At 47.2% G+C, this 57,671-nt stretch carries 50 protein-coding genes, 3 pseudogenes and 1 riboswitch (1 of these 54 running past the window's edge); of the genes and pseudogenes, 36 read left to right on the plus strand and 17 right to left on the minus strand.

What is annotated here, in order from left to right; genetic code table 11:
* Positions 1-573: 573 nt before the first annotated feature.
* Positions 574-1,149: a histidine phosphatase family protein gene (locus HH682_RS07325; RefSeq protein WP_250318606.1), complete on the plus strand. Its 576-nt coding sequence runs from the start codon at positions 574-576 to the stop codon at positions 1,147-1,149.
* A 136-nt stretch (positions 1,150-1,285) separates the two neighbouring features.
* On the plus strand, positions 1,286-2,050 hold the full coding sequence (locus HH682_RS07330; RefSeq protein ID WP_214236941.1) for a DedA family protein: 765 nt from the start codon (positions 1,286-1,288) through the stop codon (positions 2,048-2,050).
* On the opposite strand, the gene thiQ is transcribed toward HH682_RS07330, so the two are convergent.
* The 5 genes from thiQ to eat all read right to left on the minus strand — a co-directional run bounded on the left by thiQ (position 2,037) and on the right by eat (position 8,317).
* A complete protein-coding gene (gene thiQ, locus HH682_RS07335; RefSeq protein ID WP_214236942.1) occupies positions 2,037-2,747 on the minus strand; it encodes a thiamine ABC transporter ATP-binding protein ThiQ in 711 nt (236 codons plus the stop codon). The genes HH682_RS07330 and thiQ overlap by 14 nt on opposite strands.
* A complete protein-coding gene (thiP, locus tag HH682_RS07340) occupies positions 2,719-4,317 on the minus strand; it encodes a thiamine/thiamine pyrophosphate ABC transporter permease (RefSeq protein ID WP_214237047.1) in 1,599 nt (532 codons plus the stop codon). Before thiP ends, thiQ begins: the two co-directional genes overlap by 29 nt.
* Positions 4,317-5,315, minus strand: coding sequence for a thiamine ABC transporter substrate binding subunit (gene thiB, locus HH682_RS07345; RefSeq protein WP_214236943.1), 999 nt, complete (start codon positions 5,313-5,315; stop codon positions 4,317-4,319). The genes thiP and thiB overlap by 1 nt, the downstream gene beginning before the upstream one ends.
* 43 nt (positions 5,316-5,358) lie before the next feature.
* Positions 5,359-5,453: riboswitch (TPP riboswitch) on the minus strand.
* A gap of 85 nt (positions 5,454-5,538) precedes the next feature.
* Positions 5,539-6,879 (minus strand): aspartate aminotransferase family protein, encoded by a 1,341-nt coding sequence (locus HH682_RS07350; protein ID WP_214237048.1) that lies wholly within the window; start codon positions 6,877-6,879, stop codon positions 5,539-5,541.
* 70 nt (positions 6,880-6,949) lie between these two features.
* Positions 6,950-8,317, minus strand: a complete 1,368-nt coding sequence (eat, locus tag HH682_RS07355; protein ID WP_214236944.1) for an ethanolamine permease — start codon at positions 8,315-8,317, stop codon at positions 6,950-6,952.
* Between the two features lie 252 nt (positions 8,318-8,569).
* Between eat and HH682_RS07360 the strand changes: the two genes are divergently transcribed.
* The 3 genes from HH682_RS07360 (at position 8,570) to HH682_RS07370 (ending at position 12,033) form a co-directional block, all read left to right on the plus strand.
* Positions 8,570-9,586 carry a phosphotransferase enzyme family protein gene (locus tag HH682_RS07360; protein WP_214236945.1) on the plus strand — a complete coding sequence of 339 codons (1,017 nt, stop codon included), beginning with the start codon at positions 8,570-8,572 and terminating at the stop codon, positions 9,584-9,586.
* Between the two features lie 124 nt (positions 9,587-9,710).
* The gene (qhpR, locus tag HH682_RS07365) at positions 9,711-10,778 is read left to right on the plus strand and encodes an AraC-like transcriptional regulator QhpR (RefSeq protein ID WP_214236946.1); all 1,068 of its coding nucleotides are present in this window, start codon (positions 9,711-9,713) and stop codon (positions 10,776-10,778) included.
* A gap of 118 nt (positions 10,779-10,896) precedes the next feature.
* Entirely contained in the window at positions 10,897-12,033 is a 1,137-nt protein-coding gene (locus tag HH682_RS07370; RefSeq protein WP_420826190.1) for an MFS transporter, read from the plus strand.
* A 28-nt stretch (positions 12,034-12,061) separates the two neighbouring features.
* Here the strand turns inward: HH682_RS07370 and HH682_RS07375 are convergent, their stop codons facing one another.
* The 6 genes and pseudogenes from HH682_RS07375 to HH682_RS07400 all read right to left on the minus strand — a co-directional run bounded on the left by HH682_RS07375 (position 12,062) and on the right by HH682_RS07400 (position 17,341).
* Positions 12,062-13,330, minus strand: coding sequence for a mechanosensitive ion channel family protein (locus HH682_RS07375; protein WP_214236948.1), 1,269 nt, complete (start codon positions 13,328-13,330; stop codon positions 12,062-12,064).
* A 605-nt stretch (positions 13,331-13,935) separates the two neighbouring features.
* On the minus strand, positions 13,936-14,142 hold the full coding sequence (locus HH682_RS16110) for a glycoside hydrolase family protein (RefSeq protein WP_420826192.1): 207 nt from the start codon (positions 14,140-14,142) through the stop codon (positions 13,936-13,938).
* A gap of 276 nt (positions 14,143-14,418) precedes the next feature.
* Positions 14,419-14,865 (minus strand): hypothetical protein, encoded by a 447-nt coding sequence (locus tag HH682_RS07380; RefSeq protein ID WP_041474758.1) that lies wholly within the window; start codon positions 14,863-14,865, stop codon positions 14,419-14,421.
* Between the two features lie 151 nt (positions 14,866-15,016).
* A pseudogene (locus tag HH682_RS07385) lies at positions 15,017-15,797 on the minus strand (IS3 family transposase); the annotation flags it as partial.
* Between the two features lie 244 nt (positions 15,798-16,041).
* Positions 16,042-16,644 carry a peroxiredoxin C gene (locus HH682_RS07395; RefSeq protein WP_092672099.1) on the minus strand — a complete coding sequence of 201 codons (603 nt, stop codon included), beginning with the start codon at positions 16,642-16,644 and terminating at the stop codon, positions 16,042-16,044.
* Between the two features lie 115 nt (positions 16,645-16,759).
* A complete protein-coding gene (locus tag HH682_RS07400; protein ID WP_214236950.1) occupies positions 16,760-17,341 on the minus strand; it encodes an acyl carrier protein phosphodiesterase in 582 nt (193 codons plus the stop codon).
* Between the two features lie 99 nt (positions 17,342-17,440).
* Here HH682_RS07400 and queA point away from each other — a divergent pair, with 99 nt between their 5' ends.
* Complete coding sequence (gene queA, locus HH682_RS07405) at positions 17,441-18,511, plus strand: tRNA preQ1(34) S-adenosylmethionine ribosyltransferase-isomerase QueA (protein WP_214236951.1); 1,071 nt, start codon at positions 17,441-17,443, stop codon at positions 18,509-18,511.
* Positions 18,512-18,781: 270 nt separating this feature from the next.
* Here the strand turns inward: queA and HH682_RS07410 are convergent, their stop codons facing one another.
* Together HH682_RS07410 and fhuE are read right to left on the minus strand one after the other, a co-directional pair.
* Complete coding sequence (locus HH682_RS07410; protein WP_214236952.1) at positions 18,782-19,864, minus strand: YncE family protein; 1,083 nt, start codon at positions 19,862-19,864, stop codon at positions 18,782-18,784.
* Positions 19,865-19,938: 74 nt separating this feature from the next.
* Entirely contained in the window at positions 19,939-22,164 is a 2,226-nt protein-coding gene (fhuE, locus tag HH682_RS07415; protein WP_214236953.1) for a ferric-rhodotorulic acid/ferric-coprogen receptor FhuE, read from the minus strand.
* Between the two features lie 678 nt (positions 22,165-22,842).
* On the opposite strand from fhuE, the gene tgt reads away from it, so the two are divergent.
* The 8 genes and pseudogenes from tgt to HH682_RS07455 all read left to right on the plus strand — a co-directional run.
* Entirely contained in the window at positions 22,843-23,967 is a 1,125-nt protein-coding gene (tgt, locus tag HH682_RS07420) for a tRNA guanosine(34) transglycosylase Tgt (protein ID WP_214236954.1), read from the plus strand.
* A gap of 23 nt (positions 23,968-23,990) precedes the next feature.
* On the plus strand, positions 23,991-24,323 hold the full coding sequence (yajC, locus tag HH682_RS07425; protein WP_062811989.1) for a preprotein translocase subunit YajC: 333 nt from the start codon (positions 23,991-23,993) through the stop codon (positions 24,321-24,323).
* A gap of 25 nt (positions 24,324-24,348) precedes the next feature.
* Positions 24,349-26,196, plus strand: a complete 1,848-nt coding sequence (gene secD / locus HH682_RS07430; protein ID WP_214236955.1) for a protein translocase subunit SecD — start codon at positions 24,349-24,351, stop codon at positions 26,194-26,196.
* Between the two features lie 10 nt (positions 26,197-26,206).
* Entirely contained in the window at positions 26,207-27,172 is a 966-nt protein-coding gene (gene secF, locus HH682_RS07435; RefSeq protein WP_214236956.1) for a protein translocase subunit SecF, read from the plus strand.
* Between the two features lie 117 nt (positions 27,173-27,289).
* Positions 27,290-27,540 (plus strand): annotated as a pseudogene (locus HH682_RS07440) (transposase); the annotation flags it as partial.
* Between the two features lie 953 nt (positions 27,541-28,493).
* Positions 28,494-28,745 carry a type II toxin-antitoxin system Phd/YefM family antitoxin gene (locus tag HH682_RS07445; protein WP_214218967.1) on the plus strand — a complete coding sequence of 84 codons (252 nt, stop codon included), beginning with the start codon at positions 28,494-28,496 and terminating at the stop codon, positions 28,743-28,745.
* Entirely contained in the window at positions 28,742-29,029 is a 288-nt protein-coding gene (locus HH682_RS07450) for a type II toxin-antitoxin system RelE family toxin (RefSeq protein ID WP_214236957.1), read from the plus strand. The genes HH682_RS07445 and HH682_RS07450 overlap by 4 nt, the downstream gene beginning before the upstream one ends.
* 72 nt (positions 29,030-29,101) lie before the next feature.
* Positions 29,102-29,361: pseudogene (locus HH682_RS07455) on the plus strand (transposase); the annotation flags it as partial.
* Between the two features lie 253 nt (positions 29,362-29,614).
* Here the strand turns inward: HH682_RS07455 and leuD are convergent.
* Genes leuD through leuA form a run of 4 tightly spaced genes read right to left on the minus strand, consistent with a single transcriptional unit; the run spans position 29,615 to position 34,296 of the window.
* Complete coding sequence (gene leuD, locus HH682_RS07460) at positions 29,615-30,220, minus strand: 3-isopropylmalate dehydratase small subunit (RefSeq protein ID WP_214236958.1); 606 nt, start codon at positions 30,218-30,220, stop codon at positions 29,615-29,617.
* Between the two features lie 11 nt (positions 30,221-30,231).
* Positions 30,232-31,632: a 3-isopropylmalate dehydratase large subunit gene (gene leuC, locus HH682_RS07465; RefSeq protein ID WP_214236959.1), complete on the minus strand. Its 1,401-nt coding sequence runs from the start codon at positions 31,630-31,632 to the stop codon at positions 30,232-30,234.
* Positions 31,633-31,636: 4 nt separating this feature from the next.
* Positions 31,637-32,728: a 3-isopropylmalate dehydrogenase gene (gene leuB, locus HH682_RS07470; RefSeq protein ID WP_214236960.1), complete on the minus strand. Its 1,092-nt coding sequence runs from the start codon at positions 32,726-32,728 to the stop codon at positions 31,637-31,639.
* 2 nt (positions 32,729-32,730) lie between these two features.
* Positions 32,731-34,296, minus strand: coding sequence for a 2-isopropylmalate synthase (gene leuA, locus HH682_RS07475; protein ID WP_214236961.1), 1,566 nt, complete (start codon positions 34,294-34,296; stop codon positions 32,731-32,733).
* A gap of 760 nt (positions 34,297-35,056) precedes the next feature.
* Between leuA and ilvI the strand changes: the two genes are divergently transcribed.
* From ilvI to secA, 22 genes are all read left to right on the plus strand, one after another.
* A complete protein-coding gene (gene ilvI, locus HH682_RS07480; RefSeq protein ID WP_214236962.1) occupies positions 35,057-36,781 on the plus strand; it encodes an acetolactate synthase 3 large subunit in 1,725 nt (574 codons plus the stop codon).
* Entirely contained in the window at positions 36,781-37,272 is a 492-nt protein-coding gene (gene ilvN / locus HH682_RS07485; protein WP_214236963.1) for an acetolactate synthase small subunit, read from the plus strand. The genes ilvI and ilvN overlap by 1 nt, the downstream gene beginning before the upstream one ends.
* 139 nt (positions 37,273-37,411) lie before the next feature.
* Positions 37,412-38,428: a catabolite repressor/activator gene (gene cra / locus HH682_RS07490; protein WP_214236964.1), complete on the plus strand. Its 1,017-nt coding sequence runs from the start codon at positions 37,412-37,414 to the stop codon at positions 38,426-38,428.
* Between the two features lie 310 nt (positions 38,429-38,738).
* A complete protein-coding gene (gene mraZ / locus HH682_RS07495) occupies positions 38,739-39,197 on the plus strand; it encodes a division/cell wall cluster transcriptional repressor MraZ (protein WP_214236965.1) in 459 nt (152 codons plus the stop codon).
* Positions 39,197-40,141 carry a 16S rRNA (cytosine(1402)-N(4))-methyltransferase RsmH gene (rsmH, locus tag HH682_RS07500; protein WP_214236966.1) on the plus strand — a complete coding sequence of 315 codons (945 nt, stop codon included), beginning with the start codon at positions 39,197-39,199 and terminating at the stop codon, positions 40,139-40,141. Before mraZ ends, rsmH begins: the two co-directional genes overlap by 1 nt.
* Positions 40,138-40,458, plus strand: coding sequence for a cell division protein FtsL (gene ftsL, locus HH682_RS07505; RefSeq protein WP_214236967.1), 321 nt, complete (start codon positions 40,138-40,140; stop codon positions 40,456-40,458). Before rsmH ends, ftsL begins: the two co-directional genes overlap by 4 nt.
* A gap of 13 nt (positions 40,459-40,471) precedes the next feature.
* Positions 40,472-42,232: a peptidoglycan glycosyltransferase FtsI gene (ftsI, locus tag HH682_RS07510; protein ID WP_214236968.1), complete on the plus strand. Its 1,761-nt coding sequence runs from the start codon at positions 40,472-40,474 to the stop codon at positions 42,230-42,232.
* Entirely contained in the window at positions 42,219-43,706 is a 1,488-nt protein-coding gene (murE, locus tag HH682_RS07515; RefSeq protein ID WP_214236969.1) for a UDP-N-acetylmuramoyl-L-alanyl-D-glutamate--2,6-diaminopimelate ligase, read from the plus strand. Before ftsI ends, murE begins: the two co-directional genes overlap by 14 nt.
* Positions 43,703-45,064: a UDP-N-acetylmuramoyl-tripeptide--D-alanyl-D-alanine ligase gene (gene murF, locus HH682_RS07520; protein ID WP_214236970.1), complete on the plus strand. Its 1,362-nt coding sequence runs from the start codon at positions 43,703-43,705 to the stop codon at positions 45,062-45,064. The genes murE and murF overlap by 4 nt, the downstream gene beginning before the upstream one ends.
* The gene (gene mraY / locus HH682_RS07525) at positions 45,058-46,140 is read left to right on the plus strand and encodes a phospho-N-acetylmuramoyl-pentapeptide-transferase (RefSeq protein ID WP_214236971.1); all 1,083 of its coding nucleotides are present in this window, start codon (positions 45,058-45,060) and stop codon (positions 46,138-46,140) included. The genes murF and mraY overlap by 7 nt, the downstream gene beginning before the upstream one ends.
* Before the next feature lie 2 nt (positions 46,141-46,142).
* Entirely contained in the window at positions 46,143-47,459 is a 1,317-nt protein-coding gene (murD, locus tag HH682_RS07530) for a UDP-N-acetylmuramoyl-L-alanine--D-glutamate ligase (RefSeq protein ID WP_214236972.1), read from the plus strand.
* A complete protein-coding gene (ftsW, locus tag HH682_RS07535; protein WP_214236973.1) occupies positions 47,459-48,685 on the plus strand; it encodes a cell division protein FtsW in 1,227 nt (408 codons plus the stop codon). The genes murD and ftsW overlap by 1 nt, the downstream gene beginning before the upstream one ends.
* On the plus strand, positions 48,682-49,743 hold the full coding sequence (murG, locus tag HH682_RS07540) for an undecaprenyldiphospho-muramoylpentapeptide beta-N-acetylglucosaminyltransferase (protein ID WP_214236974.1): 1,062 nt from the start codon (positions 48,682-48,684) through the stop codon (positions 49,741-49,743). Before ftsW ends, murG begins: the two co-directional genes overlap by 4 nt.
* A 50-nt stretch (positions 49,744-49,793) precedes the next feature.
* Positions 49,794-51,260, plus strand: a complete 1,467-nt coding sequence (gene murC / locus HH682_RS07545) for a UDP-N-acetylmuramate--L-alanine ligase (protein WP_214236975.1) — start codon at positions 49,794-49,796, stop codon at positions 51,258-51,260.
* A gap of 246 nt (positions 51,261-51,506) precedes the next feature.
* Complete coding sequence (locus tag HH682_RS07550; RefSeq protein ID WP_214236976.1) at positions 51,507-51,710, plus strand: hypothetical protein; 204 nt, start codon at positions 51,507-51,509, stop codon at positions 51,708-51,710.
* A 54-nt stretch (positions 51,711-51,764) separates the two neighbouring features.
* The gene (locus HH682_RS07555; RefSeq protein ID WP_214236977.1) at positions 51,765-51,911 is read left to right on the plus strand and encodes a hypothetical protein; all 147 of its coding nucleotides are present in this window, start codon (positions 51,765-51,767) and stop codon (positions 51,909-51,911) included.
* Positions 51,912-51,921: 10 nt separating this feature from the next.
* Positions 51,922-52,764, plus strand: coding sequence for a cell division protein FtsQ (ftsQ, locus tag HH682_RS07560; protein WP_214236978.1), 843 nt, complete (start codon positions 51,922-51,924; stop codon positions 52,762-52,764).
* Complete coding sequence (gene ftsA / locus HH682_RS07565; RefSeq protein ID WP_048911514.1) at positions 52,761-54,017, plus strand: cell division protein FtsA; 1,257 nt, start codon at positions 52,761-52,763, stop codon at positions 54,015-54,017. Before ftsQ ends, ftsA begins: the two co-directional genes overlap by 4 nt.
* A 72-nt stretch (positions 54,018-54,089) precedes the next feature.
* Positions 54,090-55,244, plus strand: a complete 1,155-nt coding sequence (ftsZ, locus tag HH682_RS07570; protein WP_092672178.1) for a cell division protein FtsZ — start codon at positions 54,090-54,092, stop codon at positions 55,242-55,244.
* A gap of 103 nt (positions 55,245-55,347) precedes the next feature.
* Positions 55,348-56,265 carry a UDP-3-O-acyl-N-acetylglucosamine deacetylase gene (gene lpxC / locus HH682_RS07575; protein WP_214236979.1) on the plus strand — a complete coding sequence of 306 codons (918 nt, stop codon included), beginning with the start codon at positions 55,348-55,350 and terminating at the stop codon, positions 56,263-56,265.
* Between the two features lie 252 nt (positions 56,266-56,517).
* Entirely contained in the window at positions 56,518-57,021 is a 504-nt protein-coding gene (gene secM, locus HH682_RS07580) for a secA translation cis-regulator SecM (protein WP_214236980.1), read from the plus strand.
* A gap of 55 nt (positions 57,022-57,076) precedes the next feature.
* A protein-coding gene (gene secA, locus HH682_RS07585; protein WP_214236981.1) for a preprotein translocase subunit SecA crosses the window boundary here: on the plus strand, positions 57,077-57,671 show its 5' portion. 2,111 nt of this gene lie beyond the right edge of the window; only the first 595 of its 2,706 coding nucleotides appear in the window; the start codon lies at positions 57,077-57,079; its stop codon lies off the right edge, out of view.

A 57,671-nucleotide genomic window follows, 5' to 3' on the forward strand; every position in this document is an offset into this window, starting at 1 on the left:
TCATAGAAATCTCCCCTGAGTTCAGGTTAGTAGAAAATTCTACTTATGAACACACCGATTTTTCGGGGGGATTACCCTACTATTTGAACGAACACGGACATGCTAAGAAAAAGGTTCATTATCTACCTGAGGTTTAGAGTGAAGAAACTAATAGAGAGTTTATCATTCATAAGTTTTCATTCAATCTCTTCCTCTATCTACTTTAGAGGGGGATTTATGCGATCATTGACCTATTATTTTTTCTACATTCTTACCGCACTCGTGATATTTTATTTTCTCTTCACGGGTGATTATACAAACATAAATTTCCACCCACATTTCGCGCCGTAATACCTTTGGCGATAAGAGAAAGGGGCAGGGGTAACGGAATAATACTGCATTGACGTTCATTCAGAGGTATTGCCCTCTCCGAGAGAGTTAATGCCAAAGTGAGGTCTTACCCGATAGTCCCGTTCATATTCTCAACCCTCCCTCAATCAACCGAAAACTTTTCGGTCATCTGTCGCTGTCATTTCACGCTGGTCGGTTATAGTCCACCTCTGTTATTTGCTCATTTTATGGGGGTATCGATCCTTGCGTAGATTATTTTTTCTCTTATTAATGGTCACTGCCTCAAACTGTCAGGCAGAGCGTACCTTTGTCTTCTTTCGCCATGCAGAAAAGCAGATGAACTTCAGTGGACAACTCTCTTGCCAAGGGTTAAATCGGGCGCTGCGGTTACCCGAGGTATTAGTGCCTCGCTATGGAAAACCTGACGCGCTTTACGCCTCGGCACCGATTGAAGAGAAAGAGGGGAGTTCTATTCGCGCCATTGCAACACTGATGCCGATCGCCATTCAGACCTCTGAAAGTATAGGGTTACAATTTCATGCTAACGATACATATGCCTTAGTGAGCCGATTATTAGCGAGCGATAATCACCAAGTGACCTACATTGCTTGGGAGCATGATCACTTAGTCGAAGCGGTAAAAGAGTTAGTGGCGACGACCGGAGGAGACGCTTCGCAGATCCCTTCAATTTCCGCCTTCGATTATGATTCCATTTATTTGGTAAAGGTCGATAAACACCTTCATTTTAGCTGGTTCACGTTAGAAAAAGAGGGGTTGAATCAACTGCCTACTCAGTGTGTGAGGGCGATTGATCCCTAGTACAGAAGAAAAGGGCAACACTCCTCGTCTCGCTGTAATACGATTTTGTTTCGGAGTGTTTTAATATCGGTAACTTTACTTGACGTAGGCGGTACAGACCGCAACAATCCGAGCTCGCGAATTATGAGGAAAGTTAATGGAAGCCTGGATCCAACATTTATTAGAACAATCGGTCGGCTGGGCGATAGGCGTTGTTGCGGTTGTCACCTTCTTAGAGTCCTTAGCACTGGTTGGCTTAATACTGCCCGGAACCGTCATGATGGCTTCGCTAGGCGCATTAATTGGCAGTGGACATGTCAGCCTCTATCCGGCGTGGGCAGCGGGTTTCATTGGATGCTTAGTCGGCGATTGGCTTTCATTTTATATCGGTTGGAAATTCCAAGGGCCCTTACATCGCTGGAAGTATCTGCAAAAGCATCAGGCACTACTTAATAAGACCGAACATGCTTTGCATAATCACAGTGTCGCCACTATTTTGATTGGGCGTTTTGTCGGGCCAACCCGTCCGCTGATCCCGTTGATTGCCGGAATGCTGGAACTTCCGGCGAAGAAGTTTTTACCGCCTAATCTCGCGGGCTGTATTTTGTGGCCGCCGATCTATCTGCTGCCCGGTATTCTCGCGGGGGTCGCCATTGATGTGCCAGCGGGATCGCAAGATAGCTTATTCAAGTGGTACTTAGCCGGTGTGGCAGTACTGATGTGGTTGAGCGTCTGGCTGATGTGGCGCTGGTTACGTCCGGCTAAAGCAGAATCGGTTCAGGGGGGATTAACCCCAGAACGCCTGCGTTATCTTGCACCGATTATGCTGGTGATTACGGCCATCGCTTTTTTCCTGTTACTTCAACACCCAATGATGCCAATGTTTGGCCACTTATTGTGGAAAGTCTTTATTGGTCATTAGTACGCCTAATACCTAGCACCTTGGCGGCATCTATGTCGCCTTTTTCCAGCTGTTGCCATGTCCCGCTCCATGCCAATTTTCCTTGATCGATTAAGATACAGCGATCAGCAAGAAAACGTGCATCCGAAAATTGGTGGGAGACCATCACTAGCGTTAAGCGATTCTCCCGACACAGCTCCTGTGTCAGCACCAACATCTCTTGACGAAGGGCGGGATCTAGGGCAGAAAAGGGTTCATCCAGAAGTAGCAAAGGCTGATCGCGCAGTAGACAACGGGTGAGGGCGACACGTTGTCGCTGCCCTCCTGATAGTTGCGCCGGTAAACGATCCATCAGCGGTAACAGCCCCGTACGTTCAGCTAAGGCCTGTAATTTCTCTTTCTGGGAGGGAGAAAGACGCATGGCAGGAGATAAACCTAGGGCGAGGTTCTGCCTTACACTTAGGTGAGTAAAAAGATTATTTTCCTGAAATAACATCGACAGCGGCCGTTTGGCGGGAGCGAGAGAGGTTACGTTCTGCTCAGCAATCCACACTTCTCCCTGCGTCGCAGGAATAAAGCCCGCGATTAAATTGAGAAGCGTACTTTTGCCTGCGCCACTAGGGCCTAACACCACAATACGCTCACCGGCAGCGACTGATAAGGTAAAACTTAGGGGCTGTTGTGGATAATCACAACTCAGTTGGTTTACGGTCAGCATCGCGCTCCGCCAAGGTTTCAATAAGGATAAAAAATAGGAAGCAAATAAGTAATAGCAGCAGCGCGGTCACTGCAGCTTGCTGCGTCCGATAAGCGCCCATTTGCTGATAGAGATAATAAGGAAGCGTTTGAAAATCTTGGCTACCAAAGAGTGCAATCACCCCAAAGTCCCCCATCGACATTAATGATGCAAAAGCGAAAGCCTGTAATAGCGGTTGTCGTAAAATCGGTAATTCAATATGACGTAAACGCTGCCAACCGCGAATATCTAGGGCGAGGCAGAGACGGCTATATTGATTCGCCAAGTCCCGCATTGGGCTTTCTAATAATTTGCTGGCATAGGGTAGTGCCATCAAGGTGTTGACGATAATTACCAGATAGGCCGGGGAGCTGCCAAGTCCAATGGTTTGATTGAGGATCAGAAAAGCGCCTGTGGCGAGCACGATGCTGGGCACCCCTAATATAATCATTGCACTGCCTTCAAGGCAACTGGCCCATCCATACTGCTGCCGTCGACGGTATTCGCGTGAGGTCCACAACAACATGAGGGTGATACTGACACTGAGCGCCCCGGCGGCAACAGCAATGTTTAGTGAAAGGGCGACTGCCTGCCATAATGCCGGATCTTTTAAGGCATCGAGGGTGTGCGTACCAAGACCGGCAGCGATGACCGCGATAAGCGGTGGGATCAGTAATAGGACAAGCACCATTAATGAAACGCTATCGATGATACGTGCGCAGACACCTTCTACTTTAGGCTGCCAGTTCTGGCGTAAACTCACCTCATGCGCACGAATCGGTGTGAGCCAATGACTGAGTAATAATAATCCGCTGCAGCAACAAAGTTGGATCAAGGCGAGAAGTGCTGCACGTCCCGGGTCATAATCAAAACTTAAGGCTTGGAAAATAGCCAGTTCTAAGGTTGTGGCTTGAGGACCGCCGCCTAGGGTTAATATGATGGCGAAGCTGGTGAAGCAGAGCATAAAGATCAGGACAAAAGCGGGGATAAGTTGCCGTTTTAACCAAGGGCATTCCAGAAATTTAAACAGATTCCAGCCCTGCATTGCGAGTTGATCAGCCAGTTGACGTTGCTCATTGGGGATTTGTTGCAAGGCTTGTAATAACAAGCGTGTGGCGAGAGGCAGATTAAAAAAGACGTGGGCGAGCAGAATCCCACTCAGTCCATAGGGACTAAAGCTATAATTAATTCCTAGCCGATGGCACAGTATGGCCAGCCAGCCTTCACGGCCATAGACGGTCATCAATCCGAATATCGCCACCAACACTGGCAGAATTAAGGTCATGCTGGAGAGTCGCAGCAGCAAGGTTTTGCCGAGAAAATGTCGGCGCTGTAGGGCACGGGCGATGGGGATTGCCAAGCCGATGGCGATGAGGGCGGATAGCGAGGCTTGTTTAAACGAAAAGGCGATCAGGTGATGAAGATAGGCATCTTCTAGCAGCCCCTTTAATGAGGGGACGGGGGCAGCGAAGAGCAGCGCGATCAGCGCTGCGCCAAGACATCCCAGTATGGTTATCGCCGCAATACTGCCGGGAAGTCGCCAAGTATTCATTAATGAGACACAGCCATCTGCCACGCGTCGACCCAGGATGATCGGGATGCTGCGACGTCAGACGCACTGTATTGCAGTGCGTGGCGTGGCACTGGCAGATTCGCTATGGCTGCCGGAAGCGGTTGATGCGTAGCCGGATACATCCAGTTCCCGGTTGCTAAGGTTTTTTGGAAATTATCAGACAGCATAAACTGCATAAATTGATGGGCTAATGCCGGTTGTGGACTTTTGGCTAACTGTCCAGCCACTTCTACTTGTAGATAATGACCTTCTGAGAAATTTGCAGTGGCGTAATCATTATTATGTTCTTCCATAATATGATAAGCCGGAGAGGTGGTATAACTCAGTACCAAGTCCGCTTCGCCTTTTAAAAAAAGCCCGTAAGCTTCACTCCAACCGCGAGGGATAGTGACGGTCTTTTTCGCTAACTGTTGCCATGCCTGTGAGGTTTTATCGCCGAAGACATGGTTCATCCATAACAATAGCCCTAGTCCCGGTGTACTGGTACGGGGATCTTCATAAATTACACGCCATTTTTCGGGGCTTTCCACTAACTCATGCAAACTTTTTGGTGGATTTGGTAAGCGTTTTTTATTGTAGACGAATGCAAAATAGCCATAGTCGTAGGGGATGAAGGTCTTGTTAGTCCAGCCATTAGGTAGGTTAAGCTTTTGTGTATCAATATTGGCCGGAGCAAACAGACCAGTCTTTGTCGCACTCTCTAAGAGATTGTTATCCAGCCCCAGCACCACGTCAGCCTTACTACGATTTCCTTCCATTCGCAGGCGATTAAGCAGCGAAATCCCATCTTCTAAGGTCACATAACGTAACGTACAGCCACAGTGTTGCTCGAAAGCGGTTTTAATCGCCGGGCCTGGTCCCCATTGTGACGCAAAAGAGTCATAGGTGTAGACCGTTAATACTGGCTTAGCAGCCAAGGCGGGCAATGCGGTAAGGGCCAATAATAACCCTGAAACGAATTTTTTGGATGGAAACACTTTGCGCTCCTACAATAACGTTGCTCGTTGGCGCAAAGGATCTGAGAGGATTTCGCTCAAATCCCTCCGCCGGTATTAACCGGATCAGGTTCTACGGGTTTCTCTCAGCAGTCCATGACTGCACCCCGTTGAGTCTGAGCATTCTAGGCAATTATTGAGTAAGAGGAAAGGAAAGATCATGAAAGCCCGCGCAGTCAGCGTTCGACTGCGCGGTAGGGATGGGTCAGTGACAGATTTGTTCCAGCGCGCGATCCAAGCCGCCAACTAACCAATCAATATCTGATGCTTGGAAGGCAAGGGGAGGACGAAGTTTCAGCACGTTACCATAAGGTCCAGCCACTGAGGTGAGGATACCTTGATCACGTAGGCGCTCGATTAAATCCAAGGCTAAAGCCTTGTTCGGTTGCTTACTTTCTGGGTCGGTGACCAATTCAAAGCCGATAAATAATCCCGCCCCTCGCACATCCCCGACACAGCGATATTTTTGCTGCAAGCCGCGCAATTCTTTTATAAGAAGTTCTCCCATTTCTCGGCTATGTTGTTGCAAGTTCTCTTCCTGAATGACTTTTAGCACAGCTTGGGCTGCAGCCATCGAAACAGGGTTACCCCCAAAGGTATTGAAATAAGGAATATGATCACTGAAAGACGCCAGTACATCGCTTTTCGCGAAAAGTGCTGAGACGGGAATTCCGTTACCCATGGGTTTGCCGGTGGTAATGATATCGGGTACCACGCCGTGCCGCGCAAATCCCCAAAAGGTATCGCCAGTCCGTGCAAAACCGGGTTGTACCTCATCAGCAATAAAAATCCCGCCATTCTTATGCACGACATCGATGGCAGCTTTAAGAAAGCCAGGAGGATTAGGTAATACCCCATCAGATGAGAAGATCGAATCAGCGAGAAAGCCCGCAAATTTAATTCCTTTTTGCTTCATATCGTCGATCTGTTTTTGGATTTCATTTGCAAACCATTGGCCCGGATCGCTTGGGGTTAAGCGATAAAAATCGGGGGCAGGTACCACTCGTGTGGTCGAGGCCAGCGCTTGGCCGCTTCCCAGTGCAGGCGATGCACCAGAGGTCAACTCGCTGGTACCATGATATGCCTCTTGGGTAACGATAATCCCAGTTCCCCCACTAAAGGATTTGGCAACACGTATTGCCAGATCGTTCGCTTCAGATCCCGTACACATATACATGGCGCGATCGATCTCTGCTGGGGTGGTTGCAAGGATTGATTCGGTATAGTTTAAGATATTCTCATGCAGATAACGGGTATGGGTATTGAGTTGCTGCATTTGCTGGCTAACGGCCTCGATCACCGCAGGGTGGCAGTGGCCAATACTGGCGACATTGTTATAGACATCTAAATACTTACGGCCTTCTGCATCCCACAGATATTGCCCTTTGCCCTTCACTAAGTGAACGGGATTACGGTAAAAGAGGCGATAGGATTCGCCTAAGATCCGATCTCGTTTGTCGGTTAATTGACGGATTTCAGGGCTTAAGGCGTCTGCATGTTCAGCGCGAAAGCTGTTGGTATCCATAATCGTGGAACGTGTTGGCATCATCTACTCCTTGCACTGCTGTCGTCAGTAAGAGGTAACGGATAGGAACGGTGCCCTATCTCACTAGGCGTTATTCGTTTTCTACGATAGTTAGGGTGATCGGCTGACTTGCTTGGCGTCTCACTTTCGTGGTGAGGAAGTAAAGGTAGCCGATGATCATTAACCCGATAAACAGTCCACCAATCACTGGATTGAACCAGAGCATAGTGACAAAACAGATCGTTGAGAGCACTAACGCAATGCCGGGGATCACTGGGTATCCGGGTGCGCGATAGCTGCGCTCAAGATTAGGGGCGGTTTTACGTAAGCGGTAAAGGCTTAACATACTCATGATGTACATCACGTTGGCACCGAACACTGCCATGGTAATCATCGCGGCGGTCAAACTCATACCCTGTAGAGTCATCCCATCATTACACACCACGATCATCCCGATGATGCCACCAGCAATAATGGCACGGTGCGGGGTTTGAAAACGACTTAATTTACACAGTGAGGCGGGAAGATAGCCGCCGCGGGATAAGGCAAAGAACTGACGGGAATAACCAAGAATAATGCCATGGAAGCTGGCTATTAGACCGAATAATCCAATCCACACGAGCATATGCATCCAACGAGAGTGCTCACCCACAATCATTTTCATCGCTTGCGGTAGCGGATCATTAATCCCTGATAAGGCACGCCAATCGCCAGCACCGCCCGCAAATAGCATGACGCTTAATGCTAAGAACACCAAGGTCAATATTCCGGTTAAGTAAGCGATAGGAATTGTTTTTTTCGGGTTTTTAGCCTCTTCTGCAGCCATCGCGGCTCCTTCAATCGCTAAGAAAAACCAGATAGCGAAGGGAATTGCAGCAAAAATACCGGGCAGGGCGGCCATCGAGAAATGCTCCTGTCCCGACCAGCCATGGGCCACGAAATTACTCATGCTAAACCCTGGGGAGACGACGCCCATAAAGACCAGCAGTTCAAACACCGCTAACAGGGTAACGATCAGTTCAAACATTGCCGCCAATTTTACGCCGAGGATATTTAGCCCCATAAAGACAATATAGGCACCTAAGGCGGCATATTTAGGGTTAAGTGTTGGATATTGCACATTGAGATAGGCCCCAATCGCCATCGCGATAGCGGGGGGAGCGAAGACGAATTCGATCAGGGTGGCGAGCCCAGCGATTAATCCGCCGGTATCCCCAAACGCGGCACGACTATAAGCGAAAGGTCCACCGGCTTGTGGGATAGCCGTTGTCAGTTCAGTAAAACTAAAGATAAAGCAGGTATACATCACGGCGATAATGAGCGTGGTGACGAGGAAGCCGAGCGTTCCTGCTACGCCCCATCCATAGCTCCAGCCAAAATACTCGCCTGAGATAACCAGACCTACGGCAATCCCCCATAAATGCAGTGCACCGAGTGTCGGTTTTAATGATGTCGTCATAGTGAACCCCGTTAGCATTATTGAAGACGTCGTCGCAGGTAAATACTGCGTTTCGAAAGATAATGCAGTGCTTAACGGCGAGAAACTTGACCGGAAAAGACAGTTTGTTGTTACTTCAAGTTAAGTCATGCAGCAAAAAGTCACGCCTGTACTCTCCTGTCAATTTTCGCTGTTTTATCGTCAAGCCCGCAGAGGTCACTCTGATGGATGCTACACCTCACATTAGGTCCCAACGCTGTGTAGGAGAAGATGATGAGTGTGAAACAATACGATGCTCTTGACCAAGCGGTATTAATGCATATTGCGAATCACGTCGTACAAGCCTATCCGCTGCTACAGAACGCGGAAATCAAATTATTATGTCGTTCAGAAAACGCCACATTTTCGGTGACTGCTCAAGGGAAGCGTTATGCGCTGCGTTTACATCGTGGTAATTATCATCAGAAAGCGGCTATCGAGAGTGAATTACTGTGGTTGGACGCACTGCGGGTAGAAGGGATCCAAGTGCCTGAAGCATTACGCGATGCTAAAGGGGAGCGTATCCAAACGTATGTATTATCCGCAAACGAGCAGCGTCACGCGGTGATTTTTCACTGGATCGAGGGCGAAATGCCTACCAGTGAGGTGTCGCCCGACGCCTTTAAGCAGTTAGGGGAGATTACTGCACGGTTACACCAGCACAGTCGTCACTGGCAGCGCCCGGCAGATTTTCAGCGCTTACGCTGGGACCATCACTCGATGGTAGGTGCCTCCAGCCATTGGGGAGATTGGCGTGATATTAGCGATCTGTCTGTCAAGGATCATGACCTTATCTTCACTGTGATCGGTGACGTGGAAGCAACGCTCACCCGTTATAGCCAACAGAGTAACCGCTTTGGCTTGATTCATGCTGATCTGCGTCTCACCAATCTTTTATTAGATCGTGGCGAAACACGGGTGATCGATTTTGACGATTGTGGGTTTGGTTGGTATTTACATGATCTGGCGGCGGCGATCAGTTTTGTGGATCATCATCCGAACGCACCGCTATGGGTGGATCGCTGGATCGAGGGGTATCAAAAGGTACATAGTTTTAGTGACGACGACTTTGCTGTATTACCTGCACTGTTAATCCAACGGCGTATTCAATTGACGGCATGGCTGGCCTCGCATCGCGATACAGAAATGGCAAGAAGCGTCGCGCAAGGGTGGTCCGCACAAACCCTTGAGCTATGTCGCACTTATTTGGAGGGTAAGCAGCTACCCATTGGTCAAGGTGTGCACTATTAAGTAGCAGGAAGGTGTGGTTTTCCGTCATCGTGATACAAAGCGCGTGTTTTATCGCGCTTTTTACTCTTGGTATGAAATTTGCTGAACGATTAATATCGTTGCGATTTTCCATGAGGTCATCACCATGCAATCATTATACTCTCCCTCGCACCAACCGGCTCATCATGGCGTCTTAGCGGCAGCCGCGAGTGGACTTAGCCAATTTATCACGCACCAAGGCGGGGATAGTGATCGGGTGTTTGGCATGAGTGGCATTAATCCTGAGTTACTGGGTAATCCGACCATGAGCTTGAGTTTAGTGAATTATTGTCGCGTGATGGAAGTCGCGGCAAAACATTCAGGGGTGGATAACTTTGGGCTTTACTACGGCAAGCAGTTCAAACCGCAATCACTTGGTTTGATTGGCTATATAGGGATCTGCTCAGCCACCTTAGAAGAAGCGTTGCGCAATGTGGTTCGTGCTTTTCCCTATCATCAACACGATACACTGATTCAATTGGTCGATAAGGGCGACAGCTGGCAATTACACTATCAAGTACGCCATGGCGCCATTTTGCAACGTCGGCAAGATGCAGAATTAACGCTGTGTATGTTCTTAAACTTGATTCGTCATGCGTTAGGTAGCCACTGGTCACCCAGAGAAGTCCATTTTGAACACCCGCGCCCTGCCGCGTGGCATGAACACTGTAAGGTTTTTGATGCGCCTATTTGGTTTGATCAACCGACCAACTGTATGGTGATCCCGAAAAGCGATGGGTTACGTACCATGCCGGACAGTGATCCAATGTTATTGACCGTGACACAAGATGCGATCCGCCAGTTAAATTATCACGTGTCCACACAGCCCTTAATTGATCAGATTCGTATGCAGGTGCAATTAGCGATAGGGCAGGGGGAACCGGATCTTGAACTGATTGCGGATCAAGTATCAATGACCCCTTGGTCACTGCAACGCCGATTACGCCAAGAGGGCGTCAGCTTTACAGGACTGGTGGATAAAGTGCGTGGCGAGATGGCGATGAGCTTTCTGGAACAGCCACACATCTCGGTGACCGATATGGCATTACTGCTTGGATATTCGGAAGTCAGCGCCTTTTCACGGGCCTTTAAACGCTGGTTCGGCACCAGTCCCCGTCAATGGCGTCAGTCACAAATCGAAAGATATTTTGCCGATACCTCGATCATTCTGTAACTGATATGATAAAGGTCTCGTATTGACCCATGCTAACCCTTAACTAGGGCGTTAGTCTTATAGGCCACTTATGCAATCATTTACCCCGCCCGCCCGGAAAGGGGGAAACCCTGTTTTTATGATGTTTATGCTGGTGACATTCTTTGTCAGCATTGCTGGGGCGTTACAAGCTCCGACACTCAGTCTTTATCTTAGTCAGGAGTTACAGGCTAAACCTTTTATGGTTGGACTGTTTTTTACCATCAATGCCGTGACCGGTATCATCATCAGTTTTATATTGGCCAAGCGTTCAGACCGCAAAGGTGATCGACGGCAGTTATTGATGTTTTGCTGTGCGATGGCCATTGCGAATGCGGTGATGTTCGCTTTTGTGCGGCAGTATGTGGTGCTGATTACACTGGGGCTGATCTTGTCGGCCTTAACCAGTGTGGTAATGCCACAACTTTTTGCTTTAGCAAGGGAATATGCTGATCGTACTGGACGTGAAGTCGTAATGTTCAGTTCGGTGATGCGTGCGCAAATGTCTTTAGCCTGGGTGATTGGCCCACCGATCTCTTTCGCACTGGCACTTAATTATGGTTTTATTACCTTATATCTGGTGGCGGCCGCGTTGTTTCTCTTATCACTCATTTTAATTAAAACCACCTTACCCAGTGTGCCAAGGCTATATCCAGCAGAGGATTTGGCCAAAAGCGCGGTCAGTGGCTGGAAACGTACGGATGTACGTCTACTCTTTGCCGCCTCGGTACTGATGTGGGTGTGTAGTCTGATGTATATCATCGATATGCCGCTCTATGTCAGTCAAAGCTTAGGTATGCCTGAAAGTTTTGCTGGAGTACTGATGGGGACGGCCGCGGGTCTAGAAATTCCGGTAATGCTGCTGGCGGGTTATTTGGCTAAACGGATAGGTAAACGGTTATTGGTGATCGTTGCGGTGGTTTGTGGCCTTGCTTTTTATCCCGCGATGTTAGTATTTCATCAACAAACAGGATTATTAGTTATCCAACTTCTAAATGCGGTATTTATCGGTATTGTGGCAGGGTTAGTGATGCTGTGGTTTCAGGATTTGATGCCGGGTAAAGCGGGCGCTGCGACGACGCTATTCACCAATTCGGTTTCCACCGGGATGATCTTTGCGGGACTTTGCCAGGGGATATTAAGTGATGTTCTCGGCCATCAGGCGATTTATTACTTAGCGACAGTTTTGATGGTTATCGCACTGCTACTGTTACTGCGAGTCAAAGAGCAAGCATAGGGATAAGGGGGCCAAATGGCCCCTTGTTTTAGAGACTATTGTGGTGGGAAGGCGGCGTAGGCATTAACGCCCGAATATCTGTGCCGGTTGGAGTTTGATGGACACGCAAGCCAAATGCAGGCAGAGCCGCGTAGATATAATCAAAAATATCGCTTTGGATCGCTTCATAATCTGCCCACACCACAGTATTGGTAAAGGCATAAATCTCAATCGGTTGACCGTTCTCGGTGGGCGCTAACTGACGCACCATTAGCGTCATATCTTGTCGGATGTGTGGATGGGTCTTCAACCAACTCTCCAACCAGATACGAAAGGTACCAATATTGGTTAAGGCACGATGATTAAGTAACGAAGCATTATGAGTATCGCGCTGCGCATTCCACTGAGTGATCTCTTGCTGCTTAGTTACTAAGTAGGGGCTAAGCAGATGGGCTTGGCCAAGTTGGTCAATTTCCGTCTCAGACAAAAAGTGAATGCTAGTCGTATCGATGTTGATGCTACGCTTAATGCGTCGTCCACCTGATTCAGACATTCCCCGCCAATTTTTAAAGGAGTCGGAAATCAAGGCGTAAGCAGGGATAGTGACGATAGTTTTATCCCAATTATGGACTTTCACCGTCGTTAAATTGATATCGATCACCGCGCCATCTGCACCATATTTTGGCATATCGAGCCAATCCCCAATTTTTAGCATATCGTTGGCTGAGAGCTGAATACCGGCCACTAAACCGAGAATAGGGTCGCGAAACACCAACATCAACACGGCGGTCATCGCACCCAGTCCTGTCAGCAGGGTACCGGGTGATTTTCCTAGTAATAGCGAGATCATCAAAATGGCGAGTAAAATCGCCATAATTAATTTAATACTTTGGAAGATGCCGCGCAGCGGGATCTGTTTGGCGAATTCGCTTCTGGCGGTCACCGCTTGGATCACATCGAGCAGTGAGAAGCCGATCAATAAGCTGAAGAGCATCACCCATAATTGACAGAGGGTGGTCAGGCCGACGAACAGCATACTTTGTGGATTGAACAGGATATGCAGCAATGTTTGAAAGAGTGCGCCTTGTAGTAGCCACGTCGCGCGATTAAATAAGCGGTGTTTAAATAAGGATTTTGGCCAAAGATATTGGCTTTTTTCTGACTGTTTTTTCAGTATGGGTAATAGTAGTTTGTGTAAGAGTACATGGATAATCAGTGAGAGAAAAATCATCGCGGTTAACATGAGTAAGGTCGCGATAATATCGGTGTAATGAGTGAGACCTAGGGTCTGAAGCCAATGTTGTAGTGGGAGTTGCATATTGAGTATAACGTCCTTATTTTTATAGTCTTTTATTTAAATTCAACTTTCATTGTATGTCTAATTTTATACCAATATCATATTTTCATAAAAACTATTGAAATGGTAACTAAAAACGAATTAGTAATGAGTAAGCAGAGGTAATAGCGCATAACATGTTCACCTGTTCTTGGGGGATTACCAAAACAGCGGCTGTTTTAGCTTTCTACGCATAACGGTGTCACTGTATCTAAGTTTTACTGCACACAAAAATCCCATTCCTCATCACTTTCACCGTTAAGTGCTACGTCTGCATAATTAATGGAGGATGAAGTTGTTCACTTTCGCAGGATTTTTTTGAATATGGATAACGATATTAATACTGAATTAGAGCGTTTTTGCGGTTTAATGGGTAAACATGGAATGGAAAGCCTTAGACCTTTGATTCAGTACTTATGAGCTTCATAGGGTAGTGGGGGGTGAAAAAACAGAGGGTAGTCACGAAAGCAACCTTTGGGATTCTGGCTATGAAATTAAACCTGAGAAAATTAAAAATGCGGAGTATGAACTCTAATACTTAGACGTCAACGCGAAGAAAAAGAGTAGAAATAATTTATATCTTTTCATCATCTTGTGTAATCAGCCTTATAATATATTTTCAACTCAGTCTCTCGACGTTTCATCAATCCAGAACTAACACTTCCCTGACTTTTGTTCCACGCTTTCCAAGCTGAATCAAGATTATCTCTGCTTTCTCCATTGATGATCTGGACAACGGTTGAGTCACCAAACCCTCTTGAGTCCAACCCGGTACAGATGCGAAAAAACGCCACTGGCAGCAGCCATTGGTAACTGGGGAATTTAGCGGGAGGTTACTAAACGCGTATATCTTTATATAAATATATACGACTACTTGAAGGTATCAGCCTAGATGCGAAACTAACCATACTGATTTGGTGACTGTTCCCGCTAAAGTCCAGTTACCGTCCGGTTTCGAAGAGTTACTAGCTCGACTAGCCCGAACCAACCCGCCTTCCGGCGGTTTTTTTCGTTTACAGGACTGGAGATTACGCCCGAAGAAAAAGGATCACAAGAAGATCCTTTTGAATTCACTGGAATTCATCGTATGGAGTCCCAAACTTTCGATATATCTGAACAAATACTTCCTTTGGCGACTGAAATTTAGCAATCGTAATTACGTCATCGTCATGACGATGCTTCCAACACTCGGCCTCAACATCACAAGATACTTGTGCTTCATATCCTTTCAATTTCAAGTAATTTCTTATTTCGCTGCTATCTGTCACGCCATAAAAATGCACTGTAAATACATGAGCATCCGGCCCGGTAATATTAACAAAATCAAACTTATACTTAGACGATAACCGAGGCATTTCCTTTAGTAGATCGGGCGTATAAAATTCATACTTTATCCAGTCGCGTTCAGTGTAATATGCCGACCCAGCAAAGAAAAATTTACAAAAAATCCAGATAGCGGCCAGAATAATACCGGCAATAAAAACGACACCAATCTTGGCTATTATACGTTTACTCACAACCCCACCCTGCCAAGTACTTCAGTGTAAATCAGACCTCCCTTTTGACTACCTACATATCGCCCATCAATAATTTCTGATCGCTTACTCATCCTGAATGTCCTTTCCGTGTGTTCGTTCTGTCTGCATCAAATTTACTGTCCACTTCCCATTATTTGAGACACACCTGATTAGAGTTTTCTAGCTGTTTCCGGTATGTCTCCGGGGGAAGATGCCCCAGACTTTCATGTGACCGATTCAGATTCTAATCTTGCTGCCAGAACCAAGCCATTTCTTTTACCTGACTGAGGGACTGAAATAAATAAGCATTAAAAAACTCCCGACGAAATGAACCATTAAACCGCTCAATAAATCCATTCTGCTGAGGTTTTCCCGGCTGAATATGGCAGAGTTTGATATTATTATATTCACAGTAATTCAGTAAGTTAATTGATATCAGTTCCGGGCCATTATCAACTCTGATTTGCTGAGGCAGTCCGCGCTCTTCTTTCAGACGATCAAGTACGCGGATCACTCTTCCAGCGGGTAGCGAGGTATCGATTTCAATTGCCAGACACTCACGTGTTCCCTCATCAATAATATTCAGTGTTCTGAATCGTTTTCCGCAATACAGGGCATCATGCATAAAATCCATCGCCCACTGAACATTCGGTTTATTCACAACAGATAACGGCTTTCTATCACGCGCAGGCAGTGTCTTTTTGATCCGCCGTTTAAGGTTTAAACCTAACCGGCAGTACACGCGATAAACACGTTTATGGTTGAAAATAACCCCCTTAAACCTGAGGCGGAAATAACATTTCCAGAAGCCTGCTTGAGGTGATTCGGACAAAATAGCCTGAATAGCGTCTATCACAGCCTTATGCCAGTCAGTGCCGCGACGATAAAAAAGATGCCCGAGATAAAGAAGTCAGTTTACAAGCCGTAATAAGATGCTCTCTAATGCTTGGCTAAAACTTTTCATATTCGACGGATTACGAAATTTATTCGCTTCGATAAAGGTTAAGTAAGCGTGGTAGAGGTAACGTCTGTATAGGTCTAATATACTGGGTAGAGGGAGTTGCATAATCATTTTAGAAATGGCAACGCTATCAAAAGGGCTGCAAAAAGGTTGTCTACGGCGCTGTGATTCCTTAAGCGAGTAAGTGCCCCCTAACGTCTTAGGGGGCGAGGCGATTATAACTTCGCCGCGTTTTGAGACAGGTACTTGGCAACACCTTCTGGTGATGCGCCCATACCTTCTTTCCCTTTTTCCCACTGTGCAGGACAGACTTCGCCGTGCTCTTCGTGGAATTGCAGTGCGTCGACCATACGTAACATTTCGTCGACGTTACGGCCTAATGGCAGGTCGTTAACCACTTGGTGGCGAACAACGCCATCTTTATCGATTAAGAATGAACCACGCAGTGCAACACCTGCTTCTGGGTGTTCGATACCGTAAGCTTGTTGGATCTCACGCTTGATATCAGCAACCATAGCGTATTGCACTTTACCGATACCGCCGTTATCGATAGGCGTGTTACGCCATGCGTTGTGAACGAATTCTGAGTCAAAAGAAACCCCAACCACTTCCACACCACGTTGTTTGAATTCAGCGTAACGCTTATCAAAAGCAATCAGCTCTGAAGGGCAAACAAAGGTGAAGTCCATTGGCCAGAAAAAGAGTACGGCAGGTTTGCCGGCAATGTGCTTATGGAAGTTAAAATTCTCAACAATTTCACCGTTACCTAAAACTGCCGCAGCAGTGAAATCAGGGGCTGAACGAGTCACAAGTACCATACATACTCCAAGTGTTAATGAATAAAATCGTTTTAGGACACACGCTCAGGTTGAGCGGATCCTGCGTCTGTTGCGCCAAGGCAGTGTATCAGAACCGAATAACCGGCGGGGGACTTTACAGCTGTTTTTCTGTGGCCCGCGCCATTAATCGGGGATAAAAACGGTAAAATAAGATTTCCAATTCGCTATAGTTGGCGACGAAATCTTGATAGCAATCGGCAAGGCTTACCAGACGTGGCCGACGCTGCGCCATTTGCTGCAGTACATTTTCTAAGTTGTTCGGCTGGGCATAGCGCTCTAACCAACGTTGCTGCCAGATTAGGCGATTCAAGTGTTGGAAATTGTCTGGGGTCTCTGGAAGATCGCGAGCAATGTTCTGCTCAGCCATGGCACAGAATTCAGGCAAATTCTGTCTAGGATGGATGCTTGACCAGTCCCGGGCTAAGAAATGGTCCCAAATCACATCGAGCGCAATAGGCGCGACGCGACGCGTAGCCAGAGTAAATAACTGTTTAGCTGCACGTACCTCAGGAAGGTGATCGGAAAGGCTGTCGAGCCGACGGTGCATCTGGATACCGGCAACAATGGCAGGTGACCAGCGTCCGTCGGGATCGCCGCGCACAAAATCCGCCAGTAAGTTACCGGTTAATGAGCTGCTAGCAAGGTGGGCGAGATGGAGATGAGCAAGAAAATTCATAGGGCTATTATCGCTTGAGTTGTGCGAAAAGCCAAAGGTTCTGTAATGCAGCCTTTTCCGTTACACTGTGCGCCTAAATTTTTATCGGAATAAGTCACCATGCGCGTTGCTGATTTTAACTTTGCTTTACCTGAGTCGTTAATTGCCCATTATCCACAATCTGAGCGGAGCGCTTGCCGACTGCTATCGTTAGACGGGCCCTCGGGGGAGTTACAGCATGGCGTATTTACCGATGTATTAGATAAGCTGCAACCCGGTGATTTACTGGTGTTTAATAATACCCGCGTAATCCCAGCACGGGTTTATGGTCAAAAAGCCAGCGGTGGTAAGCTTGAGATGCTGGTGGAGCGGATGCTTGATGACAAACGGGTATTGGCCCATGTTCGTGCCTCCAAAGCACCGAAACCGGGTGCGGAATTATTACTCGGTGACGCCTTAGACGTGCGTGCCACAATGGTTGCTCGCCACGATGCGCTTTTTGAAATTGAATTTCACGATAGCCGTGAGGTGTTAGATATCCTCAACCATATCGGTCATATGCCGTTACCGCCTTATATTGACCGTCCTGATGAAGAGTCCGATCGCGAGCTTTACCAAACAGTGTATAGCGCGAAACCGGGCGCGGTCGCTGCTCCGACCGCGGGGCTGCACTTTGACCAGCCGTTACTGGATGCGTTAGGTCAAAAAGGGATTGAAACCGCTTTTGTGACCTTGCATGTTGGGGCAGGGACATTCCAACCGGTACGGGTCGAGAGCATTGAAGACCATATTATGCATGCTGAATATGCTGAAGTGCCGCAAGAAGTGGTTGATGCGGTATTGGCCTGTAAAGCGCGAGGAAATAAGGTCGTGGCGGTAGGCACCACCTCGGTACGCTCCTTGGAAAGCGCCGCCAACGCGGCAGACAACGCCTTAATCGCGCCTTTCTTTGATGATACACAGATATTTATCTACCCAGGCTATCAGTACCAAGTGATCGATGCGCTGATCACTAACTTCCATTTACCCGAATCAACACTGATCATGCTGGTGTCTGCGTTTGCCGGTTATAAAAATACTATGCATGCCTATCAGCAAGCCGTGGAACAGCAATACCGCTTCTTTAGTTACGGTGATGCCATGTTTATTACACAAAATCCGCAAGCGATTCATGAAGTATTGAGTTCGTAACCCGTTACGCTCGCTTCATTGAGGAGGGGCTGAGACTGCCCTCCTCACTTTCAGTTAAAATGATAATGCAATAAAAGCCTCGATAAGAGGGGGGAAACTGAGCATTATTAGTAGCGAAAAGAGAGTGAATATTGTCACTCATCGCCTTTTCCGCCAATGTCTTTACTGATCGCGAGCCTTATCAATTTCGTATCTCGGTGAGAAGATAACTACTATTGCCTTAACCTTGCCGTGAATCGAGCAACATAGGGGGGCGACTTAATACCACAATCAATTCAGCGAAATTCTCGCGACACTGTCGGGACCTTTGGTCGTGTTGTCCTTGTTAAAATCCTGTTTTATCGTCACGTATAGCGTGTCTCCATCGGGTGAAACGAGCAGGCTATTGGGATGCCCTTCAAACGACCATGATTTCTTTAACGTAAAGTTCGTCGCGTCAAGTTGTAATACCTTTTTCGACTCACGTTGGCTAATGTAAATTTCATGACGTTTAGCATTAAACTTAATGCCTAAGGCATCTCCTTGCAGTCGTTTAATTACTTTTCCAGTTCGCTCATCGAACACTACAGTCGTCTTTCCTTCGGAATTATCGGTAACGAACAAATGCCCGGTCGTTGGATCTTCCGCCATATTAAGGAAAAGATAGTTATGTCCATCGTCAGGCTTCCAGCGTTTTTCTATTTTATTATTCGTAGGGTTGATCACGGCTATTTGCCCACTGCCACTCGCTGCATAGATACGTTGAGTCAGCGGGGAGTAAATAATTCCCGTTACCCATTTACCGACATTATCTATTTTACCTTTCAAGGTCATCGTATGGGCATCGACGATAGAGATATATCCTGGGTCGGTGACACGACCGATATAAAGTTGCTGATTGTGAAAGAGAATTTCTCGCGCCCCAACAGGGTCCCCATCTTTATCTTTCCCCTTAAACAAAAGGCGTTCGACAACCTTTCCCGTCTGCGTATCGACTTTCGAGACACCGCCATCCAGTGAGTTGGTGGTATAAAAGAACTGGCCCTTATCATCAATGGCCATACCAAAGTTTTTAAGGTCGGTATGCGTTTCGCCAGTGACGGCCAGTGTGGTGGGATCCAGTCGATAGATCACACCGCCATTAACCCCTTTAAAACTCTGAGCACTCGCAATATAGAGCATATTTTTGCCAGGAATTAGGGCTAATTCGTATAAGCCATCACCGAGTTGACGTTGCTTGAGTGATGAGTCGGCAGGCGAAGAAGCCTCAAGGGGAGCAGGCTGTGATGGTTGGGCAAAAACAGTTGGAGCCGTTAGTGCGGTCATAAAGAGTGCCGAGTACAACGCCTTCGACGAGGGGAAAAATCCTCTCATATCAAACTCCTTTATTGAGTAAAAACGTGTTGAGGGAGAAACGTCCTGGTTCGACAGGACGTTAGTGTGACCGATTAGAACTGATAAGATAAATTCACTGAGACGTTACGCGGTTCACCGTACACATCATTATTTCTATAAGTGTAATAAGTGCGATCGAACAGGTTATTAATATTAGCTTGCACCGCAACCTGTTTGTTTATCTGATAGCGAGTGAACAGGTTTGCTAGAGGATAGCTGCTTCGATAAACCCGTTGAGTGCTGCCATCAGGGGTTGAAACGTCCCAAAATACTCTGTTTTGCCAAGTAATACCGCCGCCTATCGTTAGCTCGGGCAATGTAGGAAGTTGATAACGGCTAAAAAGTTTAAATACGGTTTGTGGTTGATTACTGCTGTAACGGCCCGTTGAATCGGTCGCGACATAGCGTGTTGCACCAAAAGTCATTTGTAAGTTATCGGTGAACGCACCGTTTACTTCGAACTCAGCGCCTTTACTACGGGCCCCTTTGGTCGCGACATAAGCCTGCTCGCTACTATTATTCACATATACGCCATCTTGTTCCTGACCCACATTGTTTTGTTCAATGCGGAAAATCGCGAAGGTGGCGGTCAGTCGTCCATCGTCCCAAGCTGACTTCAGACCTGTTTCATAGCTTTTACCTGTGATTGGTGACAAATAACGGCCTGTACTATCGCGATAGGTTTGAGGCTGGAAGATAGAGGTATAGCTAGCGTAGGCTGACCAAGTATCGTTGAGGTCATACACTACACCTGCGTAAGGCATAAGATTATTTTTTTCCATATCGCCGCTGGAACCATTGCTGCGATATTGGGTATAACGTGCCCCGACAATGAGTGCCAGTGGATCAGTAAGCGAGAACCGCGCAGCAGTATAAGCAGACTTTTGACGGATAATATCATTGGCGTTTTGATACCAATCACCCCAATTCGGTTGGGCAATATTTCCGTTCCAATGGTTATTAAAGATTCCGATATCACTGCTAGCAATTTCGCTGCCATCCGCACTGGTCGTACCGTTACTGCTATCCGTAGCATTATGCTGGCGACTATAGTTCACGCCGAGCATAAGCTGATGCTGGCGACCGAATAGCGCAAATGGGCCACTTGCATAGCCATCGACAGAGGTCAGTTCGCGTTTACCGCTGTCTTCACTGCCAAAGCCGTTAGTACCCTCCCCAGAGTCTCTATCTGGCATGCTGAGATAACCCACATAGAGTAATTTATCACTAAAGGTATTTTCAGCATGGGTACCGTTTAAATGGGTAGACCAACCATTATCGAAGTGATGCACCAGGTCAGCGTAGAGTTTACGTACGGTGGTGTGGTAATAGGTCCAGTTTGCAGACGAATTTAGGCTTCGACGATAATGGGTGAGCGTACCGTTACGATAAAAGACGGGATTTCCTCCCCAAGTAGGGTTACTCGTATCGGCATCTTGGTAATCATAGGCCAGAGAAAGCGTGGTGCGTTCACTTAGGTCAGCGTCGATTGTCCCATAAAGGAATTTGGTATTTTTGGTGTAGCGATCTAGCCAGCTGTCTTGGTTTTGGTAGCCTGCTATCACCCGGCCACGCAGCGACCCTGATTGATTAAGTGGTGTTGAAAGATCGGCGACATAACGTTGTTTGTTCCAACTACCATAACTGGCATTCAAACTACCGGTGGCGGTCTTACTGTCAGCATGCTTTCGAACCATATTAACGGAGGCTGCCGGACTGCCAGCACCCGTCATCAAGCCAGTGGCTCCCCGAACCACTTCAATCCGATCATAAATCGCCGTATCTGATGCGGTATCGCCATAGTTCCAGGCATCACCCATCGAGGTAGGTATACCGTCATAAGTGAAGTTATTTAGCTTGAATCCCCGTGAATAGTAATAGGCCCTTTCGCTATCATCCCGTTCACTGGTGATCCCCGTTGTAGTATTTAATACATCGTTGATTGTTTGCAGTTGTTGATCCTGCATTCGCTGTTGGGTAATCACGCTCAAAGATTGAGGGACATCGCGAGGCGTCAGGAGTAACTTGGTGCCTGCTCGGGTTGTCTTAACCTGATAGTCCTGTTTGGTTTTATCAACGCTGTTATCCGCAGGTGCACCGTAGACCACTACATCTTGTTGTGTCTCACTGGTCGCGGTGGTGTTTGAGCCAGCAGCGTGTGCTGAGGGAAGATAAATAAATAAATGCACAGTGATCGCCAGCAGCGAGAGGGTAAATATCTTATTAATATGCGGTGTGTGGGCAAAGAAACGGGCTGATTTTCCGCGAGGAGCAGACATAGTTATCCCTATAAATCAAAAAGATTTAGATGCTGATTGCCTTTATTTTTATTTGTCAGCATAGATTTCGACAATCAATGGCAACGGCAGTAAATGAGAAAGCCAATCATAATCATTTGTTTTACTGGATGGAATGATTATTTTATCTAATTTTTAATAGCCTTGGCCGCAAAATATAATCCTTTTAAAATTTCAGTTTTAGCGCTATGTAGCCTCGCTCACACTGACTGCACGGCAGTGCCAACTAAATATTTAATAAGGTTTACTTAATCTTGTGAGTGCACAGCGGTTATTGGGATCTAAACGGATGTTGATAAGTGGCAGGGTAACTTCTTTTATCTCATTCCATTCAGATACTCATCGGAAGAGGTACAACGCTGTATTTTCCTTGAGCCTGACAAACAACGCAGTCGCCTATTACTGTCACTTCTGACTTTAGGGGGGCGCAGTGTGGGAGTCAGGGAGTGGGATAGGGAAATCATCAACTTTATGGTAGCATCCTTTGCTCAGATTTTAGGTGTGTCAATTTTGTGTCAAATGAGAGACACCAATCGGCAAAAAAATGCAAAAATCTGCACAGGCGATTTAGAGGAAGCTGGCTAAGTCGCGGGTTTCACGGGGTTTTTACTTCGTACTTATTATCATCTAATCAGACTGTTTCTCTGATGGAGAAGTTTTGTGAAATTTGAATATATCAAGCGCGATGGTCGCGCGCGCCGTGGTCGTTTAGTCTTTGAGCGCGGTACAGTTGAGACGCCAGCATTTATGCCTGTCGGCACTTATGGCACCGTAAAAGGCATGACACCAGAAGAAGTAAAGGATACCGGCGCACAAATTTTGCTCGGGAACACTTTCCACCTCTGGTTACGTCCAGGCCAAGAAATCATGAAATTGCATGGCGATTTACATGATTTCATGCAATGGCAAGGCCCTATTTTGACAGATTCTGGCGGGTTTCAAGTTTTCAGCTTGGGCGACATTCGTAAAATTACCGAAAAAGGCGTTCATTTCCGTAACCCAATTAATGGTGATCCTATTTTCCTCGACCCCGAAAAATCGATGGAAATTCAGTATGACTTAGGTTCGGACATCGTAATGATTTTTGATGAGTGTACGCCGTACCCAGCGGATTGGGACTATGCGAAACGTTCGATGGAAATGTCGTTACGTTGGGCACAGCGTAGCCGTGACCGGTTTGATGAGTTGGGTAATAAGAATGCGCTATTTGGTATCGTGCAGGGTGGGGTTTACGAAGATTTACGCGATATCTCGGTCAAAGGACTGGTAGATATTGGTTTTGATGGGTACGCTGTCGGCGGCTTAGCAGTCGGGGAACCTAAAGCCGATATGCATCGTATTCTTGAGCATGTCTGCCCACAGTTACCTGAAGAGAAACCCCGTTATTTGATGGGGGTGGGGAAACCTGAAGATTTAGTGGAAGGGGTACGTCGCGGTATCGATATGTTTGACTGCGTGATGCCAACGCGTAATGCTCGTAACGGACACCTATTTGTGACCGACGGCGTAGTAAAAATCCGTAATGCTAAACACAAAAGTGATACCTCACCGCTGGATGCTGAATGCGATTGTTACACCTGTAAAAACTACACTCGCGCTTACCTGTATCATTTAGACCGTTGTAATGAAATCTTAGGCGCGCGGCTCAATACTATCCATAACTTACGCTATTATCAGCGTTTGATGGCAGGATTACGCCAAGCGATTGAAGACGATCGGTTAGAAGAATTCGTTGCTGACTTTTATACGAAGATTGGCAAAGAAGTGCCAGCTTTACCATTTTGATTTTAATTAATGAGGGATAGTTTATGAGCTTTTTCATTTCTGATGCCGCGGCAGCGGCTGGCGCACCAGCACAAAACAGTAGTTTTTCGATGGTCATCATGTTGGTCGTTTTCGGCCTGATCTTTTTCTTTATGATTTTGCGTCCACAGCAAAAGCGTGCAAAAGAGCATAAAAAATTGATGGAATCCATCGCAAAAGGGGATGAAGTGATGACCACCTCAGGATTCGTTGGTCGAGTTACTAAAATCTCTGAAACGGGTTATGTTGCTATTGCGCTGAACGAAACTAATGAAGTCGTTGTTAAGCGTGATTTCGTCGCTGCCGTTCTGCCTAAAGGCACAATGAAAGCATTATAATTGAACTCTTCCTTAGGGAACTGCCGTGCTAAATCGTTATCCTTTATGGAAGTACATCATGCTGATCGTTATATTACTGGTCGGCCTGTTGTATGCACTTCCAAACCTTTATGGTGAGGATCCGGCTGTTCAAATCACTGGTGAGCGGGGCGCCGCTGCCAGTGAGCAGACATTGGATCAGATCCAGACAGTACTCAAACAACAACATATCGACACCCGTTCTATCGCATTAGAGAATGGCGCAATCATGGCGCGTTTTGCTAATACCGATATTCAATTGCGTGCGCGTGAAGCACTGGTTAATGCGTTAGGCAATAACTACGTCGTAGCATTGAACCTTGCTCCTGCGACCCCTCGTTGGTTAGCGGCACTTTCGGCTGAGCCGATGAAGCTTGGTTTAGACCTGCGGGGTGGTGTGCACTTCTTAATGGAAGTGGATATGGATACTGCATTAGGCAAGTTGCAAGAGCAAAATGCAGAAACGCTACGGGGCGACCTTCGTACCGCTAAACTCGGTTATACCACTGTGGGTAAAATCGATAATTACGGTATTCAAATCCAGTTCCCTAATTCGCAAGCGCGTGATGCCGCAGTGAGCTACTTAAGCCCACGTCATCGTGATCTTGTCATCAGAAGCCGTGGTAGCAATCAACTGACCGCAGCAATGACCGATGCCCGCTTAAGCGAAGCCCGTGAATATGCGGTACAGCAAAACATTACCATTCTCCGTAACCGTGTTAACCAATTAGGTGTTTCAGAGCCATTGGTACAGCGTCAAGGTTCGGACCGTATTGTGGTTGAGCTACCGGGGATTCAAGACACCGCGCGCGCTAAAGAGATCCTTGGTGCAACGGCGACACTTGAGTTCCGTTTAGTCAATACCAGTGTTGACCCAGCCGCTGTCGCGGCAGGACGCGTACCGGGTGATTCTGAAGTCAAGACTATGCGTGACGGACAACCCGTTGTCCTCTATAAGCGTATCGTCTTAACGGGTGATCATATTACCGACTCGACGTCAACTATGGACGAGTACAATCAGCCGCAAGTTAATATCTCGCTAGATAGCGCGGGTGGCAACGCGATGTCTGATTTCACGCGGAATAATATTGGCAAACCGATGGCAACATTGTTTGTTGAATATAAAGACAGTGGTAAAAAAGATGCTAACGGACGCGCCATTTTAGCGAAACAAGAAGAAGTCATTAACGTGGCTAATATTCAATCGCGTCTCGCTAATAGCTTCCGTATCACGGGCATCAACAATCCAAATGAAGCGCATCAGCTGTCGTTACTGTTACGTGCTGGGGCATTAATCGCGCCAATTCAGATCGTTGAAGAACGCACCATTGGTCCAACCATGGGTCAACAGAATATCCAACAAGGCTTACATGCATGCTTGTGGGGCGTCGCGGTGTCAATTCTGTTTATGCTGGTGTTCTATAAAAAGTTCGGTGTGATTGCGACCACAGCGTTGATTGCAAACTTAATCTTAATCATCGGTATTATGTCATTGTTGCCTGGTGCAACCTTGACGATGCCAGGTATTGCCGGGATTGTCTTGACCCTTGCGGTAGCGGTTGATGCCAACGTATTGATCAATGAGCGGATTAAGGAAGAGCTACGTAACGGGCGTACGGTACAGCAGGCGATCCACGAAGGTTATCGTGGTGCGTTCTCCAGTATTGTCGATGCCAACGTCACAACGCTTATTACGGCTATCATTCTCTATGCTGTGGGTACAGGCTCTATTAAAGGGTTTGCGATTACGACAGCGATTGGGGTGGCAACCTCCATGTTTACGGCCATTGTAGGGACACGAGCAATTGTGAATCTGCTTTACGGCGGTAAACGTATCAACAAGCTGTCGATTTAAGGAGCCTGTTGTGGCACAAGAATATAGTATTGAACAACTCAACTATGGCCGTAAGGTGCATGATTTCATGCGCTGGGACAAGTTAGCTTTTACCCTGTCAGCGCTGTTGTTAATTGCCTCTGCCATCATTATTGGTGTGCGTGGCTTTAACTGGGGGCTCGATTTTACCGGCGGTACGGTGATCGAGATTACGCTTGAGAAACCCGGTGAATTGGATGTGATGCGCAGTGCATTACAACATGCTGGTTTTAGCGATCCCCAAGTACAAAACTTTGGTAGCAGCCGTGAAGTGATGGTGCGTTTATCTCCCCATGATGGCAACGCTGGGCAAGAGCTTGGGACTAAAGTCATTAGTGAGATTAACCAAGCGACGCAGCAAACTGCCGTGGTAAAACGTATTGAGTTCGTTGGCCCGAGCGTCGGCAGTGATCTGGCACAGGCAGGGGCGTTAGCGCTGCTGGCGGCATTGATCTGTATCTTAATCTATGTGGGCTTTCGTTTTGAATGGCGCCTTGCTCTGGGAGCGGTATTAGCCCTAGCGCATGATGTCATCATTACGATGGGGGTGTTATCACTGTTCCATATCGAGGTTGATTTAACGATTATTGCCTCACTGATGTCGGTCATCGGCTATTCGTTAAATGACAGCATCGTCGTTTCTGACCGGATCCGTGAAAACTTCCGTAAGATTCGCCGTGGTACGCCTTACGATATCGTCAATATCTCTCTCACTCAGACATTGAGCCGGACATTGATGACGTCGGCAACCACGTTAGTCGTTGTGTTAATGCTGTTTCTGTTTGGGGGTGAGCTATTACGCGGCTTCTCACTGACGATGTTAATTGGTGTGACCATCGGTACAGTATCTTCTATTTACGTCGCGTCTGCATTGGCGTTGAAACTCGGTATGAAGCGCGAACATATGTTAGTGCAGAAAGTCGAGAAAGAAGGGGCTGACCAGCCACGTATTCAGTAGAATACCGGCCACTAAAAAAGGGACATGAAAATGTCCCTTCAGATTGATGACAAAGTCCTGGCCTCTTGGCCAGGACTTTAATCTAATAGGGTTAGCCTAATTAATGAGCTAACGCCGATGCTTAAAGAATCTTCCCCCCTCAGCAATATCAAATCGAAATGGTCACCCTTGAAGAGCTGGTGCTTAAAAATCATCTGATGCGAAAAGTCGACGCCACTATCGATTTCAATTTCATCCGTGGCGAAGTGGCCCATTTTTATTACCATGACAACGGACGGCCCGCTATCGACCCTGTTGTGCAGTTTACAATGATGCTGCTTGGCTATCTCTTTGGCATCCCCAGTGAGCGCCGTCTTGTTCAGGAAATTTAGGTCAATGTTGCTTGGATAACCCGTCCGATGAAAATACTGAGCACACTTCACCACCAGCGAAAGCGCCAATGACTCACAATTTTTAAGGAAATGTCTTATAGCCTCACCAGCACTTCTAATCCGTTTTCCCTTGGCCTTATTGGCAAGATCCTCGGCCGCATCTTCATCACTTGTTTTCCACCCTATACGGCCGTTATTCATCATAATGTCAGCATCAATATAGTCAGCTGCATTCCTTTCAGACGCAATCTTTGCATTCATCTCATTTACGAGCATGTTCTGATAATTAACAAAGCTTTGCGCACGGTTTTGAGGGGAACTGTTTAATCTATTTACCATTTCGTTAAAAGCATTAACGGTATTGGATTGAGCTTGACCCAAAGCAGCCTCTAAATTTTTCTGTTTTGCATCGATCTCTTGCATTGCTGCAATTAATTCATCGTGATGGATTTTGGGTACATTTTGCGCGAAATCTAGTGGGTCGATATGCTGTGATACTGAATTAGGCCTAGTAACTAAACCTATTCCATAGCTCTGGTTTACACCATTCGCGTTGAATTGGTTAGCCCCAACGCCAGAAGAATTAGGGGCTAATTAACCTCCACCACCGGTAATATAGATAATGGGTTAACCAGAAGAAGTGTAAGGTACACCGTCACGAAAATAAGCAGGTTCACTCATGATTAATTCCTTATAAAAAGTAGCCTTGTACTGTTTATATATGCAGTACAATATCGGACCTTTAATGCCTATAGTCAAGAATGATTATCATTCAATTTGTATGTTTTACGTAAGCTCTGAAGCCCTTCACATTTGTGGGAATCGATATAATTATTTAGACACCGTTGGATGAATAAAAGAAAACAAGCGGCTACCACTTCAAAAGACTTGTTAAAAGGTCTTTTCAGTATTACTATTCATGACCTGTTAATGAGTCTTTTGAGGTCGATATGCCAAATATTATTCTTAGTGATACCAGTGCCAGTGTTAGTGAATTAAAGAAAAATCCTATGGCCACGGTGAATGCCGGTGATGGGTTCCCGGTCGCTATTCTGAATCGTAATCAGCCAGCCTTTTACTGTGTCCCAGCGGAGCTTTACGAAAGATTATTGGAGTCTTTGGATGATCAAGAGCTTGTTAAGTTAGTTGCAGAACGCAAAAACCAACCTTTAGTTGAGGTAGATCTGGACAGCTACCTGTGACCTACAGAATTAAATTCAGGGAATCGGCTCTCAAAGAGTGGCAAAAGCTAGATAAGGTCATTCAGCAGCAGTTCGCTAAAAAGTTAAAAAAATGCTGTGAAAATCCGCATATTACCTCAGCTAAGTTGAGCGTCTTAAAAGATTGCTACAAAATTAAACTACGCGCTTCCGGCTTTCGTTTAGTTTATGAGGTGATTGATGATCAGCTTGTTATTGCAGTTGTAGCGGTGGGTAAGCGAGAACGTAGTGACGTCTATAACCTAGCAAGCAAGAGAATGCGTTAGGGCGCACAAAAAAGGTTCTTTAAGGACCTTGCAGATTGCTGGCAAAGTTCTGGCCTCTTGGCACTGATTTAGAAAACCACCCGTCACGAGGGCTATCGTCAGTATCGTAGCTCGCCGTATATCTGTGCAGCGTGCCCACAACTTAAGTCTTGTACGCAGAGCCAGAACAGGCAAAAAGTGGTAACGCGTCACGTGTGGGAGGAAAGTAAGGAACGGGCGGACGAAATGAGACTGACGCCCTAGGATCAAAAGTGTATGCACGGCGAAAAGAGACGATTGAGAAGAGCTACGTGGATGCAAAGCAACATCATGGTCACCGTTACGCGCGGTTTTGAAGGCTGATTAACGAGTAGATGCAGTACCTGATGGCGACAGCAGCGCATAATATAAAAAAATAGCGCTACTGACAGAGCTTGTCAGAAGAGTGATAGGGCGTCAAAAGACACGCAAAGAAAGAGTCAAAAAAATATCGCGATCGTGACCTCCGGTCGCTCAAAAAGAAGAGCCCCACCAGAAAGATGGGGGGCGTCAGCAATCTTAAGGGACATGAAAATGTCCCTTTTTTTATGCTAAACGCTGAGAGAATTACTGGAGAAAAGCGGGTTGCTTCGCTTCATAATCATCGATCGACGCTTCATGTTGTAGTGTCAGTCCAATGCTATCTAATCCATTTAACATACAGTGGCGGCGGAAGCTATCCAGTTCGAAAGTGTAAGTCTTATCTCCCGCCTGAATAGTCATCGCTTCCAGATCAACGGTAAAATTGATCCCCGGCTGTTGCTCGACCTGCTGGAAAAGTTCGTCAATTTGCGCTTCGCTTAATTTAACTAATAGCAGTTGGTTATTGAAACTATTACTGTAGAAAATATCCGCGAAAGAAGGCGCTATTACGACGCGAAAACCAAAGTCGGTTAAGGCCCAAGGCGCATGCTCACGCGATGAGCCGCAGCCAAAGTTTTCGCGTGTTAATAGAATACTGGTGCCTTGATACAGTGGTTTATTCAGTACGAAATCCGGATTAGGGATTTTGCCCTCATCATCGATAAAGCGCCAATCGTTAAAAAGATGCTGACCAAAACCTGTACGGGTGACTTTCTGTAAAAACTGTTTTGGAATGATCGCATCAGTATCGACATTGGCCGCATCTAAAGGCGCAACCAGTCCGGTATGTTGAGTAAATTTAATTGCCATGCTGCAGGTCCTCAGTTCAAGGTACGGATATCAGTGAAGCGACCAGTGACGGCTGCTGCTGCTGCCATGGCTGGACTGACTAAGTGAGTCCGGCCACCACGACCTTGACGTCCTTCAAAGTTACGGTTGCTGGTTGACGCACAACGCTCACCGGCATTCAGGCGATCGTTATTCATCGCTAAACACATTGAGCAGCCCGGTAAACGCCATTCAAATCCTGCTTCTAAGAAGATTTTATCTAAACCTTCTTCCTCAGCTTGTGCTTTAACGGGGCCGGAACCCGGAACAACCATTGCAACGATACCAGGTGCAACTTTACGCCCTTTGGCAATTGCTGCTGCCGCACGTAAATCTTCAATCCGCGAATTAGTACAAGAACCGATAAAGACCTTATCGATCGCGACATCTGTTAATCGAATACCACCCTCTAACCCCATATAAGCCAGCGCTTTTTCTGCTGAAGCACGTTCAACAGGATCGCTAAACTCTTCTGGACGCGGAATAGGTTGGTCAACAGCGATTACCTGTCCAGGGTTCGTTCCCCAGGTGACTTGAGGGGCGATATCTGCTGCATCCAGCGTGACAACGCAATCGAATTCAGCGTTATCGTCGGATTTTAAGGTTTTCCAGTAAGCAACGGCGTCATCCCACTGTTCGCCCTTCGGCGCAAATTGACGGCCTTTCAAGTATTCAAAGGTGGTGTCATCGGGTGCGACCAATCCGGCCTTAGCCCCTAACTCAATGGCCATATTACACAGGGTCATGCGGCCTTCCATACTTAACGCTTCGATCGCCGCACCGCAGAATTCCACTACATAACCCGTACCGCCTGCGCTGCCGGTTTTACCGATGATCGCCAAGACAATGTCTTTCGCTGAGATACCGCCAATGGCTGAGCCGGTCACCTCGATTTTCATCGTTTTCGCCCGGCCTTGTTTCAAGGTTTGGGTCGCCATCACGTGTTCAACTTCTGATGTCCCAATACCGAATGCCAAGGCACCAAAGGCACCGTGGGTGGCGGTATGAGAGTCACCACAGACAATGGTCATACCCGGTAAGGTGATGCCTTGTTCTGGACCGATAACGTGAACAATTCCTTGGAATGGGTGATTTAAGTCATACAGACTGACACCAAACTCGGCACAGTTCTTGATCAGCTCTTGCATCTGGATACGCGCCATTTCACCGGACGCGTTAATATCCCGAGTCTCTGTCGAGACATTATGGTCCATCGTAGCGAAGGTTTTCGACGGCTGACGTAATTTACGGCCATGGGCACGAAGACCATCAAAGGCTTGTGGTGAGGTCACTTCATGAACTAAGTGACGGTCAATGTACAGGATAGGCGTCTCTTGTGGCGTCTCGTGAACGACATGTGCATCAAATAACTTCTGGTATAAGGTTTTGCTCATTTTATTATTTTTCCTCAGCAATATACCGGGCAATGATATTACCCATCTCGTCAGTACTGACTGCTTGACCGTCACCGGCTAAATCGTGAGTGCGGTGCCCTGCAGCCAGCGCCTTGCTGATCGCATTTTCAATCGCTTCTGCCGCATCACCTTGTTGTAAGCTATAACGCAGCAACAATGCTAGTGATAAAATTTGTGCAATCGGGTTGGCGATATTCTTACCCGCGATATCGGGGGCCGAGCCGCCAGCAGGTTCGTACAATCCGAATCCGTCTTCATTCAGACTAGCTGAAGGAAGCATTCCCATAGACCCGGTAATCATCGCACACTCATCAGATAGGATATCGCCGAATAAGTTGGAGCATAACAGTACGTCGAATTGAGAAGGATCCTTGATCAGCTGCATCGTGGCATTATCGATATAGATATGCGATAGCTCGACGTCCGGATACTCTTTCGCAATCTCTGTGACCGTTTCACGCCATAAAATCGACGACTGTAATACGTTAGCTTTATCGACTGATGTGACTTTGTGACGACGCTTACGCGCTGATTCGAACGCTAAGCGCGCAATACGCTCGATCTCATAACGGTGATAAATTTCCGTATCGAAAGCGCGTAGTTGATCGCCGCTACCTTCACGGCCTTTCGGTTGACCGAAGTAGATGCCACCGGTTAATTCACGCACACATAAAATATCGAATCCGCGTGCTGCAATATCGCTACGCAGTGGGCAATAAGCCTCTAAGCCTTTATACAGGGCCGCCGGACGTAAGTTGCTGAACAGTTTAAAGTGCTTACGCAGCGGAAGCAGGGCGCCACGCTCGGGTTGGTCGCTCGGCGGTAAGTGTTCCCATTTAGGTCCACCGACTGAGCCAAACAGAATGGCATCCGCCTGCTCACAGCCTGCTACCGTTGCAGCAGGGAGAGGCGAACCGTGGTTATCGATGGCAATGCCGCCGACATCAAAATGCTGAGTGTTGATCTGAAAGCCAAAACGCTGGCTGACCGCAGCCAGTACCTTTTCGGCCTGAGCCATCACTTCTGGACCGATTCCATCACCCGGTAAAACGGCAACATTATAGTGAGTCGACATAATTACACTGTTTCCTTAATTTCAGTCTGAGACTTACGCTTTAATTCTTGCTCGACCTGACGTGCGCGCCAAATCGTGTTTAATGCATTCACCATCGCCTTCGCGGAAGACTCAACGATGTCGGTGGCTAAGCCAACCCCATGGAATTTCCGGTCGTTATATTTTACGACGATATCCACTTGGCCCAGTGCATTTTCCCCTTGGCCTTTGGCGGTTAATTTATAATTGACTAACTCGATATCTAATCCTGAGATGCGATTGATTGCTTGGTATACGGCATCAACAGGGCCGTTACCGGTCGCGGCTTCTTCTTTGATCTCCGCTCCAATTGCTAATTTTACTGAAGCGGTAGCAGTGATACTTGCCCCTGACTGTACCGTAAAATCATGCAGCACGAAGTGATCGCTCTCATCGGTTTGGTTATTAATGAAAGCTAACGCCTCTAAATCGTAATCAAATACTTGGCCTTTCTTATCGGCTAACTTTAAGAATGCCTCATATAAGGTATCTAAATTGTAATCTTGTTCTTGGTAGCCCATTTCCGCCATCCGGTGTTTTACCGCAGCGCGTCCAGAACGTGAGGTCAAGTTCAATTGAACTTGGTGTAAGCCGATCGATTCTGGGGTTAAAATTTCGTAGTTCTCACGGTTTTTCAGGACGCCATCTTGGTGGATGCCCGAGGAGTGGGCAAAGGCGTTGCTGCCGACCACGGCTTTGTTGGCGGGGATTGGCATATTACAAATTTGGCTAACAATTTGGCTAGTACGATAAATCTCTTGGTGATTAATGCCGGTATGCACATTCATCATGGCATGGCGGGTTTTAATCGCCATGATGACTTCTTCTAACGCGCAGTTACCCGCACGCTCGCCTAATCCATTCAATGTGCCTTCTACTTGGCGAGCCCCTGCAGTCACTGCTGCCATCGCGTTACCGACGGCCATACCTAAATCATCGTGGGTGTGTACCGATAAAATGGCTTTATCGATATTCGGCACGCGTTGAATTAGTGAAGAGATGATATTGGCATATTCGTGCGGCAAGGTATAACCGACGGTATCAGGAATATTAATGGTGCGTGCACCGGCGTTGATAGCCGCCTCTACCACACGACACAAATCGTCGATTGGTGTACGTCCACCATCTTCGCAAGAGAACTCAACATCATCGGTGTAATTTCGTGCACGGCGAATCATATACTCCGCACGCTCAATCACTTGTGGTAGCGTCGAGCGTAATTTTGTTTCGATATGCATCGGGGAGGTGGCTAAAAAAGTATGAATACGGAAAGCCTCAGCCACTTTTAAGGATTCGTATGCAGCATCAATATCTTTTTCAACACAGCGGGCTAGGGCGCAAACTCGGCTATTTTTGATGGTGCGCGCGATGGTTTGTACAGATTCGAAATCACCGGGAGAGGAGACAGGGAAGCCGACTTCCATTACATCAATTTTCATCCGTTCCAATGCCAGCGCGATCTGTAATTTATCTTTCACGCTTAAACTTGCCTGTAATGCTTGCTCACCGTCGCGTAACGTTGTATCGAAGATAATGACTTGCTGGCTCATAATTTGCTTCCTTAAATTCTTTTATTTGATGGCCTTAGCGCATAAAAAAAACCCGCGCTGTTCGGCGCGGGTTTTTCAGTTCTTTCAGGCTTTAATCTTTATTCGTTTTCGCCCACAGAACAACCGCGCTGATATTTAGCGAGGAGGAGGAGGTCTGTGTGAGAAGTGAAACGAATCATTATTAAAGCCTATAGAATCTGTGTGTGCTTATATTGGTACGTGAATTAATCTGTCCTGTCAACGAAAAAATAACCGCGCCGTAAGTTAGGTTGGATGAGTCAATCGAGAAGATGGTCGTGTTTTTAGGTGTTATTATAACTTAATGATTTTTATATAATAATTTCATATAAATGAGTTTGTAATAGATGATTATTCTGCTTAATTTAAAATAGTTGGATATTTAGTTCGTTGTAATAACCTTATGCAACATAGCTGGCTTAGTATAATTCGCATTACCCGCCATGATGCATTTTCTTTATTTTGTGGAGAGTGGAGTGTATCAAACTATTTCTGTGTCTCTGCTTAGTTTTTTTATTAGGCCGATGAATGAAATGCCAGAATAATTCTCTATTAATTTCTTCAGTAAATATTTTTCACTTATTTTCCCTGCCGCGAATTTAAGCGGTATGTTAACGTAAGAAACTTCCCACTCAGTAAAAAATAAAATGATCGGCCCCTAGGGTGAGTGGGAGTCATAAGCGTAGATTTTCTTATCACTGAGAAAGTAATCAGTTGTGTGAGTGAGAAGCCGGAGGCAGTAATGCAGATGTTGTCAGGAGCAGAAATGGTCATTCAGTCACTGATTGATCAAGGTGTAAAACAGGTGTTCGGTTATCCCGGTGGAGCGGTGCTGGATATTTATGATGCCATTCAAACTGTAGGTGGCGTCGACCATATCTTAGTCCGTCATGAACAGGCAGCGGTGCACATGGCTGACGCCGTCGCGCGTGCGACGGGCGAAACGGGAGTGGTATTAGTAACATCTGGACCTGGCGCAACCAATGCCATCACAGGAATTGCCACGGCATACATGGATTCTATCCCAATGGTCGTCCTCTCTGGACAAGTTGCTTCATCCTTGATTGGTAGCGATGCTTTCCAAGAATGCGACATGATTGGTATTTCGCGGCCGATCGTTAAACACAGTTTTCTGGTAAAACGCACCGAAGATATTCCAGAAATGATTAAGAAAGCGTTTTGGCTAGCCTCAACGGGACGCCCGGGCCCGGTGGTGATTGACCTACCTAAAGATATTCTTAATCCTGCAGTGAAATTGCCTTACCACTGGCCAGAAAGCGTGAGTTTACGCTCTTACAATCCAACGGTACAAGGTCATAAAGGGCAGATCAAACGTGCATTGAGCACCCTGTTGGCGGCGAAACAGGCAGTCATTTATGCGGGCGGAGGCATTATTACCGCCCACGCAGAATCCGCTCTAAAAACCTTGGCTCTAAAACTTCATTTACCGGTCACGACGACGTTGATGGGGTTAGGCTGTTTCCCTGGAACACATCCACAAAGCGTAGGTATGTTGGGGATGCATGGTACCTACGAAGCCAATATGACCATGCACAACGCCGACGTTATTTTTGCGGTAGGGGTGCGTTTTGATGATCGGACGACCAATAACATTGCGAAGTATTGCCCAGATGCCACGGTCATTCATATCGATATCGACCCGGCCTCTATTTCGAAAACCGTTAATGCGGATGTACCTGTCGTCGGTGATGCACGCCATGTGTTGGAGCAGATGGTGGAATTACTCGACAACGCGCCACCTATCTCTGAGACGCTGAGCGCAGAGTGGTGGGCGAAAATCGACCAATGGCGCGCGCGTGATTGCCTCAGTTTTTCAACTGAGGGCGATAAAATCAAACCCCAAGCCGCTATCCGTACCTTGTGGAAGCTGACCAAGGGACAGGCGTATGTGGCCTCTGATGTGGGCCAACATCAAATGTTTACCGCGTTACATTATCCTTTCGACCAATCACGGCGTTGGATCAACTCCGGTGGCCTCGGCACGATGGGCTTTGGCTTACCTGCGGCATTGGGAGTGAAGTTGTGCTTACCTGAAGAGACAGTGGTCTGTGTGACGGGGGATGGCAGTATTCAAATGAATATTCAGGAGTTATCTACTGCGTTGCAATATGGCTTACCTATCTTGGTCCTGAACCTGAATAACCGTTACTTAGGAATGGTTAAGCAGTGGCAAGATATGATCTATTCCGGGCGTCACTCACATTCATACATGGAATCTTTACCGAACTTCGTCAAAATTGCTGAAGCTTATGGGCATGTGGGGATTGCGATTACGTCACCGGATGAATTGGAAGATAAGCTCCAACAGGCTCTGGATTTGGTTGCAGAAGGGCGCTTGGTATTTGTTGATGTCATGGTTGATGGTAGTGAGCATGTTTACCCAATGTTGGTTCGCGGGGCTGGGATGAATGAGATGTGGTTAAGCAAGACGGAAAGGAGTGAATAATGCGCCGGATATTGTCAGTATTACTTGAAAATGAGTCTGGGGCGTTATCGAGAGTGGTCGGACTATTTTCCCAGCGAGGGTACAACATCGAAAGCCTTGCGGTGGCACCGACTGAAGACCCTACTTTATCTCGTATCACTATCCAAACCATCGGTGATGAAAAGGTGTTGGAGCAGATTGAGAAGCAGCTCCACAAGCTGGTCGATGTGTTACGGGTCAATGAGTTAGGGCAAAGTGCTTTCGTTGAACGTGAAGTGATGCTTGTAAAGATTATCGCTGAAGGCGCTGCCCGCGAAGAGACCAAACGTTGTGCCGATATTTTTCGTGGTCAGATTGTCGATGTCAGCCCTCGCTTTTATACCGTGCAACTGGTCGGTAGCACAGAAAAGCTCGATGCATTTTTAACCGCAGTTCGTGCAGTGACCGAAATTGCCGAAGTGGTACGTTCGGGCGTTATTGGTATCTCTCGTGGCGATAAAACTCTCAGTTAACCTTTTCTAAGGGAAAGGCTTTTCAAGCCTTTCCCTCTCACACCAGTTGCCTGTTACTCGCTTCATAGGGTATATAGTCTTGAGGCGTCAATGCGTGATACCTGAGGGCGTATTGAAGGGGATGAAGAGTGAGGGAAGGGTGAAACTAGACGAAATTGCACGACTGGCAGGGGTTTCCAGAACAACTGCTAGCTATGTTATCAACGGTAAGGCCAAGCAATACCGGGTTAGCGAGAAAACCGTCGAAAAAGTGATGGCGGTTGTACGAGAGCATAACTATCACCCCAACGCCGTGGCTGCCGGTCTTCGAGCGGGTAAAACGCGCTCAATCGGGTTAGTTATTCCTGATCTGGAAAATACCAGTTATACCCGTATTGCGAAATACCTTGAACGCCAGGCTCGTCAACAGGGCTACCAACTACTTATTGCGTGTTCGGAAGATCAACCGGATAACGAAATGCGCTGTATTGACCATTTATTACAACGAAAAATAGATGCCCTGATCGTCTCAACCTCATTACCGGCACAACATCCCTTTTATCTACATTGCGCAGAACGCCAATTACCCGTTATCGCCTTGGATAGACCTTTAGACCAGCGATTGTTCAGCAGTGTGGTCGGGGCGGATCGCGAGGATGCTTTTGCGCTGGCCGATGCTCAGCGTCAGCAGCCAATCGATAATATTCTCTTCTTTGGAGCATTACCTGAGCTCTCAGTCAGTTTTCTACGCGAGCAAGGGTTTCGCGATGCTTGGCAGGGGGATTCGCGACCAACGCAATTTTTATACAGTGATAGCTTTGACCGCCAAAATGCTGCACAGCAATTTACTGCCTACCTGCAGCAGAATCGCTTACCTGCCGCGATATTTACCACCTCGTTCGGCTTACTGCAAGGGGTGATGGATGCCTGCCTCTCGACGCTAGGCGAACTCCCCTCGACACTGTCAATTGCGACCTTCGGAGACCATGAATTGTTAGACTTTCTTGCCTGCCCCGTTCTATCGGCGGGTCAACGTCACCAGGATATTGCTGAATGTGTGTTGGCGTTAGTGTTGAAAACCCTTGAACAGACCAACCTTCCCGAATTGGGAATTACCACTATTCGTCGGCATCTGCATGCTCGGGGCGCTTTAGTTCGCTCAACCCATCCTCTATGAATCGCGGTACAATGGTTAAAATTATTGTATAATCTCTTGCCGAAGTGGGTTAGACGGTAGTGATTGACAAAGTATCTATTCAAATATGGATTATTCTGTACCAGTAGAGTTTCTTCCGCTTTAACTCATTGAGTTACCATAATTTCCTCTCAGTAAAGCGATTTTTCACTAAAAAAAAGCTCGTAATAACAGGAAATATTCCGTGGCAACAGTCAAAGCCGCTTGACAAGCTTTTCCTCCGCTCCGTAAACTCGCTTTGTGGGAAAATGTGGGGCAAAGTGGTATTTCTTTCCAAATATAAGGTTATGTCATGTTCCGTGGGGCCAACCCTGTAAATATAGACAGTAAAGGAAGATTTGCGATTCCAATGCGGTATCGTGAACAACTTTATGAACAGTCTGAAGGGAATATGGTTTGCACGATTGATATTCATCAGCCTTGTTTACTGCTCTATCCTTTGCCGGAATGGGAGCGTATTGAGCATAAGCTTGCTAATTTGTCTTCGATGAATCCATCAGAACGTCGTATACAGCGGTTATTACTCGGACACGCGACGGAGGGGCAACTTGACAATGCGGGACGACTATTATTGACAACCCCTTTACGCACCCATGCCACATTAACTAAACACATTATGCTGGTCGGCCAATACAATAAATTTGAGCTTTGGGACGAACAGACTTGGTATGACCAAGTTAAGCAAGACATTGAGGCTGAGCAACATGCTCAGGGTGTATTATCTGAGCGTTTGCAGGACTTATCGTTATAATGACGTCTAACAATTTTAAACATACTACCGTACTGCTCGACGATGCCGTCGACGGGCTAAATATTCAGCCAGAGGGTATCTATATCGATGGTACTTTTGGCCGGGGAGGGCACTCCCGATTAATCCTCTCCCAGTTAGGTGAAAAGGGGCGTTTGATCGCCATTGATCGCGACCCACAAGCGATTGCCGCAGCCGAACAGATTAATGATCCGCGTTTCTCTATTATTCATGGCCCCTTTTCGCAGCTTGGCGACTATGTAGAATCATTAGATTTAGTCGGTAAAATTGATGGTATATTGCTCGATTTGGGGGTCTCTTCTCCGCAACTCGATGATGCTGAACGCGGATTTTCATTTATGCGCGATGGGCCTCTGGATATGCGGATGGACCCTTCACAAGGCGAATCTGCGGCGCAATGGTTGATGCGCGCAGCAGAAGAAGATATTGCCTTTGTGATCAAAACCTATGGTGAAGAGAAATTTGGTAAACGTATTGCACGTGCCATCGTGGAACGTAACCGCTTAGCGCCGATGACGCGGACTAAAGAGTTAGCAGAAGTGATTGCCGCGGCGATGCCAGTAAAGGATAAGCATAAGCATCCAGCAACCCGCAGTTTCCAAGCCATTCGTATCTGGATTAATAGCGAGTTAGAAGAGATTGAACGTGCATTAGGTGCGTCGATCAAGGCGTTAGCCCCGCAAGGACGGCTGTCGATTATTAGTTTTCACTCCCTTGAAGACCGTTTGGTAAAACGTTTTATGCGTACCCATAGTCGAGGCGTACAAGTCCCTGCGGGTGTTCCCATGACCGAGGCGCAAATACAGGCGCTGGGTGGAAGAGAACTTCGTTCACTGGGTAAATCGGTACCAGGCCCTACAGAAGTAGCAGAAAACCCGCGCGCGCGCAGCTCAGTATTACGCATCGCAGAAAGGAGTGAGGCGTGATCAATAATGAGCGTCATAGTCTACCTGCCGTCATTGGCGGTGATTTACTACGGCATGGAAAACTACCCATAATTCTTCTCATCGGCGTACTAGTTACCTCGATCATGGTTGTGATTACGACTCAAAAGACCCGTCTGCTTACCGCACAACGTGAACAGATGGTGTTAGAGAAAGACTCATTAGATATCGAGTGGCGAAATCTGATTCTCGAAGAGAATGCCTTAGGTGATCACAGCCGTGTTGAGCGTTTAGCAGTGGAAAAACTCCATATGCAGCATGTTGACCCTTCTCAGGAACATATTGTGGTTCAACCATAGGAATAGAAAACTGATGGCCGGCGCAAAAAAAACGCTGAAAACAAATAAGCAAGAAATCAAAGCCAATTTTATCCGTTGGCGTTTTGCATTGTTATGTGGCGGAATTCTGCTGGCGTTAGTCGGCCTGCTCTCTCGTGTGGCATGGCTGCAAGTGGTTAAACCTGAGCGTTTAGTGAAAGAGGGCGATATGCGCTCACTACGCGTTCAGTCAGTACCGAGTTCTCGGGGCATGATTAGCGACCGAAATGGTCGACCGCTCGCCGTCAGCGTACCCGTAAGTGCTATATGGGCGGATCCTAAAGAAGTGAATGCTCACGGTGGAATTGGTTACGATAACCGTTGGAAGGCCTTAGCAGATGCGCTGTCACTGTCCCTCGATCAACTTTCTTCACGGATTAATGCTAACCCGAAAGGCCGCTTTGTCTATCTCGCCCGCCAAGTCAATCCGGCGGTCAGCAGTTATATTCAGAAATTAAAGCTACCGGGGATTAACTTACGTGGGGAATCGCGTCGCTACTACCCTGCAGGGCAAGTTGTCGCTCACTTGATTGGCTTTACCAATATTGATGGTAAAGGTATTGAAGGCGTTGAAAAAAGCTTTGATGAATGGCTAACCGGTAAAGCGGGCGCTCGTATCGTGCGTAAAGATCGCCAAGGGCGGGTGATTGAAGATATCTCCTCTACCGATAGCCGTGTCGCGCATAATCTTACCCTGAGTATTGATGAGCGACTGCAAGCGCAAGTCTATCGCGAGCTGAATAATGCAGTCGCGTTTAATAAAGCGGAGTCGGGAACCGCCGTCTTGGTTGACGTTAATACGGGTGAAGTCCTCGCGATGGCGAACAGCCCGGCTTATAACCCCAATAATCTTAGTAATACGCCAGGTGAAAGTATCCGCAACCGCGCGATTACCGATATTTTTGAACCGGGTTCGACAGTAAAACCTATGGTAGTGATGACGGCCCTACAACGGGGAGTGGTGCATCCAAGTAGCGTATTAAATACTGTACCCTATCGGATTAATGGTCATGAAATCAAAGATGTTGCGCGTTATAATGAATTGACCTTAACCGGTGTCTTACAGAAGTCGAGTAACGTTGGTGTATCCCGTCTGGCGCTCGCCATGCCTTCTTCTGCACTGGTTGAAACCTATTCTCACTTCGGATTGGGTCAACCGACTAATCTCGGATTAGTGGGCGAAAGCAAAGGTATTTATCCGCATAAACAGCGTTGGTCAGATATCGATCGTGCAACGTTTTCCTTCGGCTATGGATTGATGGTCACGCCGCTACAACTGGCACGAGTCTATGCCACCATAGGCAGTTATGGAATTGCTCGCCCCCTATCGATCACTAAGGTTTCACCGCCTGTAGCGGGGACGCGCGCTTTTGATGAAGCCACGGTAAAAACGGTAGTCCATATGATGGAAAGCGTGGCTTTACCTGGCGGCGGCGGTGTTAAAGCGGCGATCAAAGGTTATCGCATTGCGATCAAAACCGGTACGGCAAAAAAAGTTGGGCCTGATGGTCACTATGTTAATAAATATATTGCTTACACCGCAGGGGTTGCGCCGGCTAGTCGCCCTCGATTTGCCTTAGTTGTGGTGATTAACGATCCACAAGGTGGGAAATATTATGGGGGCGCTGTCTCTGCACCCGTCTTCGGTGCCATCATGGGCGGTGTGTTACGCACGATGAATGTTGAGCCAGATGCGCTGGTAACAGAAAACAAAGAACTTACGACAACGAATGAGGGATCAAGTGACCGATCGTAACCTACAAGAGGTGTTAGCACCTTGGGTACCTAATGCTCCTCAACAAGCGCTTAAGGAGATGACACTTGATAGCCGTAATGCTCAAGCGGGCGATCTATTTGTTGCCGTCGTCGGTCACAGTGTCGATGGACGTCAATATATCTCACAGGCCATAGCTCAAGGGGTTACGGCCGTGGTCGCCGATGCACAAGATGTCGCGAAGGATGGTGAAATACGCACGCTCGACGGTGTACCCATTATCTATCTTGCACAATTATCTGAGCGCTTATCAGCCTTGGCTGGGCGCTTTTATGCGCGTCCCCTCGACAACATGCATATTGTTGGGGTCACTGGAACCAATGGCAAAACGACGATCACGCAACTACTGGCGCAGTGGGTCGCTTTACTCGGTGAGTCAAGCGCAGTCATGGGAACTGTCGGCAACGGCCTTTATGGACAGCTGATTGAGAGCGAAAATACTACCGGCTCAGCCATTGACGTGCAGAAAACGCTAGCGGAATTTTCCGCACAGCATGCCAGCTTGACCGCCATGGAAATTTCTTCCCATGGCTTAGTGCAGCATCGTGTGGCGGCGCTACCCTTTTCAGCGGCTATCTTTACTAACTTAAGTCGTGATCACCTTGATTATCACGGTGATATGGAAAGTTATGCAGCAGCAAAGTTATCGTTATTTACTGAACATCAGGTTGGCGTAAGCGTCATCAACGCCGATGATGAGACGGGTCAGCAATGGCTAAAGCAACTGACTGATTCTGTTGCCGTGAGTGTTCGTGGATTAAGCCTTTCGCAACGCCATGGTCTTTGGTTGAGTGCAACCGCGATCACCTACCGTGAACATGGTGTATGCATACAATTCGATTCTGCTTGGGGATCGGGTCAATGCGTCAGCGCGTTAATGGGGGAGTTTAATGTCAGTAATGTATTGTTAGCCTTGGCGACGCTGTTGGCGCTGGGGTACCCCCTAGAGCAATTAATCGCTACGGCCTCTCAACTTTCTCCTGTCTGTGGCCGGATGGAAGTGTTTAAAAAAGCAGGGCATGCTGTCGCAGTGGTGGATTATGCTCACACGCCAGATGCCCTACAGAAGGCTTTAGAGGCAGCGCGTCGCCATTGTCAAGGGCAACTCTGGTGCATATTTGGCTGCGGAGGGGATCGAGACAGAGGTAAACGTCCATTAATGGGGGCGATCGCGGAAGAGTTTGCCGATCATGTAGTCATTACCGACGATAATCCACGCAGCGAAAATCCTGCGTCCATCACCCGTGATATTCTGGCCGGATTGATCGATGCTAGCCGTGCGCAAGTGATCGCTGGCCGAGCACAGGCGATCATCAAGGTATTACAACAGACTACAGAACAAGACATGGTATTGATCGCTGGAAAAGGGCATGAAGATTATCAGATCATTGGCCATCAGCGACTCGACTACTCAGACCGCGAGACGGTCGCAACTCTATTAGGAATGATGGCATGATCCCAGTAACGAGTGAACAACTAGCGCTGATCACTGAGGGTGAACAGGTTGGAGCAGAAGTGACTCTGTGTCATATCACCACTGATACCCGTGAAGTTGTTGAAGGTAGCTTATTCGTGGCATTGCTCGGTGAGCGGTTTGATGCGCACCAGTTCGCGGATCAAGCAATCAGTGCCGGCGCCAGTGCATTACTGGTGAGCCGTCGTTTAGATATTCCCGTTACGCAAATAGTGGTTGAGGATACGCGCATCGCCTTCGGGAAAATTGGCGCGTGGGTACGCCAACAGGTTCCCGCCAAAGTTGTTGGATTGACTGGTTCATCGGGAAAAACTTCGGTGAAAGAGATGACTGCTGCGATGTTGAAACAGTGTGGTGAAACACTCTATACCGCGGGGAATTTGAATAACGATTTCGGTGTGCCAATGACCCTCTTACGTCTTACACCTGAGCACCGTTTTGCGGTGATTGAGATGGGGGCAAACCACCAAGGTGAAATTGCTTACACCACCCATTTAGTGAAGCCAGACGTGGCGCTGGTGAATAATTTAGCCGCTGCTCACTTAGAAGGGTTCGGTTCGATAGAAGGTGTTGCCAAAGCGAAGGGCGAAATTTTCCAAGGCCTACCGCCGCATGGCATTGCTATTCTTAATGCTGAAAGTAATGACCGACATAACTGGCAACCGGCACTGGCAGATAAACAGGTCATGACCTTTTCTGCTGCTGAGCAGGACAGGGATGACTACTACGCAACGCAAATCAAGGTAACGGCAGAAGGGACGATCTTTTGCTTACATACGCCTCACGGCGAGTGTGAGGTTATTCTCCCCTTACCCGGCCAGCACAATATTGCTAATGCGCTTGCCGCCGCGGCACTCTCTCAATCGGTGGGGGCGTCATTACAGGCCATAAAACAAGGCCTCGCGACGTTAACTGCAGTACCTGGAAGACTTTATCCAGTCAAATTGTCTGAGTCGGTATTGCTGCTTGACGATTCCTACAACGCCAACGTTGGGTCTATGACCGCTGCGGCACAGGTGTTAGCGACGATGCCCGGCTATCGGATTATGATTGCTGGCGATATGGGTGAACTAGGAAGTGATACCGAATCTTGCCACCGTAAGGTGGGTAAAGCGCTGCATGAGGCTGGCATCGATAAAGTCTTAACGGTTGGCGAATATAGTCAATGGATCGCGCAAGAGAGCCAGGTTGGGGAAGTTTTTGCCACAAAATCAGCGTTGACTGAACGCGCACGCGAATTAATTAAAGAACATCAAGTTGTGACGCTATTAGTGAAAGGATCACGCAGTGCTGCAATGGAAGAAATAGTTGTGAAATTACAGGAGAAAGACGCATGTTAGTTTGGCTAGCCGAGCATCTGGCTAAATTTTATTCAGGATTTAACGTCTTCTCATATTTGACGTTTCGCGCCATTGTCAGCTTATTAACGGCTTTATTTATCTCATTGTGGATGGGCCCACGGTTAATCGCTTGGCTTCAAAAATTACAAATTGGGCAAGTCGTGCGTAATGATGGGCCCGAGTCACACTTTAGTAAGCGGGGGACCCCGACCATGGGGGGGATTATGATCCTCACCTCCATTACTATTTCGGTACTGTTGTGGGCTTATCCTTCCAACCCCTATGTATGGTGTGTGTTGGTGGTGCTGGTAGGCTACGGGATAGTCGGTTTTGTCGACGACTATCGCAAAGTTGTCCGTAAAGATACTAAAGGCTTAATTGCTCGCTGGAAATATTTCTGGCAATCGGTGATTGCTCTGGGTGTGGCGTTCGCTCTTTATGCTATTGGGAAAGATACCCCAGCCACACAATTAGTCGTGCCTTTCTTCAAAGATATTATGCCGCAATTAGGCTTATTTTATCTCTTCTTGACCTACTTTGTGATTGTAGGCACCAGTAATGCCGTCAACCTTACAGATGGACTGGACGGTTTAGCCATTATGCCAACCGTTTTTGTCGCGGCAGGTTTTGGACTTGTCGCCTGGGCGACGGGAAATGTGAATTTCGCTGACTATCTGCATATTCCTTATCTACGCCATGCGGGTGAGCTGGTCATTGTCTGCACGGCGATTGTTGGGGCAGGGCTCGGTTTTCTCTGGTTTAACACTTACCCAGCACAAGTTTTTATGGGCGATGTCGGTTCTTTAGCGCTGGGTGGGGCATTAGGAACTATTGCCGTATTGCTACGCCAAGAGTTTTTACTGGTCATTATGGGCGGTGTGTTTGTAGTCGAAACGTTATCGGTTATTTTACAAGTGGGGTCATTCAAATTACGTGGTCAGCGTATCTTCCGGATGGCGCCTATCCACCACCACTATGAGCTAAAAGGTTGGCCGGAGCCGCGCGTGATCGTTCGCTTCTGGATCATTTCATTAATGTTAGTGTTAATCGGTCTCGCCACCCTTAAGGTACGTTAATCATGGCAGATTACCAAGGTAGAAAGATTGTTATCGTCGGTTTAGGTATTACTGGACTTTCTTGCGTTGAGTTTTTCTTGGCGCGAGGCGTTGTGCCTAAGGTTATTGACTCCCGTAACAATCCTCCTGGTATCGATAAATTGCCTGAACAGGTTGAGCGCTGGATCGGGGAGATTAATCAGCAATGGTTATTAGCTGCTGACTTAATTGTCCTAAGCCCTGGTGTCGCGCTGTCACACCCTGCGATCAGTGCTGCGGCGGCAGAGGGTATAGAGATCGTTGGCGATATCGAATTATTTTGTCGCGAAGCACAAGCCCCTATCGTTGCGATTACCGGCTCGAACGGTAAAAGTACTGTGACCAGCTTGGTGGGAGAAATGTCCCGTGCCGCGGGCTGGCAAACAGCGGTGGGAGGGAATATTGGGCTGCCTGTATTATCGTTGTTGAACCCCCATATTCAGCTGTATGTGCTCGAATTGTCGAGCTTTCAGCTAGAAACCACCCATAGCCTCCAAGCGACGGCGGCAACTATTTTAAACGTAACAGAAGACCATATGGATCGTTACCCACTTGGTTTTCAGCAATATCGTGCGGCAAAATTACGCATTTACGAGCATGCCAAGCACTGTATCGTTAATGTTGATGATGCGATGACTATGCCAATTCGAGGCGTTGATCGCCGCTGCATTAGTTTTGGGGTGACTTTTGGTGATTATCATCTCAATCAGCAGCAAGGCCAAACCTGGTTACGTGCCAAGGGTGAAAAAGTCCTCAATAGCGACGAAATGCACCTGACCGGACAACATAACCTGACGAATGCGTTAGCCGCTTTAGCGCTTGCAGAGGCTGTTGGCGTGCCGCGTGCCAGTTGTTTAAAAGCATTAACTACCTTTGCCGGACTACCGCATCGTTATCAATTGGTTCATCGTAATGCGGGTGTCGAGTGGATCAACGATTCGAAAGCCACCAATGTTGGCAGTACAGAAGCGGCCTTAAAGGGACTGCAGTGCCAAGGAACATTGTGGTTGCTCCTAGGTGGGGATGGGAAGTCTGCCGATTTTTCACCTCTTGAGCGATTACTACAAGGTGACAAGATAAAGGTTTACTGCTTTGGCCGAGATGCGGAATTGTTATACGCACTACGCCCTGATATATCAGTTAACGTCGACACACTCGAGGACGCAATGCACGCGATCAGCCAACAGGTGAAAAAAGGGGATGTAGTGTTACTCTCGCCCGCCTGTGCCAGTCTTGATCAATTTAAAAATTATGAACAGCGTGGCGAACGGTTTGCGGCGCTAGCGAAGGAGTTGGGCTAATGCATATCCCGGGTCTGAGGCTCTTAGGGCGCGGCATTGCTGCGCTTTCAGAACGGATACAAAATTGGGTAATGGGATCACGGGAGAGTGATGCTTCCACGGTGGTTCTTTACGACCGGACCTTATTATGGCTGACCTTTGGGCTAGCCATCATCGGTTTTGTCATGGTGACGTCGGCGTCGGTGCCCATCGGGCAGCGTATGAACGATGATCCGTTTTATTTTGCCAAACGCGATGCCTTTTATCTGGGACTCGGTTTCGCCATTTCGTTAGTTACCTTGCGTTTACCAATGTCATTTTGGCAAAAGTACAGTAATGTCATGCTGCTGATCTCTGTGGTGATGCTCCTCGTGGTATTGGTAGTGGGTAGCTCGGTAAATGGTGCTTCACGGTGGATTGCCTTAGGACCATTACGTATTCAGCCGGCAGAATTCTCCAAACTTTCGCTTTTTTGTTACCTCGCCAGTTATCTGGTCCGTAAGGTGGAGGAAGTGAGAAGTAATCTCTGGGGATTTTTAAAACCCATGGGAGTGATGGTTATTTTAGCGGTGCTGCTCTTGGCACAGCCGGATTTAGGAACGGTAATTGTACTGTTCGTGACCACTTTGGCGATGTTGTTTTTAGCCGGTGCTAAGCTGTGGCAGTTCCTTGCGATCATTGGTTGTGGATTGTTCTCGGTTGTCCTGCTGATCATGGTCGAGCCATACCGGATGCGTCGCGTAACCTCCTTTAGCAATCCATGGGCCGATCCCTTTGGCAGTGGTTACCAATTAACGCAATCCCTTATGGCGTTCGGTCGTGGCGAGTTTTGGGGACAGGGCCTCGGAAATTCAGTACAGAAACTCGAATATCTTCCTGAGGCGCATACCGACTTTATCTTTGCGATTATAGGCGAAGAACTTGGCTATTTTGGTGTGGTTCTCGCGCTATTGATGGTATTCTTTGTGGCATTTCGTGCGATGTCTATTGGGCGTAGAGCCTTGGAGCTTGACCAACGTTTTGCCGGCTTTTTGGCTTGTGCGATAGGCGTGTGGTTCAGTTTTCAAGCTTTAGTTAACGTTGGCGCAGCGGCCGGTATGTTGCCAACCAAAGGTCTGACATTACCGCTTATTAGTTACGGCGGGTCGAGCTTAATTATTATGTCTACGGCAATAGTCCTACTTTTGCGTATCGATTTTGAAACGCGCTTAGCGAAAGCCCATGCGGTAACTCGAGGTAATCGATGAGTAGCAAAAAACTGATGGTCATGGCCGGTGGTACGGGAGGACACGTTTTTCCAGGCCTAGCGGTGGCCCATCAATTAATGGAAGAAGGCTGGGAAGTGCGTTGGTTGGGGACGGCTGACAGAATGGAAGCCGACTTAGTGCCTAAACATGGTATCGCTATCGATTTCATTAAAATCAATGGATTGCGTGGTAAAGGTGTTAAAGCTCTTTTACAAGCACCTTGGCGGATCTTTTCAGCATGGCGACAAGCCCGAAAAATTATTAAGCAGTGGCAACCCGATATCGTATTGGGAATGGGGGGCTATGTCTCTGGGCCTGGTGGCTTAGCGGCCTGGAGTTGTGGTGTTCCCGTCGTACTGCATGAACAAAATGGGATAGCAGGCCTGACGAACCAATGGCTGTCGAAAATTGCGCGTAAAGTGATGCAAGCTTTCCCCGGTGCTTTTCCCCATGCAGAGATAGTGGGCAACCCAGTGCGCAAAGATGTCTTAGCATTACCGTCGCCGACTGCTCGATTTGTGGGCAGGGAAGGGCCATTAAGAGTATTAGTGATGGGTGGCAGTCAAGGGGCACGCATTCTTAATCAGCAACTGCCCGACGTCGCGCAAGTGTTAGGTGATAAAATTACGCTTTGGCATCAAACCGGTAAAGGTAATCAAGCGGGAGTTGAGCAAGATTATTGGCAACGCGGTGTGTGCCATCATAAGATTACTGAATTTATTGATGATGTGGCAGAGGCGTATGCTTGGGCTGATGTGGTGGTTTGTCGTTCGGGAGCCCTAACGGTTAGCGAAATAGCGGCGGCAGGTGTCGCGGCTATTTTTGTCCCATTCCCGCATAAAGACCGTCAACAATATTGGAATGCATTATCGCTAGAGAAGGCGGGGGCAGCAGTTATCTTGGAACAGCCCCATTTTACTGCACAAGCAGTGATAGATTGTTTGCAAAAGTGGGATCGTGAAACGTTATTGAGCAATGCCGTGAATGCGCAGACTACGGCTGTTCCGGACTCTACACAACGCGTTGCACAAGCAATCAAACATATTGTCGCTCATTAATTTAGGGATGAAGCTTTCATCTCTTGTAAGTTATAGGTAAGAAGTTATTCATGAATACTCAACAATTAGCAAAGTTACGCTCTATCGTGCCAGAAATGAGACGTGTTAAGCACATCCATTTTGTTGGGATTGGTGGCGCAGGTATGGGCGGTATTGCTGAAGTGTTGGCCAATGAAGGGTATCAAATTAGTGGGTCTGATTTGGCACCTAACGCGGTAACTAAACACCTGACTGGCCTTGGCGCGACGATTTATTTCAACCATAGTCCAGAAAATATTCAGGGTGTCAGTGTTGTAGTGGTTTCCAGTGCTATTGCCGAAGATAACCCAGAATTAGTTGCGGCAAGAGAATCTCGTATTCCGGTTATTCGACGTGCTGAGATGCTCGCGGAACTCATGCGTTTTCGTCATGGGATCGCAGTTGCCGGGACACACGGTAAAACGACGACGACAGCAATGGTTTCCAGTATTTATGCCGAAGGTGGACTTGATCCGACTTTTGTTAATGGTGGGTTAGTTAAAGCGGCAGGTACTCATGCGCGTCTAGGAAGTAGTCGTTACTTGATTGCGGAAGCGGATGAAAGTGATGCCTCCTTCCTGCATTTACAACCGATGGTAGCAATAGTGACGAATATCGAAGCTGACCATATGGATACCTACCAAGGTGACTTTGAGAATTTAAAACAGACATTCATTAACTTTTTACACAATCTCCCTTTTTATGGTCGTGCGGTGTTATGTGTTGATGATGAGGTGATTCGTGGATTATTGCCTGAGGTGGGACGTCAAGTAACCACATACGGCTTCAGTGACGATGCTGACGTTAGGATTGCCGATTATCAGCAACAGGGCGCAACGGGTCGCTTCACCGTCTATCGACAAGATAAACCCGAGGTGATGGTCACCTTAAACGCGCCTGGTCGCCATAATGCCCTTAACGCGGCAGCAGCTATTGCTGTGGCAACTGAGGAAGGTATCGACGACGACGATATCCTAGCTGCTTTGGAGAGTTTCCAAGGGACCGGACGTCGCTTTGATGTATTGGGAGAGTTTGCTACGGATTCCGTTAGCGGTATCAGCGGTAGCGCAATGTTGGTGGATGATTATGGTCATCACCCGACCGAGGTGGATGCAACCATTAAAGCGGCACGAGCGGGTTGGCCAGATAAAAAGTTAGTGATGGTATTTCAACCTCATCGCTATACGAGAACTCGCGACTTATTTGACGATTTCGCCAATGTTCTATCGAATGTTGATGTATTGTTGATGTTGGATGTCTATTCTGCAGGCGAAACACCCATTGCTGGGGCAGATAGCCGTGCACTGTGTCGATCTGTCCGTTCTCGCGGTAAAGTTGATCCTATTCTTGTGACTGACCAAGATGGATTGCTGGAGTTCCTCGCACCCACACTAAGCGGCAATGACCTTGTGCTCTTACAAGGTGCTGGTACGGTAGGACGTGTTGCCCGACAGTTAGCCGAAAACTGGGTAGCGCCAGCGGCTCAGGCTAAGGACTAAAAGATAGCGAGAGATCAAGGAGACAATGTGTTAAGTCAAGCAGCTTCCATTGTTTTAGGGGGAGTATACTTATTTTAAGCTAAAGTGTATCTAAGTCGCTGGAATCGATACCTGATGGGGCTAGCCATAACCTTAGCCACTACGAAAACAGGGTGACTCATCCCCCTATCAACCTTTTATTAATTAAAGCCGTTAATGAGGGGGGACATTGAGGTGGGGTATTGATTAGCTCAAGCCATCATTCCGATGGCGGCTGACGATGAAAACCCACTTATTGACGGTTTTTTAAGCGGTAATAAAGAGTTGTTTGCAATAATTAGTGACAAAATATTGCCATCAATACAGATTCAGACTATTAATAATTTTTATGATTATAATGCAAAATATCTTTCTGATGAGAAACGATATTTTTGTTCTTCAGGACGGATTGTTCGCGAAGATCACCATTAGCGTAATTTAGCATGGTCAGCATGACCAACCATTGGCTGCCAAGGAAGGGCAAAAGTGAATAACAGGTGGGGCAGCAAAGGTTATTTTAAGTTCGATAAGGTGAATACTGTTCTTATCATGACCCAGCAAAATTTGATCCCAATGGCAGCCAAGCAAGCAGCAAACGATATCACGCTGCTTGTCCAACAGATTCTGGAGTAAACAGACTGATATGTCTCAGGCTGCACTGAATACGAAAAATAAAGAAACGCAAAAACGTTTACGCTCTGGTCGGAGTAATGGCACTCGTCTTTTTGGCGTCGTTTTTCTTCTGATGGTCGTTGGTACCATCGTGTTTGGTGGAATAGCGGTCGTCAATTGGATGGATGATGTCTCGCGCTTACCCCTTTCAAAGCTCGTGGTAACAGGTGAAAAGCGCTATACCTCTAATGATGATGTTCGCCAAGCGATACTCTCATTAGGTCCACCGGGGACCTTTATGTCGCAAAACGTCGACATTATTCAGCAACAGCTTGAAAGGTTGCCGTGGATTAAACAAGTCAGCGTGCGTAAGCAATGGCCAGATGAATTAAAGATTCATCTGGTTGAATATGTTCCCGTAGCAAGGTGGAATGATCAGCATGTGGTGGATGCGTCAGGTATCTCATTCACACTTCCTTTTCATCAAGGGGCTCCCAAACAAGATATTCCATTACTTAATGGTCCAGAAGGGAGCGAGAAAGAGGTCATGGCAGCTTTCTACCAAATGGCAACTAAACTGCATACGGTACACTTAACATTGAAAGCCATTGCGATGACCGAGCGTCATTCTTGGCAGCTTATCACCAATGATGGTATGAGAATTGAATTAGGAAGAGGGGAGGACGATAAGCGGTTACAACGTTTTATCACCCTTTATCCAGAACTCGTTAAACAGGCACAGGCTGATAATAAGACTATCAGCTATGTCGATCTTCGTTACGATTCGGGCGCCGCAGTTGGATGGGGCCCCGTACCCGTAGACACGCAAGCAGGTAATCAGCAACAAAATCAGGCACAGGCTAAACAACAATGATCAAGGCAACGGACAGAAAACTGGTAGTAGGACTAGAGATTGGCACCGCTAAGGTTGCTGCCCTGGTAGGGGAAATTCTGCCCGATGGTATGGTCAATATTATTGGGGTTGGTAGCTGCCCTTCTCGTGGAATGGATAAAGGTGGTGTTAATGATCTTGAGTCAGTTGTAAAATGCGTACAACGGGCAATTGACCAAGCAGAGTTGATGGCAGATTGCCAAATCTCATCTGTTTACCTCTCGTTATCGGGCAAACATATTAGTTGCCAGAACGAAATCGGGATGGTTCCGATTTCGGAAGAGGAAGTAACCCAGGATGATGTAGAGAATGTGGTTCATACGGCAAAGTCGGTACGGGTTCGAGACGAACATCGTATACTGCACGTTATCCCGCAAGAATATGCCATTGACTATCAAGAAGGGATTAAAAACCCTGTCGGCTTATCTGGGGTAAGGATGCATGCTAAAGTACATCTGATCACTTGCCATAACGATATGGCGAAAAATATTGTTAAAGCAGTCGAACGCTGTGGACTGAAAGTTGACCAACTGATTTTTGCGGGCCTAGCGTCAAGTTATGCGGTGCTTACCGAAGATGAACGTGAGCTTGGCGTCTGTGTCGTCGATATTGGCGGCGGCACCATGGATATGGCAGTCTATACTGGTGGTGCGTTACGTCACACTAAAGTGATACCTTATGCAGGTAACGTTGTGACCAGTGATATTGCCTATGCGTTTGGTACGCCCCCAACGGATGCTGAAGCGATTAAAGTTCGCCACGGTTGTGCTTTAGGGTCTATTGTAGGTAAAGACGAAAATGTTGAAGTACCGAGTGTGGGGGGAAGACCGCCTCGTAGCTTACAGCGCCAAACTTTAGCGGAAGTGATTGAACCGCGTTACACTGAATTACTGAATCTGGTCAATGACGAGATTCTTGAGCTACAAGAGCAATTACGTCAGCAAGGGGTTAAGCACCATTTAGCGGCGGGAATAGTTCTGACCGGAGGCGCTGCACAGATTGAAGGCTTGGCCGCGTGCGCGCAGCGAGTATTCCATACCCAAGTAAGAATTGGCCAACCGTTAAACATCACAGGTTTAACGGATTACGCGCAAGAGGCTTATTACTCTACGGTAGTGGGTCTCTTACATTATGGCAAAGAGTCCCATTTGGGGGACGAGGCAGAGTCATCAAAGCACTCACCTGTCAGTACTTGGTTCAAAAAATTTAACAGTTGGTTAAAAAAAGAGTTTTAATTTTGATTAAAGAGGATCATCCTAAGCTTACTGAGTGATCCTCTGGCAACAGGCACATAACGGAGAGTAATCATGTTTGAACCTATGGAATTAACCAACGATGCGGTGATTAAAGTCATCGGCGTCGGTGGTGGTGGTGGTAATGCTGTCGAACACATGGTACGTGAGCGTATTGAAGGTGTTGAGTTCTTCGCAGTGAACACAGATGCGCAAGCATTACGTAAAACAGCAGTCGGCCAAACAATCCAAATTGGTAATAACATTACTAAAGGATTAGGGGCGGGTGCTAACCCAGAAGTTGGACGTAATTCAGCAGAAGAAGACCGCGAAGCATTACGTGCAGCATTAGATGGCGCGGACATGGTGTTTATCGCAGCAGGTATGGGCGGTGGTACCGGTACGGGTGCAGCACCTGTCGTTGCTGAAGTGGCTAAAGACCTCGGAATTTTAACCGTTGCTGTGGTCACTAAACCGTTTAACTTTGAAGGCAAAAAGCGTATGGCTTTTGCTGAACAAGGTATCGCTGAACTGTCTAAGCATGTTGACTCCTTAATCACTATTCCCAATGACAAGCTGCTTAAAGTATTGGGTCGTGGTATCTCTTTACTGGATGCTTTCGGCGCGGCGAATGACGTACTAAAAGGCGCAGTACAGGGTATTGCTGAGCTGATTACTCGCCCTGGTCTGATGAACGTCGACTTTGCTGACGTGCGTACTGTTATGTCCGAAATGGGCTATGCCATGATGGGTTCCGGTATTGCATGCGGTGAAGATCGTGCTGAAGAAGCCGCTGAAATGGCTATTTCGAGCCCACTGTTAGAAGATATCGATCTTTCTGGCGCACGTGGCGTGCTGGTTAACATCACTGCTGGTTTTGATCTACGCCTTGACGAGTTCGAAACAGTTGGTAATACCATCCGTGCCTTTGCTTCAGATAACGCAACAGTGGTAATTGGTACTTCTCTTGACCCTGAAATGAACGATGAGCTACGTGTGACCGTTGTTGCAACGGGTATTGGTATGGACAAACGTCCAGAAATCACTCTAGTTACTAACAAAAACAACTCACAACCTGTGGTCGATCATCGTTACCAGCAACACGGTTTGACTCCGTTACCGCAAGAGAACAAACCTGCGGCGAAAGTGGTCAACGAGCCAAGTTCACAGCCGAATAAAGAGCCAGATTATCTCGATATTCCTGCGTTCTTACGTAAGCAAGCAGATTAAGATATTACTGAAAATTGGCGATAACCGCTTTTTGTGCTAAAGTCTACGTCCGTTTATGGGGTATATTCCCGTTTGGAAATAGTAATTTTGCGAGATTGATACGATGATCAAACAAAGGACATTAAAACGTATTGTTCAGGCCACTGGGGTCGGTTTACATACCGGCAAGAAAGTGACGCTGAACCTGCGGCCTGCGCCAGCAAATACTGGGGTCATCTATCGCCGCACTGACCTGAATCCACCGGTTGATTTCCCGGCTGATGCCAAATTTGTGCGCGACACGATGCTCAGTACTTGCCTTATCAACGACCAAGGGATCCGTATCTCTACAGTCGAGCACCTTAACTCAGCTCTTGCTGGATTAGGGATTGATAACATCATTATTGAAGTCGATGCGCCTGAAATTCCTATTATGGATGGCAGTGCAGCACCTTTCGTTTACCTGTTATTAGATGCAGGTGTCGAGGAGCTGAATAGCGCGAAGAAATTCTTACGCGTTAAGCAAGCAGTGCGTGTCGAAGATGGCGATAAGTGGGCCGAAGTGAAGCCTTATAATGGCTTCTCACTGGATTTCACTATCGACTTTAAGCATCCAGCGATTGACTCGAGTTCTCAGAACTATCGACTGAATTTTTCTACTGAAGCGTTTATCCGTCAGATCAGCCGCGCACGTACCTTCGGGTTCATGCGCGACATCGAACAACTACAGTCTCGTGGCCTGTGCCTGGGCGGAAGTCTTGACTGTGCGATCGGATTGGATGACTTTCGGGTCTTAAACGAAGAAGGTTTGCGTTTTGACGACGAGTTTGTCCGTCACAAAATGTTAGACGCGATCGGTGACTTGTTTATGTGTGGCCACAATATGGTGGGGGCGTTCTCTGCATACAAATCTGGTCACGGCCTAAACAATAAATTGCTACAAGCGGTTTTAGCCAATCAAGAAGCCTTTGAGTGGACAACTTTTGAAAGTGAAGCTGAGATTCCGCAGGCGTTTAAACTGAAAAATTTCGTCCTCGCTTAATATAATTATTACGGTCAACACCGTAATACCAGACGGGCCATGCTGATTACTCTCCGTTCAGCAGGCCCGTTTTTTTTGTATGAAATCTACTCGGTTGGCGGCTTTTTCGGTTACTCGACGTAATCATTAGTGTGGCATGGGTGGATTGATGCTACTATCAACGTTATTGTGTAGGCAGGACAATCAGGAAAAGACTTCACCTATCCTTTATAACGATAATAGAAGCTATTTTTCAATATTAACGGATGAATTGTGATTGGTTTGATTTCGCGCTGGGGACAACTGGGTAGACGCTATCTATGGCCGCATCTCTTATTAGGGATAGTCGCGGCAGGACTTGGACTGCCTTTTACCAACGGCTTGCTAACCAACACCAATGATTCAGCCTTATCCAACAAGCTCTCCGTTTCCCCGCAAGCACGTATTTATCATATTATACGTTTACACGAACGTGTATTACGCCCTACCTACGTACAAAATTTCTGGCATCAGCAAACTCTGCGTGCTGTCATTCGACACCTCTCTTTTTCATTGCCGAGAACTCAGCGTAGCGAGCCTGCTTATTCACAGCTTACCGTTAAAAGCTTAGTTGCTCTTTATTCATTCATCACATTATTGACGTCGGCCGCGGCATTTAAAGCCAGCCGTCTTATTCGCGAGCGTCTAGCGACTGGAATACCTATTGTTTTTTCTGCTGGCCATTGGGTAGCACAAGTACAAGGGATACGAGCCGGGCCTCTTCACGATAAAAATTAAAAAATTATTCAGTCACAACTCGTGAAATTGTTGTCAATATAGAGAATTTATAATCATGGTAATGAAGTTATTAACAAAAATTTTTGGTAGCAGTAATGACCGCACCTTACGTCGTATGCGTAAAGTCGTTGATGTTATTAATAAGATGGAGCCGGATTACGTCGCCCTCAGTGACGAGCAATTGAAGGCAAAAACCGGCGAGTTTCGTCAGCGTCTGGAAAAGGGTGAAAGCCTTGAAAGCCTAATTCCAGAAGCCTTTGCAACCGTTCGTGAAGCCAGTAAACGCGTTTTCAATATGCGTCACTTCGATGTGCAATTATTGGGCGGCATGGTATTGAATGAGCGTTGTATTGCAGAAATGCGTACCGGTGAAGGTAAAACCTTAACGGCAACGCTTCCGGCTTATCTCAATGCATTAAGTGGTAAGGGTGTTCATGTTGTAACAGTGAATGACTACCTTGCGCAACGTGATGCTGAGAATAACCGCCCTTTATTTGAGTTTTTAGGTCTGTCTATTGGTATCAACTTACCAGGCATGCAAGCGCCTGCTAAACGTGAAGCCTATGCTGCAGATATCACTTACGGCACCAATAATGAATATGGTTTCGATTACCTGCGCGACAACATGGCATTCAGCCCAGAAGAGCGTG

It is taken from the genome of Rosenbergiella gaditana (genome assembly GCF_018494065.1).
Lineage (GTDB): Bacteria > Pseudomonadota > Gammaproteobacteria > Enterobacterales > Enterobacteriaceae > Rosenbergiella > Rosenbergiella gaditana.

Bases quoted from the DNA above. Each gene is read 5' to 3' on its own strand.
- HH682_RS07330 (WP_214236941.1), top strand. From the start codon at position 1,286: ATGGAAGCCTGGATCCAACATTTATTAGAACAATCGGTCGGCTGGGCG.
- thiQ (WP_214236942.1), bottom strand. From the start codon at position 2,747: ATGCTGACCGTAAACCAACTGAGTTGTGATTATCCACAACAGCCCCTA.
- thiP (WP_214237047.1), bottom strand. From the start codon at position 4,317: ATGAATACTTGGCGACTTCCCGGCAGTATTGCGGCGATAACCATACTG.
- HH682_RS07350 (WP_214237048.1), bottom strand. From the start codon at position 6,879: ATGCCAACACGTTCCACGATTATGGATACCAACAGCTTTCGCGCTGAA.
- eat (WP_214236944.1), bottom strand. From the start codon at position 8,317: ATGACGACATCATTAAAACCGACACTCGGTGCACTGCATTTATGGGGG.
- HH682_RS07360 (WP_214236945.1), top strand. From the start codon at position 8,570: ATGAGTGTGAAACAATACGATGCTCTTGACCAAGCGGTATTAATGCAT.
- qhpR (WP_214236946.1), top strand. From the start codon at position 9,711: ATGCAATCATTATACTCTCCCTCGCACCAACCGGCTCATCATGGCGTC.
- HH682_RS07370 (WP_420826190.1), top strand. From the start codon at position 10,897: ATGATGTTTATGCTGGTGACATTCTTTGTCAGCATTGCTGGGGCGTTA.
- HH682_RS07375 (WP_214236948.1), bottom strand. From the start codon at position 13,330: ATGCAACTCCCACTACAACATTGGCTTCAGACCCTAGGTCTCACTCAT.
- HH682_RS07395 (WP_092672099.1), bottom strand. From the start codon at position 16,644: ATGGTACTTGTGACTCGTTCAGCCCCTGATTTCACTGCTGCGGCAGTT.
- HH682_RS07400 (WP_214236950.1), bottom strand. From the start codon at position 17,341: ATGAATTTTCTTGCTCATCTCCATCTCGCCCACCTTGCTAGCAGCTCA.
- queA (WP_214236951.1), top strand. From the start codon at position 17,441: ATGCGCGTTGCTGATTTTAACTTTGCTTTACCTGAGTCGTTAATTGCC.
- HH682_RS07410 (WP_214236952.1), bottom strand. From the start codon at position 19,864: ATGAGAGGATTTTTCCCCTCGTCGAAGGCGTTGTACTCGGCACTCTTT.
- fhuE (WP_214236953.1), bottom strand. From the start codon at position 22,164: ATGTCTGCTCCTCGCGGAAAATCAGCCCGTTTCTTTGCCCACACACCG.
- yajC (WP_062811989.1), top strand. From the start codon at position 23,991: ATGAGCTTTTTCATTTCTGATGCCGCGGCAGCGGCTGGCGCACCAGCA.
- HH682_RS07445 (WP_214218967.1), top strand. From the start codon at position 28,494: ATGCCAAATATTATTCTTAGTGATACCAGTGCCAGTGTTAGTGAATTA.
- leuD (WP_214236958.1), bottom strand. From the start codon at position 30,220: ATGGCAATTAAATTTACTCAACATACCGGACTGGTTGCGCCTTTAGAT.
- leuC (WP_214236959.1), bottom strand. From the start codon at position 31,632: ATGAGCAAAACCTTATACCAGAAGTTATTTGATGCACATGTCGTTCAC.
- leuB (WP_214236960.1), bottom strand. From the start codon at position 32,728: ATGTCGACTCACTATAATGTTGCCGTTTTACCGGGTGATGGAATCGGT.
- leuA (WP_214236961.1), bottom strand. From the start codon at position 34,296: ATGAGCCAGCAAGTCATTATCTTCGATACAACGTTACGCGACGGTGAG.
- ilvI (WP_214236962.1), top strand. From the start codon at position 35,057: ATGCAGATGTTGTCAGGAGCAGAAATGGTCATTCAGTCACTGATTGAT.
- ilvN (WP_214236963.1), top strand. From the start codon at position 36,781: ATGCGCCGGATATTGTCAGTATTACTTGAAAATGAGTCTGGGGCGTTA.
- mraZ (WP_214236965.1), top strand. From the start codon at position 38,739: ATGTTCCGTGGGGCCAACCCTGTAAATATAGACAGTAAAGGAAGATTT.
- rsmH (WP_214236966.1), top strand. From the start codon at position 39,197: ATGACGTCTAACAATTTTAAACATACTACCGTACTGCTCGACGATGCC.
- ftsI (WP_214236968.1), top strand. From the start codon at position 40,472: ATGGCCGGCGCAAAAAAAACGCTGAAAACAAATAAGCAAGAAATCAAA.
- murF (WP_214236970.1), top strand. From the start codon at position 43,703: ATGATCCCAGTAACGAGTGAACAACTAGCGCTGATCACTGAGGGTGAA.
- mraY (WP_214236971.1), top strand. From the start codon at position 45,058: ATGTTAGTTTGGCTAGCCGAGCATCTGGCTAAATTTTATTCAGGATTT.
- murD (WP_214236972.1), top strand. From the start codon at position 46,143: ATGGCAGATTACCAAGGTAGAAAGATTGTTATCGTCGGTTTAGGTATT.
- ftsW (WP_214236973.1), top strand. From the start codon at position 47,459: ATGCATATCCCGGGTCTGAGGCTCTTAGGGCGCGGCATTGCTGCGCTT.
- murG (WP_214236974.1), top strand. From the start codon at position 48,682: ATGAGTAGCAAAAAACTGATGGTCATGGCCGGTGGTACGGGAGGACAC.
- murC (WP_214236975.1), top strand. From the start codon at position 49,794: ATGAATACTCAACAATTAGCAAAGTTACGCTCTATCGTGCCAGAAATG.
- HH682_RS07550 (WP_214236976.1), top strand. From the start codon at position 51,507: ATGGCGGCTGACGATGAAAACCCACTTATTGACGGTTTTTTAAGCGGT.
- ftsQ (WP_214236978.1), top strand. From the start codon at position 51,922: ATGTCTCAGGCTGCACTGAATACGAAAAATAAAGAAACGCAAAAACGT.
- ftsA (WP_048911514.1), top strand. From the start codon at position 52,761: ATGATCAAGGCAACGGACAGAAAACTGGTAGTAGGACTAGAGATTGGC.
- ftsZ (WP_092672178.1), top strand. From the start codon at position 54,090: ATGTTTGAACCTATGGAATTAACCAACGATGCGGTGATTAAAGTCATC.
- lpxC (WP_214236979.1), top strand. From the start codon at position 55,348: ATGATCAAACAAAGGACATTAAAACGTATTGTTCAGGCCACTGGGGTC.